A 55,741-nucleotide genomic window follows, 5' to 3' on the forward strand; every position below is an offset into this window, starting at 1 on the left:
CGAGCCTGCGGACCTCACCGTCAAAGGTGGAGTCGGCGAGCAGGTGTGCCGGTGCAACGGCGGGGGTGCGGGCGACCCGCGAGGTGACCGCGGCGAACGCATCCGGATCGGCGAGCGCGACGCGACCCCAGCGGAAGGCGTCGATGTTCGCGGAGACCGCGATGCCGTTGATGCCGATGGCCTCCTCGATGGCCTCGGCGGGCAGCCTCAGACCACCGCTCTGGAAGGCCGCACCGATCAGCAGGAAGTTCGCCGCGGCGGTGTTGCCGAACAACTCCTGGGCGGCGGCCAACGCGTCGAAAGCGGTGAGCGACTTGGACGCCGAGCCGAGGCGGGCGAGCAGGCCCTGCTCGTCCGGGTACCGGACGGACTTGTCGTAGACCATGTCGCCGGTGGGGGTCTGGCTGGTCGACGCGACTGCGACGGTCGCGGCGGCACTGCCGTAGCCCAGGTTCTTGTTGTCGGTGGCGGTGAGCAGGTCGAAGGCGACGATGCAGTCGGCGCTGCCCGGCGTCAGCCGGTTCGAGGGCTCGAGCGCACCGGGGGAGAACCGCAGGTGCGAGACAACCGGTCCGGCCTTCTGGCTGAGCCCGATCTGGTCAAGGGACTCCACCTCGTAGCCGGCGCGCAGTGCGGCGGTGGCGAGCACCTGGTTGACCGTGACGATGCCGGTGCCGCCGATGCCCGCGAGGAAGACGTTCTGCGTCGAGGTCAGCTCGCCGAGATCCGGCTCGGCCGCGAGCGGCGGCACGGGACGCTCGGCCCGGGCGGACTTCTTCTTACCCGGCACCACCTCGACGGTGACGAACGACGGGCAGTCGCCGTCCAGGCAGGAATAGTCTGTGTTGCAGGAGGTCTGGTCGATCCGGGTCTTACGGCCGAACTCGGTGTCCACCGGCTGCACGGACAGGCAGTTGCTCTTGGTGCCGCAGTCGCCGCAGCCCTCGCAGACGGCCTCGTTGATGATCACGCGGGTGTTGCGGGTCGGCAGGGTGCCGCGCTTGCGCTGACGGCGCGCGTCGGCGGCGCAGTGCTGGTCGTAGATGAGCACGGTGACTCCCTCGACCTCGCGAAGCTCCTTCTGCGCCTCGTCGAGGCGGTCGCGGTGCCACAGCTTGGTGCCCTTGGCGAGCTGCCTCTTGTTGTGCCGCTTCGGGTCGTCGGCACAGATGATGATCCGCTTCACGCCCTCGGTGGTGAGCTTGTGGGTGAGCTGCGCGACGGACAGCGCACCCTCGGCGTCCTGGGCGCCGGTCATCGCGACAACGTCGTTGTAGAGCAGCTTGTAGGTGATGTTCACGCCTGCCGCGACGCAGGCCTGCACGGCGAGCTGGCCGGAGTGGAAGAAGGTGCCGTCGCCGACGTTCTGGAAAAGGTGCTTGACGTCGGTGAACGGTGCCTGACCGATCCACTGGCTGCCCTCGCCGCCCATCTGGGTCAGCCCGGTGACGGCGCTGTCCTCGCGATTGGAGATGGTGACCATGGTGTGGCAGCCGATGCCGCCGCCGCCGATCGAACCCTCGGGAAGTGCCGTGGAGCGGTTGTGCGGGCACCCGCTGCAGAAGTAGGGGGTACGGGTGGCGGACAACACCTCGAGCGAAAGCTGTGGCGGCAGAGCCTTCTTCAGCTCGACGCGGTTCTTCAGTACCCGACGCAGCGGGCCGAGCAGCCGGCCCGCGGTCAGCTCGCCGTCGACGGGCATCAGCGGCCGCCCGGCGGCGTCGCGCTTGCCGAGGATCTGGGGGGTGTGCTCGGTGCCGTAGAGGATCTCGCGGATCTGCGTTTCGATGAAGGCCGTCTTGTCCTCGACCACGATCAGCTGCTCGAGGCCGGCGGCGAACTCCCTGACCTTCTGCGGGCCGAGCGGGGTCGGCATGCCGATGCGCAGCAGCCGGATCCCGGCGGCGTGCAGCGCGGCCTCGTCGACGCCGAGGTCGAGCAGGCCCTGGCGCAGCGAGTCGAAGGTGGTGCCGGTGGCCGCGAAGCCGATCTTCGCGCCGGTGGGGTCGACCTCGATCACATCGAGATCGTTGGCGGCGCCGTAGGCGCGCACCACCTCCCAGCGGGGCCCGTACAGGTCGGCCTCGGCAATGACGCTGTCCGTCGGCACCGCCATCGGTCGCTGCTTGTAGACGAACGGCTTACCTTCCCATTCGATCTCGGGGACGGTGATGTCGATGTTCGACACCCTGCCGTCGACCGTCCAGGCGCCGTCGGCGACGTCTGCGACGACCTTCAGCGCGACCAGGCAGCCCGAGGCGCGCGACAGCGCGACGCCGTGCATGCCCATCGTGATCATCTCTTCGGCGTTGCGCGGGAACAGCACCGGGATCCCCAGTGCGGCGAGGGACCGCTCACTGACCGCGGGGACGGTGGAGGACTTGGAGGCGGGGTCGTCGCCGACGAGCAGCAGCACGCCGCCGTTGGGGTTGACCCCGTACATGTTCGCGTGCCGCAGGGCATCGGTGGCGCGATCGACGCCGGGGCCCTTGCCGTACCAGACGCCGATGACGCCGTCGTGCGTCGCCTGCCCCGCGGGCAGGTCGGCCTGGCTGCCCCAGACGGCGGTGGCGGCGAGTTCCTCGTTGAATCCCGGCACGAAGGTGATGTCGTGCTCGGCGAGCACCTGCGGCATCCCGTGCAGCATCTTGTCGACGCCGCCGAGCGGGCTGCCCTGGTAGCCGGAGACGAAGGTCGCGACCCGTCGCCCCGCGCGGATGTCGTGGACGTGCTGCTCGACGAGCTGGCGCGCGATCGCCTGGACGCCGGTGAGCAGGACCGGACCCGACCCGGACCGGTAGCGGTCGTCGAGGTCGTACGGGGCGGGCAGCGTCGCCGTCGGGGTGACGGGACGATCGGCCAGTTCAGTCATCGCGGTCCACCGTTTCTTCGCCGCATCGGATCACGTTGCGCGCATTAATCGGGCATCAGGTGTAGCAATGATTTGCCCAGGTGGTGTGACCGTCAACACCCGCCGAATGAGCTGACGGATATGATCAGTTGTGACCCACAACACTGGAACGAGGTCGACATTGTGATCAGCATCGATCGGCTCGACGCCTCGCTGCTCAAACTGCTCACCGACGATCCGCGCGCCGGGGTGATGGAACTGGCCGCCCGCCTGGGCGTCGCCAGGAACACGATCGCGTCCAGGATGCGGCGCCTCGAGGAGACCGGGGTGGTCACCGGGTACCGCCCGGACGTCGACCTGCCCACCCTCGGGCTGCCCGTGCAGGCCTTCGTGGGTGCCGAGCTGGAACAGGGCCGCATCAAGGACGTCATCGAGGACCTGCGCGGGGTACCGGAGGTGCTCGAGGTGCACACCACGACGGGTCGGGAGGACCTGCTGATCCGGATCGCGGCGCCCTCGCACGAGGAGTTGCTGCACGTGCTCGAGAGCATCCTCGGGCTCGGCGGCGTCGCGCACACCACCACCACGCTCGCGCTGACGACCCCGGTGAAGTACCGGACGCAGCCGCTGGTCGACCACATCACCCGCGAGGCGGGGCACGGGCGGTCGGCGGCGTCATACCGGGGCGAGGGCGACGAGGGTTCGCGCGGCCGCGAAGAGTCCTAAACTGTTCCACCGTCCGATTCCTGTTCACCAGGAATCGCGACGGCTCACCCCGATCGACCGCGCCGTACTCCAGGTCGCTCGCCGCGCCCCGCGACTGGCGCGTGCCGCTGTCAGCATGGCAAACGCCAGGCAACGACGACGGATGGGATCGACCGGCGGCGGTTGACGGGCCGGGCCAATCGGTGGATGACATGTACACGCCGGGTGCCCGTTGCTTGACTGGACCTGTCGGTCTCATCGGAGAACGACAGGACACGGGAGGTGTCTCATGTCAGCTCAGCAGAACATCGAGATGGCGAAGAAGGGGTACGCGGCGTTCTCGGCCGGGGACGGAGAGGCGGCGATGACCGACCTCGCGGACGACCTCGAGTGGATAGTTCCGGGCAACAGCGCCGTATCCGGCAATTACCACGGCAAGGCCGAGGTCGGCGGGATGTGGGCGAAGTTGGCCGAGAAGTCCCTGACCACCACTCCCCAGCACTATCTCGGCGACGAGGAGAGGGTCGTGGTCCTGACCCAGGTGACCGCAGGCGGGGAGAGTTGGGACTCCGCCGACGTCCTCACCTATCGGGACGGGAAGGTCGTCAAGGTCCAGACGGCGGGCGACACGGCCAAGTTCGAGAAGGTGTTCGGAACGCGCTAGCCGGGTGGTGGGTCGTGAGGCCGCGTGTGTCCGCGGGCAACAGGCGACCTATCGTCGGGGGATGACCACCCCCGCCGCGCACCCCGATGTGGTGGAGACGACGCTGGTCAGCGCGCGGCCGCTGGCACTGGCCAGCACTCTCGCCCCGCTCGGTCGCGGCCCGTACGACCCCTGTCACCGGACCACCGCGGACGGCGCGATCTGGCGGACGTCGCTGATGCCGACCGGCGCGGTGACCTATCGGTTGACGCAGACGGGAGCGACAGCGGTGTCCTGCCTCGCCTGGGGGCCGGGCGCGGCGGAGTTCGAGACCACCCTGGCCGACCTGCTGGGCGAGGGCGACGACACCGCCGGCTTCGCGCCCGAGCACCCCAAGGTGGCCGAGGCCCATCGGCGCTTCCCCGGGCTCCGGATCCCCCGGACCGGCCTGGTCTTCGAGGCCTTGGTGCCCGCGATCCTGGAACAGCGGGTGCACACCGTGGCGGCCCGCGCGTCCTGGCGGCGGCTGGTCGCCCACCACGGCGCGCCGGCGCCGGGCCCCGCCCCGGAGGGGATGCGGGTGCCGCCCCCGGCAGAGGTGTGGCGGCGGATCCCGTCCTGGGAGTTCCATCGGGCCGGGGTGGATCCGCGCCGCTCCCGCGCGATCGTCACGGCGGCGGCCGTGGCGAACCGGTTGGAGGAGACTGCCGCGATGTCGGCCCCGGACGCCGCGGCCCGGCTCCGGGTGGTGCATGGGATCGGGGAGTGGACGGCGGCGGAGGTCGCCCAGCGGGCCCTCGGCGACGCGGATGCCCTCTCGGTTGGGGACTTCCATCTGTCCGCGATCGTCGGGTGGTCGCTGCTCGGCCGCCCGCTGGACGATGCGGGGATGGTCGAGTACCTCGAATCGGTGCGGCCACACCGGCATCGGGTGGTCCGGCTACTCCAGGTCAGCGGCCAGGCGGTCAAGCCCAAGTTCGGTCCGCGCACCACGATCACCGACCACCGCCTGCGCTGAATTCGCGGCGCGGGGAGATTCTTTCCCACGCTGCGGCTTCGTCTCGCCGAACCGGCCCGGCCGGGTGCACGATGGTGTTCGATTGACGACGGCGCGCTACCGACGCCACGGCAGTGGGAGGCAATCAATGGGTCAGGTCCAGGAACGGATCGAGCAGTTCGCGGAGGAGATCCGCGCCGAGGGTGTGGAGGGTGACCGGCTCATGCGGCTCACCGACACCTCCGCGAAGCGGCTGCGTGAATCGGGCGCGATCCGCATGCTGCAGCCGAAGCAGCACGGTGGGCTCGAGGTCCACCCGCGCGAGTTCGCCGAGACGGTCATGAGCATCGCCGCGATGGACGGCGCCGCCGGATGGGTCACCGGCATCGTCGGCGTACACCCGTGGGAGCTGGCCTTCGCCGACCCGAAGGTGCAGGAAGAGATCTGGGGCGCGGATCAGGACACCTGGGTGGCGTCGCCGTACGCGCCGATGGGCGTCGCCAAGGCCGTCGACGGGGGCTATGTCCTCAACGGTCGCTGGTCGTTCTCCTCGGGCACCGATCACTGCCAGTGGGCATTCCTCGGCGCCCTGCTCGGCGACGAGAACGGCGCGCCGGTCATGCCGCCGGTCCCGCTGCACGTGATCCTGCCGCGGTCGGACTACCAGATCGTCGCCGACTCGTGGGATGTCATCGGACTCCGCGGCACCGGTTCCAAGGACCTGATCGTCAAGGACGCCTTCATCCCGAGCTACCGCACGATGCTGGCCTCGGAGGTGATGGACGGCACCGCGGTGAAGAAGGCGGGCCGCACCGAGACGCTGTACAACATGCCGTTCTCCTGCATGTTCCCGCTCGGCATCACCTCGGCGGTCGTCGGCATCGCCGAGGGCGCGCTGGCCTGCCACATCGCCGCACAGAAGGACCGCGTCGCGATCACCGGCACCAGGATCAAGGAGGATCCGTACGTCCTCTACGCGATCGGTGAGGCCGCGGCCGAGATCGCCGCGTCCCGCGCCGCGTTGCTCGAGACCGTCGACCGGTTCTGGGACATGACGGAGGCCGGCAAGGACATCGACTTCGAGGCGCGTGCCATCGGGCGTCGTACCCAGACCGCCGCGGCCTGGCGTGCGGTGCGCGCGGTGGACGAGATCTTCGCGCGATCGGGTGGCGGCGCCCTGCACTACAAGTTCCCGATGCAGCGCTTCTTCCGCGACGCGCACGCGGGCATCGCCCACGCGATCCACGTGCCGGGCTCGATCTTCCACTCCTCGGCGCTCACCCAGCTCGGCGGCGAGCCGCAGGGGATCCACCGCGCGATGATCTAGGCGGCTCCGCCGCCCGTGCGCGGTTGACGAGTCCCAGGACTCCTCAACCGCGCACGGGCGCGCAGCGCCTAGATGGCGGCCTTCTCCAGTTCGGCCACGCTGTGGGCGGCGTAGGTCTCGTACCGCCCGCGGCCGACGAAATAGGACGAGAGCTGCTGGTCCAGCTCATCGACCGTGAACGCAGAACCGCTTGTGTCGAAACGGTTCTCGACCTTGGGTGACGCCATGAGCGCGACCATCTTGCCGTAGACGACGAACACCTGGCCGGTGATCTCGTGCGAGGCGGGGGAGGCGAGGTAGGTGACCAGGGTGCCGACGCGCTCGGGGGCGAGCGGATCGAGGTCGCCTGCCTCGGCGGTATCGGCTTCACCGAATGCCTCGGCGGTCATCGCGGTTCTCGCGCGCGGGCAGATCGCATTGGCCGTGACGCCGTAGCGGGACAGTCCCTGCGCGGTGGACAGTGTCAGTGCGGTGATGCCTGCCTTCGCGGCCGAGTAGTTCGGCTGACCGGCCGCGCCGAAGAGGAACGCCTCGGAGGAGGTGTTGACGACGCGGCCGAAGACCGGACCACCCGCTGCCTTGCTGGCCGCGCGCCAGTGCACGGCGGCGGCGCGCGATGTCGCGGCGTGTCCCTTGAGATGCACTCGGATCACGTCGTCCCAGTCGGATTCGGACAGGTTGAAGATCATCTTGTCGCGAAGGATGCCCGCGTTGTTGACGAGGATGTCGAACGAGCCGAAGTTCGATACCGCCTCCGCGACCAGGCGCTCGCCCAGGGACCAGTCGGACACGTCGCCGGTGACGGCGATCGCCTGTCCGCCCGCGGCCTTGATCTCGTCGGCGACGTCGTGCGCGGCCTCGCCCATGTCGTTGACGACGACGCGAGCACCCGCGGCGGCGAGGGCGAGAGCCTCCGCGCGCCCGAGTCCGGCGCCCGCGCCGGTGATGACGGCCGTCCGGCCGTCCAAGCTCACTGATTCACCCATCTGGGGCCTCCTTTGGGCCGCATGGCCCACGAAATTTGTATTCAGTCCAGTCTTGTCTGGCGGAGGCAACTCGGGTCGGCCGATCTCGGTGACCGAGAGTCGACCGCGATACCCGTTGAGGACGTGGGGCTTTCGGGCCTGCCGTGGGCCTCACTCGACGATCAGGATGCTGTACATCTCGGGGTGATAGACGCAGTGGAACGTGTAGGCACCCGGGGTGGTCGGCGCAGTGAAGGTGGCGGACTCGTTCCCGTCGACATGGGTGTCGAACAACCCCTCGGTGTCGGAGGTGACGGAGTGCTCCGGTCCGGCGCCGTTCCGCACGACGACCTCTTCGCCCGCACGCACCGACGGCGGGGTCTTGTAGGTGAAGTCCTCGATCGCGATCACCGGCGCCCCTGACTCGGGTGCGACAGTGGTGCTCGGGTGATGCTCGGATCCGTCGTCGGCGGAGCAGGCGGCCGCGAACGCGGCCGCGACCGCCAGGGTGGCGAGGCCGGCCCGCCGAAGTGCCGCACGCCTGCGGGTGAAGGGGGCGATGGATCCGGGCATGTCGGGCCTCCGTCGGTCGATCGCGTGACGACGCGCTGAGGAACGTTGCTGGAGTGAGTCCAGCGTAGGCCCGGCCCCCGTCCTCGCGATACCGCCGCGGGACCGCCCGACGGTTGCAAGGCTAGAGCGTATTTCAGTTCTTGACGCCCGCGGCGAGGATCTCCCGCGCCTCCGCCCGGCCGTCGAGGAGTCGGTTGGTGCGCAGCGTGACCTTCCACTCGCCGTCGATGCGGGCGAACTCCCAGCGGTTCGCGGTGATCCGGGCGACCCGGTAGGTCCGGGTCTCCTGGTCGTGCAGGACCAGCTGTGAGTGGCAGGTGGCGACCGCGGTGTCGCCGTCGACGTCGATGTGCGGCGGGCCGACGAGGTGGCCGCTGCCGGCGTGGATGTAGGACTGATGAGGCTTCGACTGCACCATCGCCTCGATCTCCCCGTGCCCGCGCAGGCAACCGGTGTCCACGTCGTAGACACCGTCCTCGGTCCACATCCCGGCGACCGCCGCGCTCTCGCCGCTGTCGACCGCGGGCCCGTACGCGCTGATGATCCGCATCAGCGCGAGCTGATCCTCGAGCAGCTGAACCCGGGCGGCGAGGGCGGTCAGCAGGGTTTCGGTGTCGGTCATGGGCGAGTCCTTCATGTCGATTGCTTTGGTTCGTGGATCGGGTCAGGAGAACTCGACGCCGAGCGGCGCCGCGAGCTCCTTGAGCGCCTCGAGTTGTTCGGCGTAGTGGGCGGCGCCGGTGGCGGCGATCGAGGCGCTGGCGATGGTGGCGCCCGCATCGCGTAGCCGGGTCAGCGCCCGGGCCGACGCCTCGGGCGAGCCGGTCGGGTCGAGGGGGCGGCCCGCGCCCAGCACCACCTCCATGTCGGCGGGTACCGGTGCCTTCGCCAGCATGTCGGCGAGGTCGGGCAGGCCGAGCCCGAACGGCACCCAGCCATCGCCGAGCTCGATCGCGCGTCGAAGCGAGCGAGCGGTGCGACCGCCGATCCACAGCGGCACCCGCGGCTGCAGGGCGTGCGGTTCGACGATGACGTCGGCGAAGTCGTAGAACTCGCCGTGATATTCCGGCCGCGGCCGAGAGAGGCAGGCCCGCAGCGCGCGCAGGGCGTCGTCGCCCCGGGGGCCCCGGCCCTCGAACGGGGCGTCGAGGAGGTCGAACTCCTCCCGCAAACTGCCGACCCCGAGACCGAGGGTGAGGCGTCCGCCGCTGATCCGGTCGAGGGTGCCGTAGCGCTTGGCGATCTCGAGCGGATGGTGGTAGCCGAGGACGAGCACCTGGGTGACGAGCCGGATGCGACGGGTGCGCGCGGCCAGGAAGCCGAAGGTGGCCAGCGGGTCCCAGTAGGTGCCACCGCGCTCGGCCGCGATCGGCGCCGGGACCGCGATGTGTTCGCTACAGGTGACGTGGTGATAGCCGAGACGGTCGGCCGCCTCGGCTATCGACGCGACCTCGTCGATGCCGGCGCCGACCTCCCACTCCGCCCGTACGGCGGGGTGCTGGATCAGCACGGGGGTCACGATCCCGATCTGCATGCCACCTTTCATATCCCAACGGCCCCGATCGCCGTGGTGCTCTCCCGGTGATCGGGATCGAACGAATTCCTGTGGGGGGCTCCCATTGGGAGGTGCAGCTTGCTAGGGTTTCAGAATTCATTTCAGTTTCGGTGATCGGGCGGCCCCCCGATCGGGACCGGAGGAGGACCCATGACGGTCGTCACGGAACATGTCGTGCGCAATGATGCCCGTGAGGCGCCGCCCTCGATGGTCGAACGTATGACCCTGATCCTCGATGCGTTCGACGGGCGGGCGGCGCGGTTGACGCTGGAGGAAGTGGCCCGCCGCGCCCGTCTGCCTCGATCGACGGTGCACCGGATCCTCGATTCATTGGTGAAGCTGAACTGGGTGGAGCACGCCACGTTCGGGTACCAGCTCGGCCGCCGTGCGCTCGGGGTCGGTGGCGACGGCGGGAATGCAGAGATCAGGGAGGCCGCGGCGCCGCTGCTGCACGAGCTGCACCTGCAGACCGGGATGGTCGTGCACCTGTCGGTCCTGGACGGCCACGAGGCCCTGTACCTCGACAAGGTCGGCGGCCGGCTTGCCTCGTCGATTCCGTCCCGCGTCGGCGGCCGGGTGTCCGCACATTCCACGGCGAGCGGGAAGGCGATGCTCGCCCGGCTCGCCCCCGAACAGGTCGACGCGCTGTTCGGCGACCGGATGAATCGCTGTACCGACCGGACCATCTGGGATCTCGGTGTCCTGCATCAGGAACTCAACCGGATCCGGCAGCGCCGCGGGCTGGCGTTCGAACGCGGAGAGTCCGCGCGCGGGGTGGCCTGCGTCGGCGTCGGCATCCGCGGGCACGAGGGCCCAGTGGCCGGGCTCTCGCTGTGCGGGGATGAGCGGACGGCGCCGCTGGAGCGGCTCGCACCGCTGGTGGCAGAGGCCGCCCGCGAGATCACCCGGACGCTGTTCCCCGAGCTCGACGGCGGTCGCCGCGCCGCGCGGCAGGAGGAGACCCAACAGGCGGAGACGTGGTCCGCCGAGGCGCGCACACGGTTCCTGTCCGTGCGGGGTGCCGGCTGGATCTAGGCGGACCGGCCGCCCGGCGGGTGCCTGTGTCGCCGGGTGCGCCAACTGTCCGGTGCGTGAACCCTTCGTAAATGTTGCGAAGCACCCCTGCTCTCGAGTTGAACGATCGTCCATGAATGGGTGTGATTGTCCGGCCGAGCGACATCGTCGCAGGCAACAGGCTGCCGACGCACTCGCACGCAGTCCTCCACTTCGATCAGTCGGGAACGAGCATGAGCCGGGTTTCACGTCAAAGAGGGTTTCGGTCCGCGGTCGCCGCGGCGGCGGTGGGCCTGGCGCTGGTGGGTGGACCCCTCTCGCAGCCCGCTCTCGCCGCTCCCGCGCGCGCTGCCGAGACCGTTCGCCAGGACGACCCGGTCTGTGTGGGGTCCGATCGGGCGACGATGAGCGCGGTCTTCGACGCGGTCCTGCAGGCCTCGAAGCCGATCCTGCCCCAGCCGTACCTCGACAACTACGAGGGCATCCGCGCGGAGGGGCAGGCGCGACTGCGGTCGGTTGGCATCAGCACTCTCAGCGTGTCGAACCCCGCGTCCGTCTACTCCAGGGACGACGAGGCGGGGATCCACAAGTACGGCGATCCGATCACGCAGTACATCGTCACGCAGCTCATGAACGTCAAGGCCGGGCGGGAGGGCGCGGTCATCCGCGCCGAGAACCTCACCCTCGGTCAGGCGATCGAGACGGCGTACGCGGTCATCTACACCACCGCTGTCATCCCGGCGAACATCGTCGCAGGCATGATCCCGTCCATGTTCGCGGTCGGGCCGGTCAGCGCCGGGACCCTCATCAGCCTCCCGCTGAGGCTGGGCGCGAAGGGCTTCACGACCATCTACGAGGCGGCCAGGGACCAGCTCGAGCAGAGCTGCGTGGTCTGGACCAGCAAAGCGGTTGCCGACCGAGCCGGCCAACCGGATCCGGAACTCGACTACGGCTTCCGGGCTCCCGCCTTCGTCGAGGCTGTGGCGAACGAGCTCGACATCGCCGGTCCCGACTGCCTGGCCGTGTCCGGCATGCCGCTCTCGCGGGTGCTGTCGCGGACCACCAGCCACCTGACGTCCATCGAAGCCGATCCCGGACGCCGGGCGCAGATCGAGGATCAGCGCTCGAGGCTGGAGTGGATCATGGGCAACGCGATGGTGCCCGCGGGCCTCGTCCCCGCGCACCCGGACGACTTCTCCTCGATCGAGAAGTTCCTGTCCATGGGCCTCGGACTGGTCCCGAAGATCGGTGGCGCCGCGACCGACGCCCTGATCGGGCTGGGCCACAATGTCTTTGCCGGGAAGGATTTCAGCAAGCTGGTACCGCTCGGCACGCTGACGGTCGGGGATTCACTGACCGCCGCCTACTTCTCGTACGCACTGACCAGCCAGGTGATGGAACTCGTCTTCGGCGAATCCATGAGCGCCATGGCCGCTGCCTGGACCGGGGCCTCCGGGGGTGTCGGCGCGCTCGTCAACCCCTTCGAGTGGATTCCGTCGCCCTTCCCCCTCATCAATGCACCGAACGTCTACGGGCTGGTGACCTACCACCACGTCCTGAACTCGGTCTGCATCACCTCCGAGTCCGACAAGTAGTCGGGCAGCGAGACCCCCAGTGCCTCCTGGGGTCTCGCTGATCGGGATCGGTTGGGCGGGTGGCCTGCGGTTGCGGCAGCGTGCGGAGTCATGACGAGCGAACTCACCCACGAGGGCACCATGCGGGAGGTCTTCACCGACCTCGGCGTGCTGCGCTACCACGAGGCAGGCGACGGACCGCCGCTCCTCCTCCTGCACGGCTCCGGCCCCGGCGTCACCGGGTGGCGCAACTACCGCGGTGTGCTCGGGGACTTCGCGCGGCACTTCCGCTGCCTCGTGCTCGAGTTCCCCGGCTTCGGCGTCAGCGATCCGGGCGACGGACACCCGATGGCGATGGCGATGGGGTCGGTCGGGACATTCCTGGACGCACTGGGCATCGAGGAGCCGGTCCACATGATCGGCAACTCCATGGGCGGCATCGTCGCGACCAACGTCGCCATCCATGCGCCGGAGCGGGTCGACAAGCTGGTGACCATCGGTGGCATCGGCAAGAACGTCATGATGCCCAGCCCCGGTGAGGGCATCAAGCTCCTGATGGAGTTCACGGACAATCCCACCAGGGAGGGACTGATCCGGTGGCTGCACTCGATGGTCTACGACCCGTCGGTCGTCACCGAGGAGCTGATCGAGGAGCGGTGGACGCTGGCTACGGAGCCGCTGACGCTGGAGATCGCCGCGCGGATGTACGGCAGCAGGGCGTTCGCGGCGAACACCGCAGCGGCCAAGAACTCCGGTGCGACGCCGTACTGGGCGCAGCTGCACAAGATCTCGGCACCGACGATGCTCACGTGGGGTCGCGACGACCGGGTCAGCCCGGTGGACATGGCGATGCTCCCGATGCGCGACATCCCGAATGCCGAGCTGCACGTGTTCCCCAATTGCGGTCACTGGACGATGATCGAGGCCAAGCAGGCGTGGACGTCGGCTGTGCTGGCGTTCCTCACCCGTGAGGAGGCGAACCGATGACCGGGGAAGGGTCGATCCGCGAGCACGACTCCGGAGACCAACAGGATTGGGACGCCACCGTCGACTTCCTGATCGTCGGGAGCGGCGGCGGCGGAATGAGCGCAGGCATCACCGCGGCCGACCTCGGGCTGGACACCCTGATCATTGAGAAGGGCAAGAAGTTCGGCGGCTCGACGGCGATCTCCGGCGGCGGCATCTGGATTCCGAACGCCCCGACGCTGACCCGCAGGGACGGGGGCGACGACCCGAACGCCATCCGCCGATACCTGCGCACCCTCACCAAGGGCACGGTGCCCGCGGCCCGGATCGACGCGTATGTGGACGCCGGTCCGAAGCTGATGCAGCTGCTGGACCGCAGCCCGCACATGAAGCTGTACTGGGTGAAGGGCTACTCCGATTACCACCCGGAGGAGGACGGCGGCAGCGCGCTGGGGCGCACCATCGAATGCAAGCCCTTCGACACCCGAAAGTTGAAGGAGGACGAGAAGTTCCAGCGTCCGAACAGCATGAAGGGCCCGCTGGGCCTGTGGGTCACCTCGAAGGACTACCACGACCTGGCGATGGTCAAACGCACCTGGGCCGGTCGCAGGGCCTCGATGGTCGCCGCCTGGCGCGTTGCGTCGAACATGGTGCTGCGCCGCCACATGTCCACCGGTGGACGCGCCCTGGTGGCGCGCCTGCGGATGGTGCTCAAGGACGCCGGGGTCCCCCTGTGGCTGCGCACCTCGATGACCGAGTTGGTGACCGACGCCGGCGGCGTCGTGGTCGGCGTTGTCGCCGATCGTGCGGGTGAGTCCGTCCGGATCCGCGCGCGGCGCGGCGTGCTGCTGGCCACCGGCGGCTTCGACCACAACCAGCACATGCGCGATCAGTACCTGCCCGAGCTCGGACGTGCGAACGTCAGCGCGGGGGCAAGGGAGAACACGGGCGACGGCATCCGGGCCGGCCAGGGGCTCGGCGCGGCCGTCGACCTCATGGACGATGCCTGGTGGATGCCGTCGGTGTTCCACCCGATGGGCGCGGTCATCCCGCTGGTGTCCGAGCGGTGCATCCCGCCGTCGGTGATCGTCAATGCGCGGGGTGAACGCTTCACCAACGAGTCGTCGCCGTACGTGAACTTCGTGCACGACCAGCTCGAGGGTGGTCACGTACCGGCCTGGTTCGTCATGGACACCAAGGCGAAGAACCGGTACCCGTTCGCGCAGGTGTTGCCGAACATGCCTTTCCCGCAGGGGTTCTACGACTCCGGTGTCGTCCACAAGGCGGACACGCTGCCGGAGCTGGCCGCCGCGATCGGCGTCCCTGCCGGCGCGCTCGTCGCGACCATCGAACGGTTCAACGGCTTCGCCCGCAGCGGCAAGGACGAGGACTTCGGTCGTGGCGACAGCGCCTACGACCGGTACTACGGCGATCCCACGATGGCGAACCCCAACATGGACGAGATCGTCAAGGGGCCGTTCTATGCGATCCGATGCGAGGCAGGCGATCTCGGCACCAAGGGTGGGCTCGTCTGTGACGAGAACAGCCGCGTGCTGCGCGGCGACGGCAGCGCGATCGGCGGCCTTTACGCCACCGGCAACACCACCGCCTCGGTCATGGGCAACGAATACGCCGGCGCGGGCGCCACCATCGGCCCGTCGATGGTCTTCGGGTACCTCGCCGCGCGGTACGCCGCCGAACACGAGCTCTCACTGAGCGAGAGCACACCCGTCGCCTCGACCTGAGGCTGCCACGTTCACGTACAGGAGGCGGCTCGCCGCCAGGCAAACAGAGAGGGCCGAGGAAACCATGGGTCAGGTTCAGGAACGGATCGAGCAGCACGCCGACGAGATCCGCGCGGAGGGTGTCGAGGGCGACAAGCTCATGCGACTGTCGGACACCGCCGCCAAGCGACTGCGCGAGTCCGGCGCGATCCGGATGCTGCAGCCGAAGCAGCACGGTGGCCTCGAGGTGCACCCCCGCGAGTTCGCGGAAACCGTCATGAGCATCGCCGCGATGGACGGCGCGACGGGCTGGGTCACCGGCATCGTCGGCGTCCACCCCTGGGAGCTCGCCTTCGCCGATCCCCGAGTGCAGGAGGAGATCTGGGGACCCGACCAGGACACCTGGGTCGCCTCGCCCTACGCGCCGATGGGGGTCGCCACGCCGGTCGAGGGGGGCTACATCCTCAACGGCCGCTGGTCGTTCTCCTCCGGCACCGATCACTGCCAGTGGGTGTTTCTCGGCGCCATGCTCGGGGGCACCGACGGCAGGCCACAGATGCCGCCGGTCTCCCTGCACGTGATCCTGCCGCGGTCCGACTACGACATCGTCGAGGACTCGTGGGACGTCATCGGTCTGCGCGGGACCGGCTCGAAGGACGTGATCGTCCGGGACGCCTTCATACCCGGCTACCGCACCCTGCTCGCCTCGGATGTCATGGACGGCACCGCGGTCAAGGCATCGGGGCGAACCGAAACGCTCTACAACATGCCGTTCTCGTGCATGTTCCCGCTGGGCATCACCTCCGCGGTGGTCGGCATCGCCGAGGGGGCGCTGGCCTGTCACATCGCGGCCCAGAAGGATCGGACCGCGATCACCGGGCAGAAGATCAAGGACGACCCGTACGTGCTGTACGCCATCGGTGAGGCGGCGGCCGAGATCGCGGCGTCGCGTGCGGCGTTGCTCGAGACCGTCGACCGCTTCTGGGACATGACCGAGGCGGGCAAGGAGGTCGACTTCGAGGCACGTGCCATCGGCAGGCGGACCCAGACGGCCGCGGCGTGGCGTGCCGTGCGCGCGGTCGATGAGATCTTCGCCCGCTCCGGCGGCAATGCCCTGCACCGGAAGTTCCCGATGCAGCGGTTCTTCCGCGACGCGCACGCGGGCATCGCGCACGCCATCCACGTGCCGGGCTCGATCTTCCATTCGTCGGCACTGACCCAGCTCGGTGGTGAGCCGAAGGGCATCCACCGCGCGATGATCTGACAGGCCCAACAGCAAAGGGATTGGTGGAGAACATGTCTGACATCCGTTCGCTCGGCTATCTCAAGGTTCAAACGCGGGACGTCGATCGCTGGCGTGAGCTCGTGGTCGACGGACTCGGTATGGCCGTCGGCTCGGGCCCCGACCGGGACGGGCTGTACCTGCGGATCGACGAGCGCCGGTCACGCCTGCAGGTGCTGCCGGGCGAGGTGGACAGGGTGCTCGCGGTCGGCTGGGAGGTACGCGATCAGTTCGCGCTGCGGGCGGTGCGTGATCAGCTGGAGAAGGCGGGCGTCTCGGTCCGCGAGCTGTCCCAGGAGGAGGCGGACCACCGCGCGGTGGAGCGCGCGATCACCTTCGTGGATCCCGCAGGCACCACCGTCGAGGTGTTCTTCGGCCCGGTGCTCGACCACAGCCCGGTGGTCACCCCGCACGGCGGCCGGTTCGTGACCGGACCCGCGGGCCTGGGCCACGTGGTGCTGCCGACGCCGCACTTCCAGGAGACCTACGACTTCTACACCGAGGTGCTCGGCTTCCTGCCCCGCGGCGCCATCCGGCTCGGCGGACCGGGCGCACCCGGCCCCGCCCGGCGGGTGCGGTTCCTCGGCATCAACCAGCGGCACCACAGCCTGGCGATCTGCCCGGCGCCGCCGTCGGAGGTTCCCGGGATGGTGCACCTGATGATGGAGGTCGACACCCTGGACGCGGTGGGTCAGGCGCTGGACCGGGTCGGCAGGCTCGGCTTCTCGATCTCGTCCACCCTCGGCAGGCACACCAACGACAAGATGGTCTCCTTCTACGTCCGCGCGCCCGGCGGCTGGGACGTCGAGTTCGGCACCGAGGGCATGCTGGTGGACGAGAGCCACTACACCGCGGAAGAGATCACCGCGGACAGCTACTGGGGTCACGACTGGTCCGGTTCGGAGCCCCTCGCGGCGTTCACCCCCGAGTCGTAGCGTTCGGCGCCCCGGGGCCGGGCGGGCGCATATCGTGGACTGCCGGGGGCACTCGCGGAGGAGTCCGAGATGACAATTCCATCGTCACTGGGCATTGCGCCCAGGTTCGACGGCCTGCTGGCCGCCTTCGTCAACTGCACGCTGAAACGGTCGCCGGAGGTCAGCAACACGCAGGGGCTGATCGACCGCAGCGTCGGGCTGATGCGCGACGCGGGCGTCGCGGTCGACGAGATCCGCGCGGTCGATCACGACATCGCCACCGGCGTGTACCCCGACATGACCGAACACGGCTGGCCGAGCGACGAGTGGCCGCAGTTGTACGGGCGGATCATCGCCGCCGACATCCTGGTGCTGGCGGGCCCGATCTGGCTCGGCGACAACAGTTCGGTGATGAAGAAGGTCATCGAGCGTCTGTACGGCTGTTCGTCGATCCTCAACGACCGGGGGCAGTACGCCTTCTACGGACGGGTCGGTGGTTGTCTGATCACCGGCAACGAGGACGGCGTCAAGCACTGCGCGATGAACATCCTCTACAGCCTCCAGCACCTGGGTTATGTGATCCCGCCGCAGGCCGACGCCGGCTGGATCGGCGAGGCGGGTCCGGGGCCGTCCTACCTGGACGAGGGGTCGGGTGGGCCGGAGAACGACTTCACCAACCGCAACACCACCTTCATGACCTACAACCTGATGCACGCGGCGGCGATGCTGAAGGGGGCCGGCGGGTTCCCCGCCTACGGGAACCAGCGGTCCGAGTGGGACGCCGGCTGCCGGCCGGACTTCGCGAACCCCGACTACCGCTGAGAACACCCGCTGCGTCCGGGGCGCGGCTGGGTTACCCTCACGCCATGGCGTCAGCGGCCTCGGTGGGGCGATCGGCCGCGTGGACCTCGATGGCCATCGCGGTGGCCTTGAGCGCCACGGCCTGTATCGGAGCCGTGGACCGGGCCGAGTTCGATGCGGACATGCGCGCGCGGGGCGGTGGGATGACCACGGCCGTGGTCAGGGACGCGATGGCCGCCCTTGCACTCACGTATGGCACGACCGAGTTGCAGGTCACCTCGGTCGACATCGGGCCCGTCGAGGCGCTCGATGTGACCGTCCGGAACCCGGCGCGCCCCGATCAGCTCGACCGATACACCTTCGACGGTCGATGGCTGAGTGAACCGACCCCCGTCCTGGTCAGTGCCCTCGACGATCTCGATGCGCAATCCTTCGGCGTCGGTGAGGTTCCCGCGCTCGGCCGCGTTGAGAGCCTGGTCGACGATGCCCTGGCGAACACCGCCTTCGACGACGGCCAGGTCACCGGGATTTCGGTCAACAAGACCGAGGCGATACGGCCGACGGTCATGGTCGAATCACCTAGGTCCCGGGCGCTCGTCGTCTTCGATGCCGATGGCGCTGTCTCGGAGGTACATCCGCTGTGACCGAACCCGTTGAGCTCGGCGTGAACCGCAAACGCGGGCGGCGACCAGTTGTCGCGTGGCTGCTGATGTGGGTGATCGTCATCGCCGCGAGCGCGGGCCTGCTCACGTTGATCTCCTCGGTGATCTGGCCGGGGCAGACGCTATACCTGGCCCCGCTGTTCTGCGAGCCACCCACCGGTGAGGCCGTCATCGTCTCGGACACCTACGCATCGGGCGACGGCACCTCGACCAATTTCACGCTCTACTGCATCGGCGATCGCGGTCAGACGATCGATGCGGGCTGGCTGTACCCGTTCCTGCTGCTCTGGGGCGGGTATGCCGCTGCGCTCGTCGCGGTGGTGGGTGTGGTGGTGATCTCCTCGCGGAAAACGACTACACCGTAGCAACTCTCGCCATAGTCGAGCGGCGACACCTCGGTGCGGCAGCGGCGGGGGACTTGCGCGCGCGCCGCGGTCGAGGTATTCCTGGATACAGCGTCGCGTGTCGATGACGGACTGCGTCAGGCATGGAGGCGTCGAATCCCAAGGGGTTTCCTTGACCATCTCGTTCAACCACACCATCGTCGCCGCGAAAGACAAGCAGCTCTCGGCGTACTTCTTCACCACGCTGTTCGGCCTCCCGGATCCGGTTCCTGCCGGCTTCTTCCTCGCCGTCGAGCTCGACAACGGAGTCACCCTGGACTTCGCCGAACCTCCGCCACACCTCGATGTGACCCCGCAGCACTACGCGTTCCTGGTCTCGGAGGACGACTTCGACAGCATCTACGGTCGGATCCTCGAGGGCGGAATGGAGCACTGGGCCGATCCCCGGCAATCGGCGACGGGCATCAACAGGAACGACGGCGGTCGCGGGACCTACTTCCTCGACCCGGCCGGGCACTTTCTCGAGATCATCACCCGGCCATACGGTTCGGGCAGATAGGGTCCGCGAATACGGCGATGGCCGCACCCCGGGCTCGGGGTGCGGCCACCGGGCCGGACGGGTGAAGACCTAGGCGCGCCCGAGGAGCTTGCGCATGCCGTCGGCGGCGCCCTGGACGATCTTGTCGCGCGGGAAACCGGCACGTTTGACGACCGCCGGATAGTTGCCGCCCGCCACCCAGACGGGGCCGTCGGCGAGGTGCTCGAGGCCCTCGCGTGCCACGTCCTCAGGCTCGGCGACCAGCATGCCGGGGATGTCGAAGTTCAGTCCGGCCCTTGCCATGGCGGGAGTGCGGGTGACACCGAGGACGAGTTCGAGCACGTGCACGCCGAAAGGCTTGAGCTCCAACCACAATCCCTCGGCGAACACCCGGCTGAACGCCTTGGCCGCGGAGTAGATGCTCTGCTGCTCGGCGCCCAGGTATCCGGACATCGAGCCGAGCAGCACGATGCCGCCCCTGCCGCGCGCCTTCATCCTGGCGCCAAAGTGATGCGTGAGCTGCAGCTGCGAGGTCACGTTCAGGTCGATGACGCCCTGCACCTTCTGCAGGTCGCTGTCGACGAATTCGTGCCCGTAGGAGTTGGCCCCCGCGTTGAAGATCAGCAGCCCGACCTCGAGGGCGTCGGTGATCGCGCGGATCCGGTCGAGTGCATCCGGTACGAGCAGGTCCAGCGACAGCGTGCGCGCCTGCACACCCAGAGCACGCACCTTCTCCGCGGTCTCCTCGAGCGGACCGGGCTTGCGCGCGATCAGGACGAGATGGATACCGGCGGCGGCGAGTTCGTGTGCGAACGCGGAGCCGACACCCTCGGAGCCGCCCGCGATCACTGCCCACGGGCCGTACTGGGACTTGTCGATCATGGTTCTCCTTGAGGGGGTTCAGTTCTCGGCGACGTCGAGTCGCCCGTCGAGCACGGCCTGGTCGATCGATCCCTGCAGCGCATCGCAGACCTGAACCCGGACCGTACGGGCCCGGGAGGGTTTCCCGTCGCGGAACTCGGCGCAGGAGGACTCGGATTCCGACGTCCATTGGATGGCGGTGTGTTGCCAGCTGGTCTTCTCGACGAGGACCCGGTTGCCGCAGCGGTCGCATGCCAACGGCTGCATCGCTAGACCGGCTGGTTCTTGGCCGCGATGTTGGCGTCTACTTCCCTGCGCCACGCCTCGACCGGCTTGGTGGTGTCCATCTCGAACTCGAAGCGCTCCACCATCTCCGGTGTGACGTCGGCGACGTCGACGTAGAACTGCTCGTACCAGCGGCGTAGCTGGTAGACCGGGCCGTCCTCGTCGCACAGGAGCGGATTGTTGATGCGGCTCTTGGACTTCCAGATCGCAACATCCTGCTCGAATCCGGTGGCGATGAACTTGGTCATCCCACTCGCGATCGACTCCGCCCCGCCGGTGGGCAGCTGGTCGGTCTTCTTGACCATCACGCCGTACATCAGCACGAACTTGTCGGGGGAGATCGGGAAGTGGCAGTTGATCAGGATCGACTCGACATCGAACGTGTCGTACCGGTAGATCAGCTCGTCGATCATGAAGGACGGGCCGTGGTAGGCGGCGACCGAGTCGCTGCCCAGCAGCTTCGGCCGGGTCGGGTCGTTCGACGGGGGCCGCATGTCCTCGCGGGCGATGCCCTCGAAGTACTGGATCGCGGTGTGGCCCTCGAAGATGTTCTTGAACCGGGTGGGGAAGGAGAAGTGCACGTAGAAGAAGTGCGCCATGTCCACGACGTTGTCCACGATCTCGCGGCAGTTGGTGTCGATGACGATCGAGTGCCAGACCCAGTCGGTCCACTCCTCGCCCGTCCGGCGCATCTGCGGGATCGTGACGTCGGCAGGCGGTGGGTTGCCCTCCGGGTCGTTCCAGACGAACAGCAGGCCGTCCTGCTCGAGGGTGGTCCAGGCACGGGTGCGGGCGAGCGGGGGGACCCGCCGGGCGTAGGGGATGCCGGTGCACTTGCCGTTGCCGCCCCACCGCCAATCGTGGAACGGGCAGGCCACCGCGTCACCCTTGATGCTGCCCTGGCTGAGGTCGCCGCCCATGTGGCGGCAGTACGAGTCGAGGACGTTGAGCTTGCCTGCGCTGTCGCCGAACACCACCAGCTTGGTGCCGAAGGCCTCGATGCCGTGGGGCGTGCCGTCGCGGAAATCCTTCGCGAGGCCGAGGCAGTGCCATCCGCGCGCGAACCTGGTCGGTGAGGCGCCTGCGTCGATCACGCGAACTTCATCGTCCGCGGACTGCGTGGTGGTCACGGTTCTTCCCATCCCTTCGAGCGAGGCCGCCTGTGGGCGGCGAGTCCTACTGATCACCGCCCCGACGCTAACGAGCACCGTGGCGGGCAATGGTCCCGGTCTCACTGGCCGGGACCGGCCTGACCAGCAGAATTGGACTTTGCCGGCCGGCAAGGGCCTCGGCAGCAGGCGGTCGGACGGATAGCATCGGTCAGATGGACAACGAGGTTCTCGCGGCGGTTCGCGAGTTGCTGCCGGGCATCGCCGAACGGGCGCGCGCCACCGAGGACGCACGCCGGGTCTCGGACGAGACGATCCGGGCGCTCGCCGATGCGGGCGTGTTCCGGATGCTCCAGCCGAAGCGGTACGGCGGGGCGGAAGCCGACCCCGCGCACTTCTACGAGGCGGTCCGTGCGATCTCCGGTGCCTGCGGCTCCACCGGTTGGGTGGCCTCGGTGCTCGGGGTGCATCCGTGGCACCTCGCCCTGTACGACGACAAGGCTCAGGCCGAGGTCTGGGGCGGCGACCCGGGCGTGCTGGTCTGCTCGTCCTACGCGCCGACCGGAACCCTCGCCCCCGTCGAGGGCGGCTACGAACTGTCCGGCGTCTGGCGATATGCCTCCGGCTGCGATCACGCGCAGTGGGCGTTGCTCGGCGGTCTGCTGGTCGGCGCCAAGGGCGAGCCGATGGACTTCATCACCCTCCTGGTGCCGCGCGCCGACTATCGGATCGAGGAGGTCTGGGACACCGTCGGCCTGCGGGGCACCGGCAGCCACGAGATCGTGGTGGACGGGGCATTCGTCCCCTCGTACCGGGTGATGAACAACTACGAGGTGTCGAACCTGCGCGGTCCGGGGCAGAAGGTGAATCCGGGCCCGCTGTACCGGATTCCGTTCGCGACGATCTTCACCACGGCGATCTCGGCGCCGGTGATAGGTGTGGTCGCGGGCTGCTACGAGAACTACCTGTCGGCGATGCGCGACCGGGTGCGGCTCAGCCTCGGCGGCGGACGATTCGCCGAGGACACGTTCGCGCAGGTGACCGTCGCCAGGGCCTCCTCCGAGATCGATGCCGCGATCCTGCAGATGGACCGCAATGTCCGGGCCCTGCTGGAGGTGGCGGTTTCGGGCCAGGAGATCCCGATGCAGTTGCGGCTGCGGGCCCGTCGCGACCAGGTACGCGCAACCGAGCGGGCGCTGGAGGCCATCGAGAACCTCTTCAAGACCGCGGGCGGTCAGTCCCTCGACCGGGGCAACCCCATCGAACGGGCCTGGCGGGACGCGCACGCGGGCGGGGTGCACGTGGCCAATGACGCCGAGCGCGCGCTTGCCCTCTACGGGCGCGGTGCCTTCGGGCTGCCGATCGAGGACAACCTGGTCTGAGTCGCCGCTCGGCGCCGACTAGCCCCCGCTTCGCGTCGGCGGCAGGAACCTGCGCGCGACGTTCTCCTCGGTGGACGCGCCAGGCGACCACTGCGAGATCCACGGGCCGGTGCCCTCGCTCTGGTCGGTCACGCCGGCCTCCAGCCAGGTGTACCGGCCGTCGAGAACGGCGTCGGCGAGCCGGTGGTCCACCTCGTCGGTGTTGTCCCACAGGGCCGCGAACAGCCGATCGATCCGGATCCGGGACTGCTGGCAGAACGCGTCGGCCAGCTCGTAGGCCGCATCGCCCTGGCTCGGGTCCTGACCGCGCAGCATCTCGGCGCGCACGCAGCTCGCCGACATCGCGAACAGTTCGGCGCCGATGTCAACCACCCGGCCGAGGAACGCCTGGTGCTTCTCCATCCCGGCCTGCCAGCGGGCCATGCCATAGAAGGTGGAGCGGGCCAGTTTGCGGGCGTTGCGCTCGACGAAGCGCAGATGCGTTGCGTTGCCGCCGAATTCACCGTACGAGGTGGGGATCTGCCCCTTCCCGGAGACCAGGTGTGGCAGCCACTTGGCGTAGAAGCCGCTGGCGCCGAGCGCCGCCTTCGCCTTGTGCTGCAGGTCCGCCTTGGGGTCGGCGAGGTCGCCCGCCGCGGCGAGGTGGGCGTCGACGGCCTCGCGGGCAACCAGCAGCCGCATGATCTCGCTCGAACCCTCGAAGATCCGGTTGATCCGCAGGTCGCGGAACTGCTGCTCGGCGGGTACCGCTCGCTCGCCCCTTGCGGCCAGCGACTCGGCGGTCTCGTAGCCCCGGCCGCCGCGGATCTGGATCAGCTCGTCGGCGATCAGGCAGGCCATCTCGCTCGACCACAGCTTGGCCAGCGCGGCCTCGATCCGGATGTCGTTGCGGCCCTCGTCGGCCATCTGCCCGGACAGTTCCAACACAGCCTCGAGCGCAAACGTGGTGGCGGCGATGAACGAGAGCTTGGCGGCGACCGCCCCGTGCTTGCCGACCTGTCGGCCCCACTGCACTCGCTCCGCCGACCACTGGCGCGCGATGAGGAGCGACCACTTGCCCGCGCCCGCGCACATCGCGGGGAGAGCGAGCCGACCGGCGTTGAGAGTGGTCAGCGCGATCTTGAGACCGTCGCCCTCGCGCCCGATCAGATTCGCGGCGGGCACGAGCACCTGGTGCAGGCGGGTGACGCCGTTCTCGATTCCGCGCAGGCCCATGAAGGAGTTGCGTCGCTCGACGGTGATGCCTGGCGAATCCGCCTCGACCACGAACGCCGTGATCCCGCCGCGGTGTCCCTCGCTGCGGGGCACCCGCGCCATCACCACGAGCAGCTCGGCGACAACGCCGTTGGTGGTCCACAGCTTCACGCCGTCGAGCACGTAGGCGGAGCCGTCCTCGGTCGGGGTCGCGGTGGAAGCCATCCGGGCCGGGTCCGATCCGACGTCGGGCTCGGTGAGCAGGAACGCCGAGACCGCGCCCTTCGCGCAGCGGGGCAGGAACTCCCGCTTCTGCTCCGGGGTGCCCGCGAGCTTGAGCGGCTCCGGCACGCCGATGGACTGGTGGGCCGACAGGAGCGCGCCGATGCTCGGGTGCACGGACGCGGCGAGCATCAGGGCCCGGTTGTAGGCCACCTGCGACAGGCCGAGCCCGCCGTACTCCTCGGCCACCTTGAGGCCGAAGCAGCCGAGCTCGGCGAACCCCTTGACGTAGTCGTCGGGGATCCGGGATTCGCGCTCGATCTGAGCCCCGTCAAGAGTGGCGCAGTACCGCTCGAGCTCTGCGAGGAACCGGTCGGTCTTGGCCGCCTCCGCGGGTGGCGGCTGGGGGAAGGGGTGCACGAGGTCGAGCCGCAACCGCCCGAGGAAGAGCTCCTTCGCGTACGAGGGCTTGTCCCACCCGCTCTCCCTGGCTTCCTCGGCGACCGCTCTCGCCTGTTCCTCGGTGACCTCGGCCGGTGCAACCATGATCCGCCTCCTGGAAGGACGTGCCAGTTGTTACTGGCGAGTATCCTCCGGCGGCACCGGTTTGGGAAGACAAAAGAGGCGCTGCGCGCCCGTGCGCGGTTGACCAGCCCCTGCACTCGTCAACCGCGCACGGGCGGCGGAGCCGCCTTGTGTGTCCCGGTGAGCGGAACATTGCGGCAGTGGGCCCCGCAGGATGTCAGGATCTATCCTGCGGGGAACCATTGCGGACAGAAGGCGGGGAGACATGCCCAGGCTTGCGGAGGCGCGTGACGCGGCCGAGCCCAGTTCGGTCGAACAACGGGCGCGGTACGGCCGCATCCTGGACGCGGCCGCCGTGTTGGCCTCCGGGAAGGAACTCGAGCGCGTCCAGATGCACGAGGTCGCCAAGTCGGCAGGCGTGGCCATCGGCACCCTGTACCGCTACTTCCCCTCGAAGACCCACCTGTTCGTCGCGGTGATGGTCGACCAGATCGACCAGATGGGCGTCGGGCTGACCAAGCGGCCGAAGGGCACCGGCACGCCGGCGGACGCGGTCTACGAGATCCTGCTCCGCGCGACCAGGGCGCTGTTGCGCAGGCCCATGCTGGCGACCGCGATGATCCAGTCCGCGGCCACGTCCAACGCGGCCACGATTCCCGACGTCGCCAAGATCGACCAGCACTTCGACGCGCAGCTGCTCGACGCAGCGGGAATCGCGAACCCGTCCGTCCGCGACACGACGGTGATCCGGTTGATCGTCTCCCTGTGGTTCGGGCTGATCCAGTCCAGCCTCAACGGGCGCGCGTCGATCCCCGAGATCGAATCCGACCTGCGGATCGCGTGCGACCTGCTGCTCGCGGACCTCACCGGCACGATCCGGTAATCGGACCACCCCTCGCGATGCGGCGGCCCGGCGAGGAACCCCCGCCGCGGCACGGGCAGGCTATGATCAGCGGTGTGCCGCACCGATAGTGGCTTCTGTCGATGATCCATCGGATCTTGAACACGGAGTCCCGCATGCCTCACATTCGTCCGTTCCGCCGCTCCGACCGCCAGCAGGTCACCGACGTGGTGAACGCGCACATCTCGGCCGTCGTTCCTGGTTGGGCCGTCTCGACCGCCACCCTGCTCTCCCAGCTCGAGGCCGACCCCGGTCAGTACGTCACCGACCCCTGGGTCCAGACCCGCGAAACCCTGGTGGTCGTGGTGGATTCCCGGGTGGTCGGGGCGGCACACCTGCGGTCCTATCGGAACTCCCCGGACGTCGGACCCGACTACCGCGGCTCGGGCGAGGTCGCCTGGATGGTCTGCTGGCCGAACCAGGCCGACGCCGCCGCCGCGCTACTGGGCGCCGCGCTGCGCGTGATCGAGTCCTGGCGCGCAAGAAGGGTTTTCGCCGATGGCGACCTCCCCACGCCTGCCACGTTCGGAATTCCGGACTGTTGGCCGCACCTCGAGGAGTCGCTGATCGAAGCGGGTTTCCGGCCAGCTGAGGACGCCGTCGAGATGTTGTATGCCGGCGGGATCGAGACCCTGCCGATGGCGGATGATCCTGCGTCCGAACACGTTCGGCGGTCGGTGGGGGAACATGGGGTTCGATTCACGCTCGGCGACGGCGAGACGGAGCAGGGTCACGTCGAGACGATCGACGACTGCACCAGGGGTGGAACACTGCTGCGGCTCGCGGGGTGGGCTGAGGTGGCCGACCTGAACCTGCCCTTGGATCCCGGGGCAAGGGATGCGCTCCTGGGGAGCGCCGCGGACTGGCTTCGAACAGCTGGCGTCGCGAACCTCTTCATCGCCCTCGGGCGCGAGGACGTCGAGGAGACGGAGTACCTCGAGGGCCTCGGGTGGCGGCGACTGGCGACGGTCCGGCGCGGGTGGGAGCGCACGCCGCGGCCATAGCCGGGCGCGCCGTTGCCAGGCCCAAGAAAATGGAATACATTCCAAAAAGTGGTCAGGCCGCCCTCGGGTGCCGGTAACCGCTCCCTGATGTTCGTGAACTCGCAGTGCGTGTCCGTTGCGGGTGATACCACCAATGTGCAGCTGAACACCATCGGCGAGCGCATCCCGGGTCTCCCCCGAGACCCCGAGCCCGGAAAGTAGCAATTGTTATGAATCGCACCTTCGTTGTCGGCGTCGGCATGACCAAGTTCGAGAAGATCGAGAGCCGCGACTGGGAGTACCCGGACATGGTGTCCGAGGCCGTTGGCGCCGCGCTCGCGGACGCGGGCATCGCGTACGACCAGGTGCAGCGCGCCGCGGTCGGCTACGTCTTCCAGCCGTCGTGCGCCGGCCAGCGCGCGCTGTACGAGACGGGGCTGACCGGGATCCCGATCGTCAACGTCCACAACAACTGCGCCACCGGCTCGAACGCGCTCATGATGGCGCGCGAGTGGGTCCAGGGCGGCATCGTCGACGTAGCTCTCGCAGTCGGGTTCGAGAAGATGACCAGGAAGTCGCTCGTCGGCGACGGCACCGTGCCGAAGGTCTCCACGCTCGACGATCACCTGAAGATCATGACGGCCAAGCACGAATGGGGCCACGGTCCCATGACGGCCCAGCTGTTCGGCAACGCCGCGCTCGAGCACATGGAGCGCTACGGCACCACCGTCGAGCAGATCGCGTCCGTGGCGGTGAAGAACCACAAGCACTCGGTCAACAACCCGTACGCGCAGTTCCGTGACGAGTACACGCTGCAGCAGGTGTTGGACGACAAGATGATCCACGCGCCGCTCACCCGCTCCCAGTGCTCGCCCACCTCGGACGGTGCCGGCGCCGCGATCGTCGTCAGCGAGCGCTTCGTCCGCGAGCACGGCCTCGAGGACCAGGCGATCGAGATCGTCGCGCAGGCGCTCACCACGGACACCGCGGAGGCGTTCGCCGACAAGTCGATGATCGACGTGGTCGGTGCCCCGATGACGCGGGCCGCGGCCGAGCAGGTGTTCGCCGAGTCCGGCCTCACGATCGAGGACGTCGACGTCATCGAGCTGCACGACTGCTTCGCGATCAACGAGATCATCACGTACGAGGGCCTCGGCCTGTGTGGTGCGGGCGAGGGCGGCAAGCTCGTCGAGTCCGGGGCCACCACGTACGGCGGCCAGTGGGTCGTCAACCCGTCCGGCGGCCTGATCTCGAAGGGGCACCCGCTGGGCGCGACCGGCCTGGCGCAGTGCGCCGAGCTGACCTGGCAGCTGCGCGGCAAGGCGGACGCCCGTCAGGTCGACGGTGCCCGGGTGGGTCTGCAGCACAACCTCGGTCTCGGCGGCGCGTGTGTGGTCACGCTGTACCGGGCCGGGACCCTGGAGCTCAACTGATGGACCTCGGTACCCACCCCACCTTCGAGAGTCATGATGACGGAACGGTTCTGACCTCCGCACCGCAGGACGCTCCGGTGGACCGGGCCACCGCCGCCGCCCGCCGGGTCGTCGACGCGATGCTGCGCACCGACCGGGCCAACGCGAACCTCGACCGGGTGGCCGAGGAGCTGAACAGCATCGCCGATCACCTCGAGGAGCACGCTCCCGCCGTGGCGGAACGGCTGATCGACATGTGGAACGGCGAGGGCGTGACGCGGCACGACCCCGTCACCGGTCCGGAGAACGCCATCGCGCCGCCGATCGTGCTCGAGGGTATGAGCGATGGCTCGGTGCGGGGCGAGGTCACCCTGACCATGCCCTACCAGGGGCCGCCCGGGTGCGTGCACGGCGGCGTCTCGGCGCTGATCCTCGATCACGTGCTCGGCGTCGCGAACGCATGGGGCGGCAAGGCGGGCATGACCGCGCAGCTGAACGTGCGGTACCACCGCCCGACCCCGCTGTTCGAGCCGCTCACGGTCACCGGCAGGCAGATGTCCGTGGAGGGTCGCAAGATCAACACCGTCGGCAGCATCACCACCGCCGCCGGGGAGGTGTGCGTCTCGGTGGAGGGACTGTTCATCGACGCCGCTGTCCCGCGTCCCCGGTAGGCGGCTACGCCGCCCGTGAGTCCTTCTGGTCCGCCACGGGGCCACAAGGACTCACGGGCGGAGCAGCTGCGCCAGGTGCACGCCCGACCGGCCGGCCAGGTGGTCGGCCTGGGTGCGGCAGGAGAAGCCGTCCGCCAGCAGCACGGCGTCGGGTCCCGCCTCCCGGAGCGCGGGCAGGATCCCGTTCTCGGCCACCGCGGCCGAGACGTCGTAGTGGCCGCGTTCCATCCCGAAATTCCCCGCAAGGCCGCAGCACCCGGCGACCTCCCGAACCTCGGCGCCCGCCCGCGCCAGCAGCGCCCGATCGGGCTCGAAACCCATCACCGCGTGCTGGTGACAGTGCGGCTGCACGACGAGCCGGACCCCGTCGAGTCGGGGAGGCGACCACGGCTTGCCGTCGGTGTCGGTTGCGGTGGTGAGGAATTCGGCCAGCGTGCGCGTGGACGCCGCGACGAGGGCCGACCGGGGATCGTCCGGGAGCAGCTCGGGCAGATCGGCCCGCAGCACCGCGGTGCAGGACGGCTCGAGGCCGATGATGGGGCGGCCCGCCTCGAGATGGGGCTGCAACTGGTCCAGGGTCCCGAGCAATTGTCTTCGCGCACCGTCCAATTGCCCGGTGCTGATCCACGTCAGTCCGCAACAGGCCGACCGTCGCGTGATCAGGACCCGGTAGCCGGCGTCCTCGAGCAGGGCGACCGCTGCGTGTCCCGCCGCGGGGGAGAAGGCCTCGGTGAAGGTGTCGATCCACAGCAGCACCTCGCGGCCGGGCCCCGCGGGGGTGGGCCTGCGCCGCCACCATCGGCGGAAGCTCTGTTCGGCGAACCGGGGGACCCCGCGCCGGGGGTCGAGTCCGGCCAATCGCAGTCCCGCTCGGCGCAGCGGACCGATTGCGCTCGCCGCGTTGATGATCGACGGCAGCCTTCCAGCGATCCGTGACCACCGCGGCAGCATCCCGAGCGCGTAGTGGGTCCGCGGACGCGGCCGCCGTCGATACCGCCGATACAGCACCTCGGACTTGTAGGCGGCCATGTCGACCCCGGCCGGGCAGTCCGAGCCGCAGGCCTTGCAGGACAGGCACAGGTCGAGCGATTCCTCCAGTTCCGGCGAGCCGAAGCCGCCCGTCACCAGCGACCCGTTGATCGTCTCCTGGAGCACCCGGGCACGGCCGCGGGTGCTGTCCTTCTCGTCGCCGGTGGCGAGGTACGACGGGCACATGAAACCACCCGCACCCGAGGTGTCCGCCCGGCACTTGCCGATGCCGACGCAGCGGTGCGCCGCCGTGCTCAGGTCGCCGCGGTCCGCGGCCAGCGCCAGGCCGCCTGCGAAGGGGGCCGGCGGCGCCTGCGCCACCCGCAGACCGGCGTCAACGGGAGCCGGGTCCACCAGCACGCCAGGGTTCAGGGCATTGCTCGGGTCGAAGACCGCCTTGAAGCCGGCGAACGCGGCCAGCGCCGACTCCGAGTACATCAGCGGGAGCAGTTCGGAGCGGGCGCGACCATCGCCGTGCTCGCCGGACAGCGAACCGCCGTGGCCCGCGACCAGTGCGGCGGCGTCGACCAGGAAGGCCCGGAAGCGTTGCGGGGCATCGGCGATGGGTAGGTCCAGTCGCACGTGTACGCAGCCGTCGCCGAAATGCCCGTACAGCAGGCCGTCCACCCCGTGCCTGCCGGTCAGTTCCGCGAAATCGCGTAGGTAGGCGCCGAGGCGCTCCCGGGGGACCGCGGCGTCCTCCCAGCCGGGCCAGGCGGGCCGCCCGTCGACGGTGCGGCCGGCCAATCCCACGCCGTCAGCGCGGATCCGCCACAGCGCGGCCGATTCCCGGCCGGTCGGCACGACGCGGCTGTCCAGTGCGCCTGCGCCGCGACAGATCTCGGCGGCCCTCGCCAGTGCCTCGGCAGGCGTCGAGCCGTCGACCTCCACGAACAGCCAGCCGGCGCCGCGGGGCAGGTCCGGAACCGCGCCCGCACCCTTGTGCCTGCGAACCACGTCGACCAACCGGGCGTCGATGCCCTCGATCGCCAGCGGGCGGCCGGTCAGCACCACGGCGGCACCGTCCGCTGCGGCCGGCATGTCGGGGTAGCCGAGGACCGCGAGCGCGGTGGCGGCAGGCACCGGTACCAGCCCGACCGTCGCATCGAGGATCAGGCCGCAGGTGCCCTCCGAGCCGACGAGGGCACGGGCCACGTGGTGCCCGCGCTCGGGGAGCAGGTGCTCGAGCCCGTACCCCGACCCCTGCCTCTCGAAGCGGCCCAGTTCGGTGCGGATCAGGGCGAGGTTGTCGGCCACCAGACTGTCGAGTCCTGGCGCGGCCGTGAGGTCATCGGCCAGGCGCCGCTCGGACCCGGTGCCGTCGAGGATCCGCAGGGCGTGGACGTTGTCGGCGGTGCGGCCCCAGGCGACGGCCCGGGGTCCGCAGGCGTTGTTGCCGATCATCCCGCCGAGGGTGCAGCGGTCCTGGGTGGACGGATCCGGGCCGAACCGCAACCCGTGCGCCGCGGCCGCCCGCTGGAGGGTGCTGAGCACCACGCCGGGCTGCACGAGCGCGGTCCGGCTGTCGGGATCGAGTGCCACGATGCGGTCGAGGTGTCTGCTGAAGTCGAGGACCAGCCCGGACCCGATCGCGTTGCCGGCCACGGAGGTTCCTGCCCCGCGGGCGGTCACAGGAAGGCCGTGGATGCGGCCGACCTCCAGGACCGCTGCCACGTCCTCGTCGGAGCGTGGAAACACCACGGCATCGGGCACGACGCGGTAGTTGGAGGCATCGGTGCTGTACTCGGCCCGCCGCCGAGTGCTCTCGTCCACCTCGCCCGCGACCCGCGCGCGCAGCGCGGCGAGCGCCGAGGCCAGATCGTCGGTACCGCTGATCCGCGACACGTGCCGATACTACGGCCCGCGGGCCGCCCGCTGCCAGCTCACGGCGTCCCTATCGAATGATCGAGGCAGGCACATTAATTCGACGGATCGTGGTCGGAGAGGAAATCGGAGAAGTCCATCGAAGGTTCCGAGGGCCATGCAAGATGGCAGCCGCAGCGCTGCTGCTCCCCGTTGTCCAGGTCCGAGAGCCTGAGCAAACCCGATACGAAAGGTCATGCAGTGAGGACATCCCGCAAGAGCATCGCCCGTGCCGGCGCCGTCACCGGATTCGCCGCCATCGCCGTGCTCGCGAACCCCTGGCTCGGCTCCGCCGCGGTCGTCGGCACCGCCGCCGTGCACACCGAGGGCCAGAGAGTCGTCGTGGACTTCACCGGCGTCAGCTCGCCGAGCCTGCTGTTGTGCTGGGTTCAGGTGAAGGACCCCACGGGCGACCTGCTGGAAGGAAATCCGGTCTCACTGACCGGAGACCCGGGCGCGGGCACCTATCGGTCGGCTGTGCTCGAAGACGGGACGTACCGGGTCGAGGCGCTCTGCGCCGACGGGGACGGCCTGACCTTCCTCACTCCCTTCGGTGGGGAGCGGGTTGTCCTCGGCGACGCGTCGGGCAGCAGCGGCAGCTCCTCGGGCAGTGCGGACTCCCCGTCGGGTAGCTGATCAGTCGAGTCGGCCGCGGTCCGGTTCCAGGCCTCCGCGGGCGCCGGAGTGGGTACATCTGCGCTCCGGCGTTCGCGAGGCAACGGGATGTTTTCATGAAATCTGTTGTTAAACAGTATATCTGGACGAATTGGACGAAAGGTCCGATCATTCGAGAATGAGGCATCGGATGGCGTGGTGCGTTGCATGATGTCAGCTGTCATGCCTGCTCGTGCTCCGTCGGACCAGGCCCCTCGTCAAGAAATGGACACACTGTGAAGGCATCCCGCAAGAGCATTGCCCGTGTCGGCGCCGTCGTCGGATTCGCCGCTCTGGCCCTGTTCGCCAATCCCGCGCTCAGTTCCGCGACCGTGGCCGGTTACATGCACGCGACCACGTGGCCGGACAGGACCATCAAGGTGGAGCTCACCGGAATCAGTTCTCCGACACCGGTCGGATGCCATGTCGACGTGACCGAGCTCTTGGGAAGGTACTCGCACCGTGGCGAGGTGGTGCTGACGGGAAGTCAGGGCACGTACACCTCGCCGGTGCTCAACAAGGAATGGAGTTACAACGTCACCGCGACCTGCGTCGATGCGGACGGTGCGACGGAACTTCCCTCCAGCCCGGACACCCCTCGGATGGGTTCTGCTGATTCGGTCGGCATGTACGTGAGGGCCGTCGGATCCCTGTTCGGCAGCTGATCCGCCGAGCTTGTTTCACGCGTCCCCATCGCCGGTCCAGGCGATTCGGGCCCCGCTACCGCGCGGCAAGCCTCGACCGCAGTTCGACCAGCAGGTCGGTGCCGTCGCGGCGGCCGCGCGGTCCGTCGGCCTCCGGCGTGATCATCCGCCCCTCGTCCGAGCGCGTCCATTCGCGCACGGCCCACCGTTCCGCGATCGCCCACCGGCCGTCGCGGCGCTCCATCAGGTCGACATAGCGGGCGCCGCTGGTGAAGTCGCCCCCGGTGGGGTGGCCCCAATGTGTTGCCGTGGAATAGGACTCACTGATCGCGAGGTCGCCGTGCAACTCGACGAGGTGATTCCCGATGTGGTGCATGGTGCCGCCGAGCAGCTCCAGCTTGGGGCGTACCCAGGCGATGTACTCCTCGACGCCGCCGTCGAATCCGGTGTGGTGATCGATCCCGTCCGGGTGGTAGGCGCCGCGTACCAGGTCGAAGTCGAGCCGGTCGATGCCGCGGCAGTAGCGCATCACCACCTCGTAGATGGCCTGTTTGTCGAGGAGTTCATCGAGTGCCGTCACTGCCGTCCCCTTCCGGTCGCCCTTTCCGCGTGCCACCGTGCGCTCACGAGTTGTACCGCAGGGACCGGCCGTGGGTCATGGCCTTCCCGGTCACCGGGAGGGGGAGGCGGCGGCCGTCACCGCTGACCGGGACCACGGCCGCCGAGTGGCGGCGGTGTGGCTAGTCTCGAAGCCGCCGAAGCTGTGAACACCGAGACACCCAGTTACAGGAGTCGAGTTGGAACGCGCCACGATCGCCGAGATGCTGCTGGACCGCCTCGGCGACGAGCACCTGGGCGTGCGCACCCGCGAGCGGGACTGGACCTGGGACGAGACCGTCCGCGAGAGTGCGGCCCGCGGCGCGTTGGCCGCCACGCTGCGCGTCGACGGTCCGTTCCACATCGGCGTGCTGCTCGAGAACACCCCGGAGTTCCTGTTCTGGCTCGGCGGGGCCGCGCTGAGCGGGGCCGCGATCGTCGGGATCAACCCGACGCGGCGCGGCGCCGAGCTGGAGGCGGAGGTCCGCTATGTCGACTGCCAGCTCATCGTCACCGACGCGGCGGGCATGGCGCAGCTGCGCGGGCTCGACCTCGGGCTGACCGAGGACCGCTTCCTCCTCGTCGACGACCCCGCATACGCGGAGCGCGTTGCGGCGCAACGAGTTGCGGATCCGGTGCGGGATCCGGACATCTCCGAGTCGACGTTGTTTCTGTTGCTGTTCACCTCCGGTACCACCGGCATGTCCAAGGCCGTGCGATGCAGCCAGGGCAGGCTCGCGCGCCTCGCGCACGCGAACACCGCGAAGTACGGCCACGTCCGTGCGGACGTGGACTACTGCTGCATGCCGCTCTTCCACGGCAACGCCCTGATGGCGCTCTGGGCACCGGCCCTGGCCAACGGCGCGACGGTCTGCCTGACTCCCAAGTTCTCCGCATCCGGGTTCCTGCCGGACGTGCGGTTCTTCGGCGCCACCTTCTTCACCTACGTGGGCAAGGCGCTGGCGTACCTGATGGCCACCCCGGAGCGACCGGACGACGGCGACAACACGCTGGTCCGCGCCTTCGGCACGGAGGCCTCTCCGGAGGACAAGGCGGAGTTCGTCCGCCGGTTCGGTGCCGAGCTGTTCGAGGGCTACGGGTCGAGCGAGGGGGCGGGCTCGGTACGCCTCGACCCGGCTGCCCCCGATGGCGCGCTTGGGCGTCCCGCGCACGCGGAGATCGCCGTGGTGAAACCCGACAGCCTGGTGGAGTGCGAGCGGGCCCGCCTCGACGAGCATGGCCGGGTCCTGAACCCGGACGCGGCGATCGGGGAGATGGTCGACAAGGGCGGCGCCAAGCGGTTCGAGGGGTATTACAAGAACGAACAGGCCGTGGCGGACCGGATCAGGCACGGCTGGTACTGGACCGGTGATCTCGGCTACGTGGACGAGGCCGGGTTCATCTACTTCGCCGGGCGCAAGGGCGACTGGATCCGCGTCGACGGCGAGAACACCTCGGCGCTGATGATCGAGCGGGTCGTGCGCAGGCACCCGAAGGTCATCGCGACCGGGGTGTACGCGGTGCCGGATCCGCGCTCCGGCGACCAGGTGATGGCGGCGATCGAGGTGGCCGACACCTCGGACTTCGATCCGGTCGAGTTCGCCGCCTTCCTCGCGGCCCAGGACGACCTCGGCACCAAGGCGGCCCCGCGTTTCGTCCGGGTCTCGACGAACCTGCCGGTGACCGGGTCGAACAAGGTGCTCAAACGCGAGCTGCAGTCCGAGCTCTGGCGATGTGTCGACCCGGTGTTCCGCTGGGAGGGACGCGGGGAACCGATGTACCGGCTGATGTCCGAGGATGACAAGGTCGCACTGGAGGCGGAGTTCGCCTCGCACGGGCGCCTGCGCTTCCTCTAGGCCGCCTCTGTTGAAAGGATGTTCCATGAAGCTGGGAGTCGTGATCCCGGTCGAGCTCGGTGTCACCGGGGAGCCCGACAAGATCCTCGAGTTCGCCAGGGTCGCCGAGTCTCTCGGGTTCGACGAGATCTCCGCCGTGGAGCACTCCGTGGTCATCGGGGACACCGAAAGCGCATACCCGTACTCGCCGACGGGCAAGTCCCACCTGCCCGACGACTGCGACATCCCGGACCCGCTGGAGCTGTTGTCCTTCGTGGCGGGGGCCACGACCACGCTCGGCCTCGCGACGGGGGTATTGGTGCTGCCGAACCACAACCCGGTGGTGCTGGCGAAGCGGCTCGCGACCCTTGATCGGCTCTCCGGCGGACGGCTGCGGATCTGCCTGGGCGTCGGCTGGATGCGTGAGGAGATCGAGGCCTGCGGCGGCCAGTTCGACCGCCGCGGGAAGGTCGCCGACGAGGCCATCGCCGTGATGCGCGCACTGTGGGCGGGCGGGTCCGAGGGCGTCGACCACGCGGGCGAGCACTATCGGTTCGAGCGGGCGTATTCGTTCCCGAAGCCCGCGCGCCCGTCCGGCGTGCCGCTGTACATCGGCGGCCACAGCAAGGCGGCGGCGCGGCGGGCGGGGCGGTTGGGCAACGGTTTTCAGCCGCTCGGTCTCGGTGGCGAGGACCTCGACGCGGCGGTCGCACTGATGCGCTCGTCGGCCGTCGAGGCGGGCCGCGACCCTTCCGAGGTCGCGCTGGTGCTCGGCCACCTGCTGACCAGGGTGGACGAGTCGAAGATCGACTGGGCGACGTCACTCGGCTCGGATCGGATCCTGCTGTCCGCGTCGCGACACGCGACCACCTTCGAGGCCGTGCTCGACGAGATGGCCGAGTGCTCGAAGCGGCTGGGTCTGGCCTGACCGGTCGTCCGGAGCCGGGTGACGGCAGCCGTCACCGGGTCCGGGGCCTGCGGCCGGATCGCCACCCGGCCACTGTCGCCTCGACGTCCACCCGGTGCACCGGCACCCGGGGCGCGCTGGGGGCGCGCAGGTAGTCGGCGATGCGACGGTTCAGGTCCGCGACGGCCTCCCGCACGTCGGCCTCCGTCGGCAGGTCCCCGACCGTCTCGGGCAGTCGCGCGACCTCGCGCCGCAGCTGTAGCGATGGCGGCAGCAGCGCCTCGGTGGACAGTCCCTCGGCCCGCAGCTTGTTCTTCACCCACCACAGCTCGTCGTCGTCGGCGAGGTGCGGGATGGGCTTGCCCGCGCCGGGCAGGTCGTCGAAGTCGCCGCGTTCCTGGGCGACCCGGATCTGACGCTCGACCCACGACTCGAACGGGACGTCCCAGGGCTTGCGTTCGGTCATGCCTCCAGGATGCACCGATCCCGATGCACCGGCTACAGCCACCAGGTGTGCTCGCCGAGGACCTTCTTCTCGTAGACGTACACGTTCGCCCTGGTCGCGCAGAAGACGGTGAGACCCATGGCGACGCCCCGGTCCAGCCACACGGGGGTGTCCGCGAGCATCGCGACCACGCCATAGGCGACGCCGAGCACGTTGGACGCACGCCGGCGGGATTCGGTTCCGGTCGAGGCATTTTCGAGCGGCAGCCGGGACGTGAGATCGGGAACTCAGGTGTGCTCGGACACCAGCACTGCCCGTGTCCCTGGCTCCAGGGCCTGGAAGACGTGGGCGGCATCGCCCGGGTACGAGATGTAGTCGCCTGGCCCGAGCTCCACGGGACTGCCTGCGAGGCCGACCAGTGCCCGGCCGGCGCTGAGCACCACGTGCTCGACGACGCCGGGTGGGTGTGGCTCGGCCTCGCGCGCGGGGCCGGGTTCGATCGAGAGGCGGTAGATGTCGCGGCGCGCGTTCGGCGGACACGACGCCACCAGCGTGGCCTGGTAGTCGGACCGGTCGGAGTGCACTGCGGGGCCTTCGTCCGCGCGGATCACCCGGACGCGCGGTCTGGGTGGGTCGATGAGCCGGGAGAACTGGATGTCGAGGGCCACGCAGAGCGCCCAGAGGGTCTCCACGCTGGGGTTCCCGCTGCCGGACTCGAGCTGGGACAGGGTGGATTTTGCGACCCCGGCCCGGCGGGCCACTTCGGTCAGCGAGAGCCCGGCCCGCTCGCGTTCCTGTCGCAGCGACGCCGCGATGACGTCCAGCGGTGCCTTTCCCTCCGATGCCATGCGTTCACTCTATCGGTCGTATTGTTCGACTTGACGAACACTTGTCATCTGTTCATTATAAAAGTCATGCGTTCGACATGGCGAACACTTGATCGCGGGCTCCGGGCAGATATCGCCCTGGTGTGCCTCGCCGACGGGATCGTCGGCGTGTCCTACGGCGCCATCGCGGTCGGTCTCGGGTTCGCGCCGTGGCTGCCCGTGCTGATGGCCGGGCTCGTCCTCGCAGGCGCATCGGAATTCCTGTTCGTCGGCATCGTCGCGGCGGGCGGGAGCCCGCTCGCGGCGCTCGCCGCGGGACTGCTCGTCAACGCGCGGCACCTGCCGTTCGGCCTGGCTGTCGGCGGCGTGACCGGCGGCGGCTGGCGACGGCTGCTGGGCAGCCACATCCTCAACGACGAGAGCGCGGTCTTCGCGCTCGGTCAGGACGAACCGGCGCGCAGGCGCGCCGCCTACTGGCTGTGCGGCATCGGGATCCTGGTCTGCTGGCCCGCCGGGGCGCTGATCGGCGCGACCGCGGGCAGTGTCATCGGCGACACGGACGTGCTCGGGCTGGACGCGATGTTCCCCACGGTGCTACTGGCGCTGGTGATTCCGGCGCTGCGGGATCTGGCCACCGCCCGGGCGGCACTGGTCGGCGCGGGCGTGGCGCTGGCAACGACACCGTTCCTGCCCGCGGGCATCCCGGTGTTGCTGGCGCTCGTCGGGCTCTGCGCGGGCGGCGCGCGAAAGGCGGCGGTTCGGTGAACGTATCTGCGGTACTGATGGTTTCGGTACTCGTATTGGCGGCGGGAACGTTCGCATTCCGCTTCGCGGGTCCCGCGCTGCGGACGAGGGTGGTGGTGCCGGATCGGGTGGAGAAGCTGATGGGCACGGCGGCGGTGGTGTTGCTGGTCGCGGTCGCCGCCACCACTGCGCTGACGCAGGACCACGGGGCGGCGGGCATCGCGCGACCGCTGGGCGTGCTGGTCGGTGGGGTGCTCGCCTGGCGCAAGGCGCCCTTCCTCGTGGCCGTGCTCGCCGCCGCGGCGACGGCAGCAGGACTGCGCCTGCTCGGCGTCCCCTGACGGCTCAGGCGCCCGGCACCGTCACCGGTCGGTCCTCGGCGAAGTCGACGGTCAGCTCGCGGCGCGCGACCAGCCATCGACCGTCCACGCGCCGGTAGCTGTCCCGGTAGCGGATGGCGAGGCTGTTGTCGCGGAACCCGTCCTCGACCCGGTAGATGTGGTGCGCCTGGCAGTAGACCAGTCCGTCCGCGGCGGCGCCGTCCACGGTGAGCACCTGCTGCCCGACCGCGTGATGCGTCGAGTGCAGGTGCCCGACCGCCCCGAGCACCGTAGCGGCGATCTGCTCGGGGCCCGCGACGGTGGGGCTCTGGCCGCGCCGGACGATCGCGGCGGGCTGAACGAACTCGGCGTCCGTGGTGAACAGCGCGGCCAGGGCGGCGGTGTCGCGGCCGTCCACCGCCGCCGCGTATCGTCCGACCAGATCGGCGAGATCGAGTCGGTCGGTGTGGTTTTGAGTGCTCATGCCCCGAGTATGCGACGCGGGCTGCGGGTGCGGACCGCGTCCGTGCCCGCTGAGCGGGAAAAGCGCCCCGGGATTCGGCTACGGGGGCGCATGATCGGGGTCGAGAACTCTGTCTGGAGGAATGTTGGCCACACAACCGATTGTCGGGCGGCCGACTTCCGCCCGACTCGTGGTCATCGCCCTGGCCTCCTGCGGCATCGCGGTCTCGCTGATGCAGACGATCGTGATGCCGCTGCTGCCCGAGTTCCCGCGGCTGCTGAACACCTCCGCCTCGAACGCGGCCTGGCTGGTGACCGCGACCCTGATCGCGGGCGCGGTCTGCGCTCCCGTGCTGGGCCGGCTCGGCGACATGTTCGGCAAGCGCAGGATGCTGCTGATCGCGCTGGCCGTGATGGTGCTGGGCAGCGCCCTCGGTGCGGTCTCCGACGAGTTCGCGGTGGTGCTCGTCGCCCGTGCGCTGCAGGGCGCCGCGATGGGCGTCATCCCGCTCGGCATCAGCATCATGCGCGACGAGCTGCCCGCGGATCGGGTCGGCTCGGGCATCGCGTTGATGAGCTCGACCCTCGGCGCCGGCGGCGCCATCGGGCTGCCGCTGACCGGCGTGGTCGCGGAGCACCTGAGCTGGCATTGGCTCTTCGGCGGCGCCGCCGTGCTCGGCATCGTCGAGATCGTCACCGTCTGGGCGCTGGTGCCAGAATCGCCGGTGCGGACCGGCGGGAGGTTCGACCTGGTGGGGGCGGTGGGGCTGTCCGCGGCGCTGATCTGCCTGCTGCTCGCTGTGACGCAGGGCAACAACTGGGGTTGGTCGAGCGCGGTGGTCCTCGGGCTGTTCGCGGGGTCGACCGCGCTGTTCCTGCTCTGGGGCGTCTACGAGTTGCGGCTGGCCTCGACAGGGGTCAAGCGCCCGCTGGTGGACCTGCGCGTCTCCGCTCGACGGCAGGTGCTGCTGACGAACATCGCCTCGATCCTGATCGGCTTCGCCATGTTCACCTCGTTCATGGTGAGCGCCCAGATCTTCCAGGCACCGTTCGCGACGGGGTACGGATACGGGATGTCGCTGACGCTCAGCGGGATCGCGCTGCTGCCCGGCGGCCTGATGATGATCGCCTTCTCGCCGGTGTCCGCGCACATCTCGCGGCGCAGGGGGCCGCGGACGACGTTCCTTCTCGGCGCCGGGATCCTGCTGGTCGCCAACCTCACCCGCGCACTGGTGCCGCACCAGCTGGGCGTGATCGTCGCGTGCATCGCGGTGACCGCGATCGGCGCCGCCTTCGCCTACGGGGCGGTCCCGGCGATGATCATGCGCGCCGTGCCGGTGTCCGAGACCGCGGCCGCGAACAGCCTCAACTCGCTGGCCCGATCCATCGGCACCTCCGCGTGCAGCGCGGTCGTCGCTGCGGTCACCACGGCATCGATGATGCAGGTCGCGGGCGTGGAGTTCCCGACGGCAGGCGCATACGCGCTGGTGTTCGGGATCGGATCGGCCGCGGCGCTGGTCGCACTGCTCGTCGGCGTGTTCATCCCTGGCGACGAACACCGCCCGCAGGGCCTACCGCTGAGTGAGACTGAACCGGACCGGATCAGCGCCGCTCCGTAGCGTCCCACTCGCGCGAGCGCACGTGATCTGCGCACGCCGCGAGATTGGGGAGAGCATCAATGGATCTGATGGAGTCTGCCGCGCAGACCGAGCTGCGCCGCGAGCTGCGCGCGTATTTCGCCACACTGCTGCCGGAGCAGCAGCGTCGCACGGCCGGTGAGCAGGGTGTCGGCGGCGGGAACTTCCGCGAGGTCGTCCGGCTGCTCGGCCGCGACGGCTGGCTCGGCATCGGGTGGCCGGTCGAGTACGGCGGACAGGGCCGCTCCATCGAGGAGCAGTTCGTGTTCTTCGACGAGGTGCAGCGCGCCGGCCTGCCCTTCCCGTTCGTCACGGTGAACACCGTCGGCCCGACGCTGATGAAGTACGGCACCGAGGAGCAGAAGGAACGCTTCCTGCCTGGGATCCTCGCGGGCGACATCGTCTTCGCGATCGGCTACACCGAGCCCGAGGCCGGCACCGACCTCGCCTCGCTCAAGACCCGCGCCGTCCTCGACGGCGAGGAGTGGGTGGTCGACGGCAACAAGATCTTCACCTCGGGCGCGAACACCGCCGACTTCGTGTGGCTCGCGTGCCGCACGGATCCGGAGGCGCCCAAGCACAAGGGCATCTCGATCCTGGTCGTGCCGACCGACGACCCCGGCTTCTCGTGGTCACCGATCAACACCGTCGGCGGACTCATGGTCACCTCGACGTACTACAGCGGCATCCGCATTCCGCAGAAGGACGTCATCGGTGAGGTCAACGGCGGCTGGCAGCTGATCGCCGCGCAGCTCAACCACGAGCGCATCGGTCTCGCCGCGATCGGTGGCCGTACCTATGGCCTGTGGCACCAGGTGCTGGACTGGGCCAAGGGGAACGGCGCCATCGAGATCCCATGGGTGCAGCAGGAATTCGCCCGCACCCACGCCAAGCTCGAGGCCATGCGCCTGCTGAACTGGAAGATGACGGCGGCCGTCGCGGCGGACACGCTGTCCGGTGCGGACGCCGGCGCCACCAAGGCGTACGGCACCGAGACCCATATCGACGTGTACCGCACGCTGCTCGGCATCCTCGGTGCCGCGGGCCGCATCCGGCCGGACTCGCCGGGCGCGTTGCTGGCCGGTCAGATCGAGCAGATCTCCCGGCAGGGCATGGTCAACACCTTCGGGGGTGGCGTCAACGAGGTGCTGCGCGACATGGTCGGCACCATGGGCCTTGGCCTCGTGCGTGAGAAGAGGGTCAAGTGAGTGAATTCCTCACCGAACTAAAGGCATTCGAGGGTCAGGTACTGACCCCCACCACCTGGGGGCCGGACCCGGTCAACACCCCGATGATCCGGCACTGGGTCGAGACGATGGGCGACACCAGCCCCGTCTACCTCGACGACGAGGCAGCCCGCGCCACCGGGCGGGACGGTGCCGTCGCGCCCGCGCTGATGGCTCAGGTGTGGACCATGCGCACGTACAACGACAAGATGGCGAACAACGATCCGTCGCAGGTGTGGACCGACCTGATCGCCACGCTCGACGACGCGGGCTTCACCTCAGTCGTCGCGACCGACTCGGACTTCGAGTTCTTCATGGAACTGCTCCCCGGCGACCGGGTTTCGCTCACCGAGGTGATCGAGTCGATCTCCGAGGAGAAGAAGACGGGCCTCGGTGTCGGGCACTTCGTCACGACGCTCAAGACATACCGCCGCGACAGTGGTGACGAGGTCGTCGCGACCCAGCGGTGGCGCACACTGCGATTCAAACCCAAGGCTGCTGAAGGACCCACGGGCCTGCGGCCGCGTCCGGCGCTCAACGCCGACAACGCCTTCTGGTTCGAGGCCGCCAAGGCACACCGCCTGGTGATCCAGCGCTGCACCGCCTGCGGGACGCTGCGCCATCCCACCGGACCGATGTGCGGTGCCTGCCGCTCGCTCGAGTGGGACACCGTCGACGCCGCGGGCCGCGGCACCGTCTACAGCTTTGTCGTCAACCACCACCCGCAGATCCCCGGGTTCGAGTACCCGCTCGTCGTGGCGACCATCGAACTCGAAGAAGGCACCCGCCTGATCGCGAACATGACCGGCGTCGAGCCGGACGATGTCGAGATCGGCATGCCGGTGGAACTGGACTGGATCGACGCCGACCCGGATCTGACGCTGCCCGCGTTCCGTCCGGCCGCACGGGAGGAGCACTGATGGACTTCAACTTCAGCGAAGAGCAAGAGGCGATTCGCAACCTCGCCGACGAGGTCTTCACCAGCAAGGCCGACATCGATCGGGTCAAGCAGGTCGAATTGAGCGACGAGCGCATCGACCGCGAGCTGTGGCGCGAACTCGCGACCACGGGACTGCTCGGTATCGCCCTGCCCGAGGATCTCGGCGGCGGCGGCATGGGCCTGTCCGAGCTGTACGTACTGCTCGAGCAGCAGGGCAGGCACGTCGCGCCCGTGCCGATCTGGCAGTCGGCCCTCGCGGCCCTCGCGGTGGCCGAGTTCGGCACCGACGAGCAGCGGACCGCGCTGGTCCCCGGTGTCGCCGAGGGCGCCACCTTCCTGACGATCGGTCTCGAGGAGTTCGGCCCGTACATCGCGGGCGACCCGCAGACCACGGCCACCGAGGCAGGCGGCCGGTGGTCACTGACCGGCGCCAAGGCCGTCGTCCCGATCACGCACGTCGCGGACCGCGCGATCGTCTCGGCCACCACGCCGTCCGGTCCGGCGCTGTTCGTCGTCGACCTGACGGCCGACGGTGTCACGGTGGAGCAGACGCAGTCCACCAACTGGGAGATCTGCGGCAACGTCACGCTCGAGTCGGCTCCCGCGGAGCTGCTCGGCCCCGCGGACGGCAGCACCGCCCAGTGGCTGCAGGGCCGCGTCGAGCTCGCGCTCGCCGCGATCCAGCTCGGTGTCGGCTCCGGCGCCGTGCAGCAGGCCGTCACGTACCTCAACGGCCGCATGCAGTTCGGGCGTCCGCTCGCGACGTTCCAGGCCGTCAATCATCAGCTGGCCGACTGCTACATCGACCTCGAGGCCATGCGGGTGACACTGTGGCAGGCGGCGTGGCGGATCGCGGAGGGCAAGGAGCTCGGCACGTCGGTGCTCGTCGCCAAGTGGTGGGCCACCGACGGAGGCCAGCGCGTGGTGCACCGCACCACCCATGTGCACGGCGGCATGGGCGTCGACACCGACTACCCGGTGCACCGGCACCTGCTGTGGGGCAAGCAGATCGGCGCCACCCTCGGCGGGGCCGCGTCCGATCTCGCCCGCCTCGGAGCGCAGCTCGCGGCGGGCGTCGAGGTGGTCGCGTGACCGCCACCGCACCTGCGCTGACCGGGCGCAGCTACGACGACATCGCGGTCGGGGAGGTGCTGCCCGAGCTGGCGATCCCGCTCACCCGCACGCTCATCGTGGCCACCGCGATCGCGACGCGCGACTTCCAGGACGTGCACCACGATCCCGAGCTGGCGCGCGAGCGCGGCTCGAAGGACGTGTTCATGAACATCCTCACCAGCAACGGTCTTGCGGGGAGGTTCGTCACCCACTGGGCGGGGCCCTTCGCGACTGTGCGCCGGGTGAAGATCCGCCTCGGTGCCCCGAACTACCCGGGCGACACGATGACCATGACCGGCGAGGTGGTCTCGGCCGAGAACGGCATCGTCGAGGTGAAGGTGCAGGGCGCCAACAGCCTCGGCAACCACCTGTCCGGCACCGTCACCGTCGCGTACCCCGCCGTCGAAGGGAAGGACGCCTGATGGCCGTCAGCCCACTCTCGGGTGCCGCCGCGATCGTCGGCATCGGTGCCACCGAGTTCTCGAAGGAGTCCGGCCGCTCCGAGCTGCAGCTCGCGTGCGAGGCCGTCACCGCGGCGCTCGCCGACGCGGGGATCGACCCGTCCGAGGTCGACGGTCTCGCCACCTACACGATGGAGACCAACGGCGAGATCCTCGTCGCCCGCAACTGCGGCCTCGGCGAGCTCAAGTTCTTCTCCCGGATCGGTTACGGCGGCGGCGCGGCGTGCGCCACGGTGCAGCAGGCGGCGATGGCCGTCGCGACCGGTGTCGCCGACGTGGTGGTCTGCTACCGCGCGTTCAACGAGCGTTCCGGGGTCCGGTTCGGTCTCGGCCAGCACGACCGGCCCATGGACAGCACCGCCGATCGGGCCGCGTACGCATGGCTGACCCCGCAGGGTCTGGCGACTCCCGCCCAGTGGGTCGCGATGTTCGCCCGGCGGTATATGCACCAGTACGGTGCGACGAGTGAGGATTTCGGTCGGGTCGCCGTCGTGGCGCGCAAGCATGCCGCGAACAACCCCGCCGCGTGGTTCTACGGCAAGCCCATCACGCTCGAGGACCACCAGAACTCCCGGTGGATCGCCGAGCCACTGCACCTGCTCGACTGCTGTCAGGAGACCGACGGTGGCCAGGCCCTCGTCATCGTCTCTGCCGAGCGTGCAAGGGACCTGCGCCACAAGCCCGCGATCGTCAAGGGTGCCGCGCAGGGTTCGGGTAAGGACCAGCACATGATGACCAGCTACTACCGCCCCGACATCGCAGGCATCCCGGAGATGGGTCTGGTCGGTCGTCAGCTCTACGGTCAGAGCGGTCTGACGCCGGACGACATCAACGCCGCGATCCTCTACGACCACTTCACCCCTCTGGTGCTCCCGCAGCTCGAGGAACTCGGTTTCTGCCCTATCGGCGAGGCCAAGGACTTCATCCGCGAGGGCAATCTGGAGATCGGTGGACGGCTGCCGAGCAACACGCACGGCGGCCAGGTCGGTGAGGCGTACCTGCACGGCGTCAACGGCATCGCCGAGGCGGTCCGGTTGCTGCGGGGCACGTCCACCAACCAGCCCGAGGGGGTCGAGAACGTGATCGTCACGGCGGGAACCGCGGTTCCCACGAGCGGTCTGATTCTCGGCGCCGCCTGACCCGAAACATCTGGAAGGACCGAAGAATGACGGCAGTGGAGCACAAGCCGGCCGGCGCGTGGCGCGGGGTCGACCTCGGCACCCGCACGGTGACCTACACCGAGCGTGACGCGATCTTGTACGCGCTCGCGGTCGGGGCCGAGGCCACCGAGCTGGACCTGGTGTTCGAGGACCGGCTCCGGGTGCTGCCGACGTTCGCGCTGACGCTGGCGCAGTGGGCCCCCGACGAGCTGGGCTCGCGCGGCGCCTTCGACACCAAGACCGCGCTGCACGGGTCGCAGGAACTGAAGGTGCTCAAGCCACTGCCGCGCAGCGGCGAGCTGAGCCTGACCGCCTCCGTCGGCGAGGTCTGGGACAAGGGCGCCGCCGCGGTGTTCGAGGTGCGCGTCGAGTGTGAGTACTTCGTGGCGACCTGGTCGCTGTTCGCGCCCGGCTACGGCGGATTCGGCGGCGAGCGGGGCCCGTCCAAGCCCCCGGCGCCGGAGGGTGAGCCGAACCTGTCGACGGAGCTGGCGACCTTCGAGACCCAGGCCGCGCTCTACCGGTTGACCGGCGATCTCCACCACATCCACATCGACCCGGCCGCCGCCGAGCGCATCGGCCAGCCGCGGCCGATCCTGCAGGGCCTGTGCACCCTGGCCGCGAGCACCCTGCCGCTGGCGCGCGCGCTCGGTGCGCACCCCGCCGACCTGGTGGAGCTGTCGGGTCGGTTCTCCGCGCCCGTGTTCCCCGGCCAGGTCCTGCCCGTGCGCGGCTGGCGCGACGGCGACGCGGTCGAGTTCGAGGTCGGTACGGACACCGTGGCGATCGCAGGCGCGCGCGCCCGATTCGCGGGCTGACCGCGATGGGTGTCGCGAATCCCGCCGACTTCGAGGGCCGCGCCGTCCTGGTGACCGGTGGCACCAAGGGCATCGGGCGCGTGGTCGCCGAGACGTTCCTGGCCGCAGGCGCGCGGGTGCTGGTGTGCGCCCGCACGGAACCGGACGAGCTGCCGGAGGCGGATGGTCGCCGCGCCGAGTTCCGGTCCGTCGACGTGCGTGACCCGGATGCGGTCCGGGCGATGGTCGAGGACGCGCATCGGGCGATGGGTCGGCTGGACGTGCTGGTCAACAACGCCGGTGGCTCGCCCGATGCCGACGCCGCCGAGGTCTCGCCGCGGTTCGTGGAGAAGATCGTCGCGCTGAACCTGTTGGCGCCCTTCTACGTTGCGCAGGCCGCAAACCGGTTGATGCAGGCACAGGAGGAGGGCGGGTCGATCATCAACATCGGCTCGGTCTCCGCGCACGACCCACAGCCCGGCACCGCCGCGTACTCGGCGGCCAAGGGTGGGCTGCTGGTGCTGACCAGGGCCCTGGCGCTCGAGTGGGCGCCGAAGGTCCGGGTCAACCACATCACCACCGGGCTGATCCGCACGGAGGCCGCCGCGTCGGTGTACGGCGCGGACGGGGGAGCGGCGGTCACCCGCACGCTTCCGATCGGCCGGATGGCGGTGCCCGCGGACATCGCCGGCGCCTGCTTGTTCCTCGGCGGGCCGCTGTCCTCGTACGTGAACGGGGCCGACATCGCCGTTCACGGTGGCGGCGAGTACCCGGCGCGCTACATTGCCACTCATCCCGAACTCGGCTGAGCCGCACGCACCCTCACAGATCGGACACTGCACATGGGGACTCTGGACGGAAAGGTCGCGCTGATCACCGGCGCGGGTCAGGGGATCGGTCAGGGCATCTCGTTCGCCCTCGCCAAGGAGGGCGTCGCGATCGCGGTGGCCGGACGGACCGAGTCCAAGCTCGACGCCACGGTCGCGGCGATCCGTGAGTTCGGGGGCACCGCGATCCCCGTGCGCTGCGACGTCTCCGACAGCGGCGACATCGCGGCGGCGGTGGACAAGACCGTCACCGAACTCGGCGGCGTCGACATCCTGGTGAACAACGCCAACGACGCCATGCCCGGCAAGCTGCTCGACGTCAAGGACGGGGAGTTCGAGAAGGCGTTTGCCTCCGGACCGCTCGCGACGCTGCGGCTGATGCAGGCCTGCCATCCGCACATGGTCGCGCGTGGCGGCGGCTCGATCATCAATCTGGTGACCTCGGCGGCGGTCCGGTGGGACGCAGGCGGTTACGGCGTGTACGGCTCCATCAAGGAGGGCATGCGGGTGCTCACCCGCGCCGCCGCCTCCGAGTGGGGCCGCGACGGCATCCGCGTGAACAACGTTGCCCCGCATGCGCTCACGCCCGCGCTGAAGTGGTGGATGGGCAAGAATCCGGAGGAGGCCGCCGAGTTCGTCGCGGGCATCCCGCTCGGCCGTGTCGGCGAGCCGGAGGCCGACATCGGCCGGGCCGTGGTGTTCCTGGTCGGCGAGGACGCCCGCTACCTCACCGGCGCCACCATCCCGCTCGACGGCGGCCAGTCCCGCTGGGGGTAGGCCCGCGTCGCCCCTGCGGGGCCGGGCGGCACGAAGGCCTGCCCGATCCCGTAGGGGTGTTGTTCACCTATCCGTCGCCTACCAGCCGTTCTCAGTTTCCTGCCAGTTTCGCTCAGTAGATTCGCGCGGATGCGCGATCAATTCCACCCACCGCGGCACTGGCCGCTTGCCGTTGCCGCCCTGATCCTCGCCGCCGGGATCCTCGCGTTGTTCGGCCCGTCCGAGGTCGCGACCAACCCGGTGTTCGGCGCCTCGACGTCGCTGTACCGACAGGTCGACGCCGTCACCAGCTCGTGGCCGAGCGAGATGGGCACCCTCACCGAACTGGCGGCGGAGGCGCTGTTGTTCGCGCTCGCGGCCATGCTCGCGGCGGCGCTGTGGTGGGGTCGCGGCGACACCAACACCCTCGCGGTCGGGCTCGCCGGCGGCGCGGGTGCGGCGGCGTCGGCGCTCGCGACGCTCGCGGTGAAGTCGGTGGTCACCGAGGAGCGGCCGTGCACGGCGGTCCCCGGGGTGCACGCCCTCGCCGAGTGTCCGCCGATGGGGGACTGGTCGTTCCCGAGCAACCACTCGGGCATCGCCGCCGCGCTGGCGGCCGCGGTGGTGCTCGCCTCCTACGCCGCGCGTCGGGTTTGGCTGTGCGTGCTCGCCGCCGCGTCGGCGGTCGTGGTCGCGATGCTGCGCGTCGTCAGCGGCGTGCACTACCCCCACGATGTCGCGGCCGGCCTGGTGTTCGGCGCGTCGATCGTGGTGGCCGTCGCGATCGTGCTGACCCCGGTGACCGCGCACCTGGTGCGGCGGGTCGGGCTCGGCGGCAGGGAGCCCGTGCGCGGTTAGCGAGTCTGTGGACTCGGCAACCACGCACGGGCGCGCAGCGCCTTTGCTAAGCCGAGCATCTCGTCGACATCGGTGATCTTGACGCGCGGCCGACCGGATGCGGCGCCACCGGCGCGCTCGGCGGCGTCGATCGCCTGCCAGCCGCGGTAGTCGATCCGGGCGGGCTGGCGCTGCGCGACCAGCTTGGTCAGGTCCTTGCGGGTGCCGACCGGTCGGCTGAGGCCGCCGGACTGGAAGTCCTCGAGCAGCCCGCGCACGGTCTCCTTGGCGCAGGCCTTGTTGGTTCCGATCACGCCCGACGGTCCGCGCTTGATCCAGCCGGTGACGTAGACGCCGTCGACGGGCGCACCCCCGGCGGAATCGAGCACCCGGCCGTTGTCGTTGGGGATGGTGCCGCGACGCTCGTCGAACGGGACGCCCGCGAGCGGCCGCCCGCGGTAGCCGATCGAGCGCAGGACCAGGGACGCCTCCAGCGTCTCGGAGTCCGCGGTCGGCCGGGCGCTCGGCGCACCGTCGTCCCCGGCGACCAGCTCGTTGCGCGCGACGGTGACGGCCTCGACGCGGTCGGCGCCGAGCAGGGCCGTCGGCGAGGCCAGGTAGCGGAAGACGATCCGCTTACGACCGGGAGTGCTCGTGCGTTCGGCGAACTCGCGGGCGAGCTGCACCTTGAACTCGGTGGACGGTTCGTACTCGCCGCTCTCGAGCAGGCGGGCGCTGAGCTCGTCGAGCTCGAGCTCGGCCGGGTCGATCACCACGTCGACGTTCTCGAGCTCGCCGAGGGCGAGGAACTCGGGGGTGGAGTACGCGGCCTGGGCGGGCCCGCGACGCCCGAGCAGCACCACCTCGCGGATGTTGCTGTGGCGCAGGGCCTCCAGCGCGTGATCTGCGATATCGGTCTCGGCGAGCTCGTCGATGTCCATGGTGAGCACGCGGGCCACGTCGATCGCGACATTGCCGTTGCCGACGACGACCGCGCGCTCGCCGGACAGGTCGAACTCGCGATCGGCGTAGTCCGGGTGGCCGTTGTACCAGGCCACGAACTCGGTGGCGGCGTGGCTGCCGGGCAGGTCCTCGCCCGGGATGTCGAGTCTGCGGTCGGTGGAGGCGCCCACCGCGTAGATCACCGCGTGATGGTTGGCCATCAGCTCGGCGTGGCTCAGGTGCTTGCCCACCTCGACGTTGAGGTGGAACTGGAAGCCGGCCTTGGCCGCCGTCCACTCGAACGCGTCGGTGATGACCTTGGTGCCGGGGTGGTCGGGCGCGACACCCGCGCGGATCAGCCCCCACGGGGTCGGCAGCTTCTCGAACACCTCGACCTCGACGTCCGAGTGCACGAGGAGCTGCTCCGCGGCATACGACGCGGCAGGCCCCGCGCCGACGATGGCGACGCGCAGGGTGCCGAGATCGACGCGCTTGGCCTCGGTCGGTTGGAGGGGCTTCCAGCCCTCCTGCAGCGGGTACTTCTCGTAGTAGTTCGCGTTGATCTCCGCGTATCGCGCGTCCGCCTCGGAGAGCTGGTCCGCGGGGAAGATCGCGGCGACCGGGCAGGCGTCGACACAGGCCCCGCAGTCGATGCAGGTGTCCGGCTCGATGTACAGCATCTCGGTGGTCCTGAACTGCGCCTCGTCCGGCGTTGGGTGGATGCAGTTCACCGGACAGGTCGCAACGCAGGAGGCGTCGTTGCAGCACGCCTGGGTGATCACGTATGCCATGAGAGTCGTTCCTAGGTGCGGGAGCTGGGGCTGCGGGGTGGATCGCCGGTCGGTTCGCTGGACCGCGCGATCAGAGCAGGTTGACCCGCTTGTAGAGGCGCCTGGACGGGCCTCCGACGAGGCCGGAACTGTCGAGGAACTGCATGAGCTTGGTGCCCGACGTGCGGACCTTGTCCTTGTAGTGCGCATTGGACTTGGCCTCGGCGATGGCGCGCTCGGGGTCGAGGCCCGCATTCGCGTAGACGTCCTTGCGGATCATCGACTTCATCACGAAATAGACGACGACGGCGGTGTTGAGCCGCTCGATCTGCAGGCGGGTCCAGCTCGCGCCCTGCAGGCGGCGGCCGACCTCCTCGCGGGCGAAGCGGATGTGCCGGGCCTCCTCGAGGACGTGGATCTTGCTCACCGTGCGGGTGACGGGCTGCACCCGCTCGTCCTTCATGAAGTCGCGCTGCATCATGTCGAGGATCTCCTCGGCGGCCATCACGCTGGCGTACGCGTTGGCGCCCTTGAAGAAACCGCCCCAGATCCGGCCGAGCTTGTGGATGACGGGGTGCGGGCCATAGCTGGGCATGCCGAATCGCTCGCCCGCCCTGGCGAACATCACCGAGTGGCGGCACTCGTCGGCGACCTCGGTGAGGGCGAACTGCACGTGCCGGGTGTGCTTGTCGCGGCCGTAGACGTCGCGTAGCAGCATCTGCATGAGCAGGATCTCGAACCACAGGCCGACGCTGGAGACGCTGGCCGCCTCGTGCTTGGTCAGCTCGACCTTCTGCTCGAGGGTCATCTCGTCCCACAGCGCGGTGCCGTAGAGGGTGCTCCATTCGGGGGTGAGGCCGTACTTGTCGTCCGGTACCGGGGCCTCCCAGTCGACCTCGATCATCGGGTCGTAGGACTTGCGGGCGGAGGAGGCCAGCAACCGCTTCGCCGTCTCTTCGCGGTCGGAGATCGCGGGGCGCTGCAGCGGCATCGCGGTTGTCATTGGCCGTCCTCCATTTGTGTGACACCGAGTAACAGGTACTGCGACTGTACATCTACCCCCGTGGTGTGACAACTGTCACCGGACAGCCGTCCGGCGGGACGGAGTTTGGCTCACCAAACTTCCTGATATGGTCTAGCGAACTAGAGTGGTGGATGCGCGGATAGACAAGGGGGGACGGCGTTGTCAGTTGACGAGCTCGGCGTCACGACGCCGGAGCGCGCGCCCAGGCGTACCGGCTCTGCCAAGGGCCGTCTCATCGCGCTGGCGGGGCCCGCATTCGTCGCCGCGATCGCGTACGTCGATCCGGGCAACGTCGCCTCGAACCTGACCGCGGGCGCCAAGTACGGCTACCTGCTTGTGTGGGTGTTGGTGCTGGCCAACGCGATGGCCGTGCTGGTGCAGTACCTCTCCGCGAAGCTGGGCCTGGTCACCGGGCGCTCGCTCCCGGAGCTGCTCGGCGACCGCCTCCGCCCCGCCCAGCGCAAGGCATTCTGGGTCCAGGCCGAGCTGGCCGCGGTCGCCACCGACCTCGCCGAGGTGATCGGCGGCGCGATTGCCCTCAACCTGCTGTTCGGGGTGCCGCTGCCGCTCGGCGGCCTCATCACCGGCGTCGTGTCGATGGCGATCCTCGCCACCCAGAGTCGCGGCCAGCGGACCTTCGAGTTCGTCGTGATCAGCATGCTCGCGATCATCACGCTCGGCTTCGTCAGCGGGCTGGCGTTCACCGACGTGTCGGGCGGCGAGGCGCTGGCCGGGCTGATGCCGCGTTTCGAGGGCACCGAGACGGTGCTGCTGGCGGCCAGCATGCTCGGCGCCACCGTGATGCCGCACGCGATCTACCTGCACTCGGCGCTCGCGCGCGACCGACACGGACGCGACATCGAGCCGGGCAGGCTGCCCCGGTTGCTCAAGGCCACCAAGATCGACGTCGTCGGCGCGCTGATCGTCGCGGGCTCGGTCAACATCGCGATGCTTTTGCTGGCCGCGTCCGCGCTGCGCGGGATCGAGGGCACCGACACGATCGCGGGCGCGCACGCGGCCATCTCCAGCGCCCTCGGCCCGGCGGTCGCGATGATCTTCGCGATCGGCCTGCTCGCCTCGGGCCTCGCGTCCACCTCGGTCGGCTGCGCCGCGGGGGCCGAGATCATGTCGGGTCTGCTGCACTTCCGGATCCCGATGCTGCTGCGTCGGACCCTGGTGCTGATCCCGGCGCTGGTCGTGCTGGCGATGGGCGCCGATCCGACGCTGTCGCTGGTGATCAGTCAGGTGGTGCTGAGCTTCTGCATCCCGTTCGCGCTGGTGCCGTTGGTGCGGATGACCTCCGAGCGTGGGCTGATGGGTGAGCACCGCAACCGGCGCGGAACCACCGTCGCGGCCTGGGCGGCGACGGCCGTCATCGTCGCGCTGAACCTCGCGCTGCTGGTGCTCACCGTCACCGGCGCCTGACGACCGCCCGCCGGGGACGTAGGTCCACCACGCCGAGGCTGACGGCGGCGATCACTCGGGTTCGACCGCCGTGACCAGTTCCGTCGGTGCCGCCTCGGTATCGGTCGCGGCGGGTCGCACGCGGCCTGGGGCCCAGATGCCGACGAGCAGCGCCGACACCAGCATCACCGCGGCCAGCACATACGACGAGTGCGACATCCCCGCCATGAAGGCGTCGCGAGCGAACTCGGCGAGCTGCTCGCCTTGCGGGCCAGCACGTTTCGCGACCTCGAGCGCCGACGCGAGTGACGCCCCGACCGGATCCTTGGCGACCTCCGGCACCGCGGCGACCGCGGGCGCGATCTCGCGGCTGTAGGTGGCGGCGAGCAGGCTGCCCGCCACCGCGATGCCGATCGCCGCGCCGACCTCGCGCGCGGTGTCGTTGACCGCGGACGCGACGCCCTGCTTGTCGTCCGGGGTGTTCTCCATGATCGAGGTGGTGGCCGGGGCCGAGCACAGGCCGAGGCCGGTGCTGAACATCAGCAACGCCACCACCGCCTGGCTGTACCCGCCGTCGACCTCCAGTCCGCCGAGCAGGATCAGGCCTACCCCGGCCAGCGCCAGTCCACACAGGGCCAGCACGCGCTGGCCCACCCTCGGGATCAGCCACGGCGTGATCGCGGAGACCGCGACCATCGGAACGACCATGGGGGCCAGGGCGATTCCGGCCTGCAGCGGGCTGTAGCCGAGCACGAGCTGCATGTACTGGATGACCAGGAAGAACAGCCCGAAGGAGGCCAGGAACTGCAGCGTCAGCGAGGCCGCACCCGCACCGAACCCGCGCACGCCGAACAGTCGGACGTCGAGCAGCGGATGTGCGTGCCGCATCTCGACGACCGCGAACGCGACCGCCGCCAGCAGTCCGCCGACCACGGCGAGCAGCACAAGGGGGTCGAGCCAGCCGCGGGCCGGGCCCTCGAGCAGGCCGAGCACGACCAGTCCGACGGCGGCGACGGCGAGCGCCGCGCCGAGGAGGTCGAACGGCGGCGAGTCCTCTTCTCGCGACGACGGCACCGTCCAGGCGATCGCGAACAGGGCGACCGCGGCCGCGGCGAATCCGACGAAGATCGACTGCCACTGCCATTTCTCGAGCAGCAGGCCGGACACCAACAGTCCCGCGATCCCGCCAGACGCCGCGACACCAGCCCAGATCGCGACGCCGCGGGAACGCTGCTCGGGGGGGGAAGCTCGCGGTCAGCAGGGACAGGGTCGCGGGCATCACCAGTGCCGCGCCGATTCCCGCGATCGCCCGCGAGCCGATCAGCCATTGCGGGGAGTCGAGCCAGATCGGCAGCGCGGAGGCCGCCGCGAAGATCAGCAGCCCGACCAGGAGCACCCCGCGACGGCCGTACCGGTCGCCGAGCGCCCCTGCGGGCAGCAGCAGTGCGGCCAGCGTCAGGGTGTAGCCGTCGACGATCCAGGTCAGTTCGCTCTGGGTGGCGCCGGTGTCCAGCGCGAGGGCGGGCAGCGCCGAGTTCAGTCCGGCGGCCGCGGCGATGACCATCGCCACCGCCGAGCACACCACCGTCAGCGTCCATACTTCTCGTAAGGACATCTTGGCCTTGGCGGACTCGGTCGAACGGTTCATCAGCGCCTCCGGAGGAGAAAACAAGACTGTCAGTATCGTTTGAAGACGGATGGTTCCACAACCCCGCGATCCCGCGGTCAATGGAGGTGACATGGGCGACGAGCCCGCCGATGCGGCCGAAACCGATTCCCGCGAGGACCCGCGCAAGGTCCGCTCGCGGGCTCGACTGCTCGACGCGGCCACCGCGCTGTTGGCCAAGGGGGGCACCGAGGCTGTCACCATCGACGCGGTGACCAGGGCGGCGAGGGTGGCCCGCGCGACGCTGTACCGGCATTTCGACAGCGGAACCGAACTGGTCGCGGCAGCGTTCGGTCGGCTGATCCCACCGGCCGCGACGGTGCCGGAGGGCGGTGACCTGCGGGGGCAGCTCATCGCACTGCTCACGGACCAGGCGAGGCTGATCGAGGCAGCGCCGATGCAGCTGACCGCGCTGTGCTGGCTGGGGATGGGGCCCGGCCTCGACGAGCGGGCGGCCAAGGACGGCACGGGCGGTGCCGATCGCCCGGAGTTGCGGTCGCTGCGCGGCCAGATCGCCGAGCAATACCGGACGCCGTTCGACCGGATCTTCGCGAGTGCGGAGGCAAGGACGCTGCTCGGGGACACCGACTACGAGTTGGCCCTGGCGCAGCTCCTCGGGCCGTTGGTGTTCACCAAACTCGCGACGCTGCGGCCGCTCGGCCCGGAGGCCTGCGCGCGGATCGTCGACGACTTCCTGACGGCCCGCGTGTCGGCGGGACAATCCTCCACCCCCTAAAGGCTGGGTGCCGACGCAGCCGCGGATCTATGATCGAAGGCACCCCACGGCTCGATCGTGAGGCCCAGCCGACAAAACCAGTCGATCATCAATGGTGAGATGGGGCCGAGACATGACGACGACAGACGTCCGGAGGGG

54 protein-coding genes and 2 pseudogenes (1 of these 56 cut by a window edge) are annotated in these 55,741 nt (G+C 69.6%); 38 read left to right on the forward strand and 18 right to left on the reverse strand.

The window, feature by feature from the left end:
* Positions 1–2,872, reverse strand: the 5' portion of a protein-coding gene (locus ACWFRB_RS00790) for an indolepyruvate ferredoxin oxidoreductase family protein (RefSeq protein ID WP_452638097.1). 596 nt of this gene lie to the left of the window's left edge; 2,872 of the gene's 3,468 nt are visible here — the first part of the coding sequence; its start codon is at positions 2,870–2,872; its stop codon lies off the left edge, out of view.
* 162 nt (positions 2,873–3,034) lie between these two features.
* Here ACWFRB_RS00790 and ACWFRB_RS00795 point away from each other — a divergent pair, with 162 nt between their 5' ends.
* From ACWFRB_RS00795 to ACWFRB_RS00810, 4 genes are all read left to right on the forward strand, one after another.
* Entirely contained in the window at positions 3,035–3,577 is a 543-nt protein-coding gene (locus ACWFRB_RS00795) for an Lrp/AsnC family transcriptional regulator (protein WP_452638098.1), read from the forward strand.
* A gap of 268 nt (positions 3,578–3,845) precedes the next feature.
* Positions 3,846–4,220 (forward strand): nuclear transport factor 2 family protein, encoded by a 375-nt coding sequence (locus ACWFRB_RS00800; RefSeq protein ID WP_452638100.1) that lies wholly within the window; start codon positions 3,846–3,848, stop codon positions 4,218–4,220.
* Between the two features lie 61 nt (positions 4,221–4,281).
* A complete protein-coding gene (locus ACWFRB_RS00805) occupies positions 4,282–5,217 on the forward strand; it encodes a DNA-3-methyladenine glycosylase family protein (protein WP_452638102.1) in 936 nt (311 codons plus the stop codon).
* Between the two features lie 127 nt (positions 5,218–5,344).
* Positions 5,345–6,523 (forward strand): hydroxylase, encoded by a 1,179-nt coding sequence (locus ACWFRB_RS00810; RefSeq protein WP_452638104.1) that lies wholly within the window; start codon positions 5,345–5,347, stop codon positions 6,521–6,523.
* A 68-nt stretch (positions 6,524–6,591) separates the two neighbouring features.
* Here ACWFRB_RS00810 and ACWFRB_RS00815 read toward each other — a convergent pair whose 3' ends face one another.
* From ACWFRB_RS00815 to ACWFRB_RS00830, 4 genes are all read right to left on the reverse strand, one after another.
* Positions 6,592–7,509: a 3-oxoacyl-ACP reductase gene (locus ACWFRB_RS00815; RefSeq protein WP_452638106.1), complete on the reverse strand. Its 918-nt coding sequence runs from the start codon at positions 7,507–7,509 to the stop codon at positions 6,592–6,594.
* Between the two features lie 150 nt (positions 7,510–7,659).
* Positions 7,660–8,061 carry a cupredoxin domain-containing protein gene (locus tag ACWFRB_RS00820; protein ID WP_452638107.1) on the reverse strand — a complete coding sequence of 134 codons (402 nt, stop codon included), beginning with the start codon at positions 8,059–8,061 and terminating at the stop codon, positions 7,660–7,662.
* A 133-nt stretch (positions 8,062–8,194) separates the two neighbouring features.
* Positions 8,195–8,683: a nuclear transport factor 2 family protein gene (locus tag ACWFRB_RS00825; protein ID WP_452638109.1), complete on the reverse strand. Its 489-nt coding sequence runs from the start codon at positions 8,681–8,683 to the stop codon at positions 8,195–8,197.
* 42 nt (positions 8,684–8,725) lie between these two features.
* Positions 8,726–9,595: an LLM class F420-dependent oxidoreductase gene (locus ACWFRB_RS00830; RefSeq protein ID WP_452638110.1), complete on the reverse strand. Its 870-nt coding sequence runs from the start codon at positions 9,593–9,595 to the stop codon at positions 8,726–8,728.
* 171 nt (positions 9,596–9,766) lie between these two features.
* Between ACWFRB_RS00830 and ACWFRB_RS00835 the strand changes: the two genes are divergently transcribed.
* The 10 genes from ACWFRB_RS00835 (at position 9,767) to ACWFRB_RS00880 (ending at position 19,456) form a co-directional block, all read left to right on the forward strand.
* Complete coding sequence (locus tag ACWFRB_RS00835; protein ID WP_452638111.1) at positions 9,767–10,651, forward strand: IclR family transcriptional regulator; 885 nt, start codon at positions 9,767–9,769, stop codon at positions 10,649–10,651.
* 116 nt (positions 10,652–10,767) lie between these two features.
* Positions 10,768–12,225 carry a hypothetical protein gene (locus ACWFRB_RS00840; RefSeq protein ID WP_452638113.1) on the forward strand — a complete coding sequence of 486 codons (1,458 nt, stop codon included), beginning with the start codon at positions 10,768–10,770 and terminating at the stop codon, positions 12,223–12,225.
* A 90-nt stretch (positions 12,226–12,315) separates the two neighbouring features.
* On the forward strand, positions 12,316–13,191 hold the full coding sequence (locus tag ACWFRB_RS00845) for an alpha/beta fold hydrolase (protein ID WP_452638115.1): 876 nt from the start codon (positions 12,316–12,318) through the stop codon (positions 13,189–13,191).
* Positions 13,188–14,915, forward strand: a complete 1,728-nt coding sequence (locus ACWFRB_RS00850; protein WP_452638116.1) for an FAD-binding protein — start codon at positions 13,188–13,190, stop codon at positions 14,913–14,915. The genes ACWFRB_RS00845 and ACWFRB_RS00850 overlap by 4 nt, the downstream gene beginning before the upstream one ends.
* Before the next feature lie 64 nt (positions 14,916–14,979).
* Positions 14,980–16,158: an acyl-CoA dehydrogenase family protein gene (locus ACWFRB_RS00855; RefSeq protein WP_452638118.1), complete on the forward strand. Its 1,179-nt coding sequence runs from the start codon at positions 14,980–14,982 to the stop codon at positions 16,156–16,158.
* A 32-nt stretch (positions 16,159–16,190) separates the two neighbouring features.
* Entirely contained in the window at positions 16,191–17,111 is a 921-nt protein-coding gene (bphC, locus tag ACWFRB_RS00860) for a biphenyl-2,3-diol 1,2-dioxygenase (protein WP_452638120.1), read from the forward strand.
* A 69-nt stretch (positions 17,112–17,180) separates the two neighbouring features.
* Positions 17,181–17,912, forward strand: coding sequence for a flavodoxin family protein (locus ACWFRB_RS00865; protein ID WP_452638121.1), 732 nt, complete (start codon positions 17,181–17,183; stop codon positions 17,910–17,912).
* Between the two features lie 44 nt (positions 17,913–17,956).
* Positions 17,957–18,535, forward strand: coding sequence for a hypothetical protein (locus tag ACWFRB_RS00870; RefSeq protein ID WP_452638122.1), 579 nt, complete (start codon positions 17,957–17,959; stop codon positions 18,533–18,535).
* Positions 18,532–18,918, forward strand: a complete 387-nt coding sequence (locus tag ACWFRB_RS00875) for a hypothetical protein (RefSeq protein ID WP_452638124.1) — start codon at positions 18,532–18,534, stop codon at positions 18,916–18,918. Before ACWFRB_RS00870 ends, ACWFRB_RS00875 begins: the two co-directional genes overlap by 4 nt.
* 151 nt (positions 18,919–19,069) lie before the next feature.
* On the forward strand, positions 19,070–19,456 hold the full coding sequence (locus ACWFRB_RS00880) for a VOC family protein (protein WP_452638126.1): 387 nt from the start codon (positions 19,070–19,072) through the stop codon (positions 19,454–19,456).
* A 69-nt stretch (positions 19,457–19,525) separates the two neighbouring features.
* On the opposite strand, the gene ACWFRB_RS00885 is transcribed toward ACWFRB_RS00880, so the two are convergent.
* The 3 genes from ACWFRB_RS00885 to ACWFRB_RS00895 are packed head-to-tail and all read right to left on the reverse strand — an operon-like array spanning position 19,526 to position 21,711.
* Positions 19,526–20,317 (reverse strand): SDR family NAD(P)-dependent oxidoreductase, encoded by a 792-nt coding sequence (locus ACWFRB_RS00885; RefSeq protein ID WP_452638128.1) that lies wholly within the window; start codon positions 20,315–20,317, stop codon positions 19,526–19,528.
* An 18-nt stretch (positions 20,318–20,335) separates the two neighbouring features.
* Positions 20,336–20,563, reverse strand: a complete 228-nt coding sequence (locus ACWFRB_RS00890; protein WP_452638129.1) for a hypothetical protein — start codon at positions 20,561–20,563, stop codon at positions 20,336–20,338.
* Between the two features lie 2 nt (positions 20,564–20,565).
* Entirely contained in the window at positions 20,566–21,711 is a 1,146-nt protein-coding gene (locus ACWFRB_RS00895) for a Rieske 2Fe-2S domain-containing protein (protein WP_452638131.1), read from the reverse strand.
* A 194-nt stretch (positions 21,712–21,905) separates the two neighbouring features.
* Between ACWFRB_RS00895 and hsaA the strand changes: the two genes are divergently transcribed.
* Positions 21,906–23,072 (forward strand): 3-hydroxy-9,10-secoandrosta-1,3,5(10)-triene-9,17-dione monooxygenase oxygenase subunit, encoded by a 1,167-nt coding sequence (hsaA, locus tag ACWFRB_RS00900; RefSeq protein ID WP_452638133.1) that lies wholly within the window; start codon positions 21,906–21,908, stop codon positions 23,070–23,072.
* A gap of 18 nt (positions 23,073–23,090) precedes the next feature.
* On the opposite strand, the gene ACWFRB_RS00905 is transcribed toward hsaA, so the two are convergent.
* Entirely contained in the window at positions 23,091–25,034 is a 1,944-nt protein-coding gene (locus ACWFRB_RS00905; RefSeq protein WP_452638135.1) for an acyl-CoA dehydrogenase family protein, read from the reverse strand.
* A 244-nt stretch (positions 25,035–25,278) separates the two neighbouring features.
* Here ACWFRB_RS00905 and ACWFRB_RS00910 point away from each other — a divergent pair, with 244 nt between their 5' ends.
* The 4 genes from ACWFRB_RS00910 to ACWFRB_RS00925 all read left to right on the forward strand — a co-directional run bounded on the left by ACWFRB_RS00910 (position 25,279) and on the right by ACWFRB_RS00925 (position 28,980).
* On the forward strand, positions 25,279–25,896 hold the full coding sequence (locus ACWFRB_RS00910; RefSeq protein ID WP_452638137.1) for a TetR family transcriptional regulator: 618 nt from the start codon (positions 25,279–25,281) through the stop codon (positions 25,894–25,896).
* A 134-nt stretch (positions 25,897–26,030) separates the two neighbouring features.
* Entirely contained in the window at positions 26,031–26,918 is an 888-nt protein-coding gene (locus ACWFRB_RS00915) for a hypothetical protein (RefSeq protein WP_452638138.1), read from the forward strand.
* A 209-nt stretch (positions 26,919–27,127) separates the two neighbouring features.
* Positions 27,128–28,330, forward strand: coding sequence for a lipid-transfer protein (locus ACWFRB_RS00920; RefSeq protein WP_452638139.1), 1,203 nt, complete (start codon positions 27,128–27,130; stop codon positions 28,328–28,330).
* Positions 28,330–28,980, forward strand: coding sequence for a PaaI family thioesterase (locus tag ACWFRB_RS00925; RefSeq protein WP_452638140.1), 651 nt, complete (start codon positions 28,330–28,332; stop codon positions 28,978–28,980). Before ACWFRB_RS00920 ends, ACWFRB_RS00925 begins: the two co-directional genes overlap by 1 nt.
* Positions 28,981–29,031: 51 nt before the next feature.
* Here ACWFRB_RS00925 and ACWFRB_RS00930 read toward each other — a convergent pair whose 3' ends face one another.
* On the reverse strand, positions 29,032–31,845 hold the full coding sequence (locus ACWFRB_RS00930; protein ID WP_452638325.1) for an FAD-binding and (Fe-S)-binding domain-containing protein: 2,814 nt from the start codon (positions 31,843–31,845) through the stop codon (positions 29,032–29,034).
* 228 nt (positions 31,846–32,073) lie between these two features.
* Between ACWFRB_RS00930 and ACWFRB_RS00935 the strand changes: the two genes are divergently transcribed.
* Both ACWFRB_RS00935 and ACWFRB_RS00940 read left to right on the forward strand, forming a co-directional pair.
* Positions 32,074–32,508, forward strand: coding sequence for a hypothetical protein (locus ACWFRB_RS00935; protein WP_452638142.1), 435 nt, complete (start codon positions 32,074–32,076; stop codon positions 32,506–32,508).
* 254 nt (positions 32,509–32,762) lie between these two features.
* Positions 32,763–33,191: a hypothetical protein gene (locus tag ACWFRB_RS00940; protein WP_452638143.1), complete on the forward strand. Its 429-nt coding sequence runs from the start codon at positions 32,763–32,765 to the stop codon at positions 33,189–33,191.
* 55 nt (positions 33,192–33,246) lie between these two features.
* Here the strand turns inward: ACWFRB_RS00940 and ACWFRB_RS00945 are convergent, their stop codons facing one another.
* Positions 33,247–33,750, reverse strand: coding sequence for a nuclear transport factor 2 family protein (locus ACWFRB_RS00945; protein ID WP_452638144.1), 504 nt, complete (start codon positions 33,748–33,750; stop codon positions 33,247–33,249).
* A 241-nt stretch (positions 33,751–33,991) separates the two neighbouring features.
* On the opposite strand from ACWFRB_RS00945, the gene ACWFRB_RS00950 reads away from it, so the two are divergent.
* A complete protein-coding gene (locus ACWFRB_RS00950; RefSeq protein ID WP_452638326.1) occupies positions 33,992–35,623 on the forward strand; it encodes an AMP-binding protein in 1,632 nt (543 codons plus the stop codon).
* Between the two features lie 25 nt (positions 35,624–35,648).
* On the forward strand, positions 35,649–36,530 hold the full coding sequence (locus tag ACWFRB_RS00955) for an LLM class F420-dependent oxidoreductase (protein WP_452638146.1): 882 nt from the start codon (positions 35,649–35,651) through the stop codon (positions 36,528–36,530).
* A 43-nt stretch (positions 36,531–36,573) separates the two neighbouring features.
* Here ACWFRB_RS00955 and ACWFRB_RS00960 read toward each other — a convergent pair.
* The 3 genes and pseudogenes from ACWFRB_RS00960 to ACWFRB_RS00970 all read right to left on the reverse strand — a co-directional run.
* A pseudogene (locus tag ACWFRB_RS00960) lies at positions 36,574–36,975 on the reverse strand (DnaJ family domain-containing protein); the annotation flags it as partial.
* 32 nt (positions 36,976–37,007) lie between these two features.
* Positions 37,008–37,166, reverse strand: coding sequence for a hypothetical protein (locus ACWFRB_RS00965; protein WP_452638147.1), 159 nt, complete (start codon positions 37,164–37,166; stop codon positions 37,008–37,010).
* Positions 37,167–37,241: 75 nt separating this feature from the next.
* Positions 37,242–37,802 carry a helix-turn-helix domain-containing protein gene (locus tag ACWFRB_RS00970; RefSeq protein WP_452638148.1) on the reverse strand — a complete coding sequence of 187 codons (561 nt, stop codon included), beginning with the start codon at positions 37,800–37,802 and terminating at the stop codon, positions 37,242–37,244.
* Between the two features lie 66 nt (positions 37,803–37,868).
* Here ACWFRB_RS00970 and ACWFRB_RS00975 point away from each other — a divergent pair, with 66 nt between their 5' ends.
* Together ACWFRB_RS00975 and ACWFRB_RS00980 are read left to right on the forward strand one after the other, a co-directional pair.
* Positions 37,869–38,546 (forward strand): AzlC family ABC transporter permease, encoded by a 678-nt coding sequence (locus ACWFRB_RS00975; RefSeq protein ID WP_452638149.1) that lies wholly within the window; start codon positions 37,869–37,871, stop codon positions 38,544–38,546.
* A gap of 17 nt (positions 38,547–38,563) precedes the next feature.
* The gene (locus ACWFRB_RS00980) at positions 38,564–38,866 is read left to right on the forward strand and encodes an AzlD domain-containing protein (protein ID WP_037178581.1); all 303 of its coding nucleotides are present in this window, start codon (positions 38,564–38,566) and stop codon (positions 38,864–38,866) included.
* 4 nt (positions 38,867–38,870) lie between these two features.
* Here ACWFRB_RS00980 and ACWFRB_RS00985 read toward each other — a convergent pair whose 3' ends face one another.
* On the reverse strand, positions 38,871–39,329 hold the full coding sequence (locus tag ACWFRB_RS00985) for a nuclear transport factor 2 family protein (protein WP_452638150.1): 459 nt from the start codon (positions 39,327–39,329) through the stop codon (positions 38,871–38,873).
* 169 nt (positions 39,330–39,498) lie between these two features.
* Between ACWFRB_RS00985 and ACWFRB_RS00990 the strand changes: the two genes are divergently transcribed.
* The 10 genes from ACWFRB_RS00990 to ACWFRB_RS01035 all read left to right on the forward strand — a co-directional run bounded on the left by ACWFRB_RS00990 (position 39,499) and on the right by ACWFRB_RS01035 (position 49,082).
* Positions 39,499–40,926 carry an MFS transporter gene (locus ACWFRB_RS00990; protein WP_452638152.1) on the forward strand — a complete coding sequence of 476 codons (1,428 nt, stop codon included), beginning with the start codon at positions 39,499–39,501 and terminating at the stop codon, positions 40,924–40,926.
* A gap of 59 nt (positions 40,927–40,985) precedes the next feature.
* The gene (locus ACWFRB_RS00995; protein WP_452638153.1) at positions 40,986–42,152 is read left to right on the forward strand and encodes an acyl-CoA dehydrogenase family protein; all 1,167 of its coding nucleotides are present in this window, start codon (positions 40,986–40,988) and stop codon (positions 42,150–42,152) included.
* Entirely contained in the window at positions 42,149–43,090 is a 942-nt protein-coding gene (locus tag ACWFRB_RS01000) for a bifunctional MaoC family dehydratase N-terminal/OB-fold nucleic acid binding domain-containing protein (protein ID WP_452638154.1), read from the forward strand. The genes ACWFRB_RS00995 and ACWFRB_RS01000 overlap by 4 nt, the downstream gene beginning before the upstream one ends.
* Complete coding sequence (locus ACWFRB_RS01005; protein ID WP_452638155.1) at positions 43,090–44,202, forward strand: acyl-CoA dehydrogenase family protein; 1,113 nt, start codon at positions 43,090–43,092, stop codon at positions 44,200–44,202. The genes ACWFRB_RS01000 and ACWFRB_RS01005 overlap by 1 nt, the downstream gene beginning before the upstream one ends.
* Entirely contained in the window at positions 44,199–44,645 is a 447-nt protein-coding gene (locus ACWFRB_RS01010) for a MaoC family dehydratase (RefSeq protein WP_452638156.1), read from the forward strand. Before ACWFRB_RS01005 ends, ACWFRB_RS01010 begins: the two co-directional genes overlap by 4 nt.
* A complete protein-coding gene (locus tag ACWFRB_RS01015) occupies positions 44,645–45,823 on the forward strand; it encodes a lipid-transfer protein (RefSeq protein ID WP_452638158.1) in 1,179 nt (392 codons plus the stop codon). Before ACWFRB_RS01010 ends, ACWFRB_RS01015 begins: the two co-directional genes overlap by 1 nt.
* A gap of 26 nt (positions 45,824–45,849) precedes the next feature.
* Positions 45,850–46,662, forward strand: coding sequence for a MaoC/PaaZ C-terminal domain-containing protein (locus tag ACWFRB_RS01020; protein ID WP_452638159.1), 813 nt, complete (start codon positions 45,850–45,852; stop codon positions 46,660–46,662).
* Between the two features lie 5 nt (positions 46,663–46,667).
* Positions 46,668–47,450, forward strand: coding sequence for an SDR family oxidoreductase (locus tag ACWFRB_RS01025; protein ID WP_452638161.1), 783 nt, complete (start codon positions 46,668–46,670; stop codon positions 47,448–47,450).
* A 33-nt stretch (positions 47,451–47,483) separates the two neighbouring features.
* On the forward strand, positions 47,484–48,245 hold the full coding sequence (locus ACWFRB_RS01030) for an SDR family NAD(P)-dependent oxidoreductase (protein ID WP_452638162.1): 762 nt from the start codon (positions 47,484–47,486) through the stop codon (positions 48,243–48,245).
* 129 nt (positions 48,246–48,374) lie between these two features.
* Positions 48,375–49,082 (forward strand): phosphatase PAP2 family protein, encoded by a 708-nt coding sequence (locus tag ACWFRB_RS01035; protein ID WP_452638164.1) that lies wholly within the window; start codon positions 48,375–48,377, stop codon positions 49,080–49,082.
* On the opposite strand, the gene ACWFRB_RS01040 is transcribed toward ACWFRB_RS01035, so the two are convergent.
* On the reverse strand, positions 49,079–50,794 hold the full coding sequence (locus ACWFRB_RS01040) for an FAD-dependent oxidoreductase (RefSeq protein ID WP_452638166.1): 1,716 nt from the start codon (positions 50,792–50,794) through the stop codon (positions 49,079–49,081). The genes ACWFRB_RS01035 and ACWFRB_RS01040 overlap by 4 nt on opposite strands.
* A gap of 70 nt (positions 50,795–50,864) precedes the next feature.
* Positions 50,865–51,776, reverse strand: coding sequence for an AurF N-oxygenase family protein (locus ACWFRB_RS01045; RefSeq protein ID WP_452638167.1), 912 nt, complete (start codon positions 51,774–51,776; stop codon positions 50,865–50,867).
* Between the two features lie 180 nt (positions 51,777–51,956).
* On the opposite strand from ACWFRB_RS01045, the gene ACWFRB_RS01050 reads away from it, so the two are divergent.
* The gene (locus ACWFRB_RS01050) at positions 51,957–53,222 is read left to right on the forward strand and encodes an Nramp family divalent metal transporter (RefSeq protein WP_452638168.1); all 1,266 of its coding nucleotides are present in this window, start codon (positions 51,957–51,959) and stop codon (positions 53,220–53,222) included.
* Positions 53,223–53,273: 51 nt separating this feature from the next.
* Here ACWFRB_RS01050 and ACWFRB_RS01055 read toward each other — a convergent pair.
* Positions 53,274–54,765: pseudogene (locus ACWFRB_RS01055) on the reverse strand (MFS transporter).
* Between ACWFRB_RS01055 and ACWFRB_RS01060 the strand changes: the two are divergent.
* Positions 54,707–54,892: a hypothetical protein gene (locus tag ACWFRB_RS01060; RefSeq protein WP_452638336.1), complete on the forward strand. Its 186-nt coding sequence runs from the start codon at positions 54,707–54,709 to the stop codon at positions 54,890–54,892. The pseudogene ACWFRB_RS01055 and the gene ACWFRB_RS01060 sit on opposite strands and share 59 nt — an antisense overlap.
* A 48-nt stretch (positions 54,893–54,940) precedes the next feature.
* Complete coding sequence (locus ACWFRB_RS01065) at positions 54,941–55,603, forward strand: TetR/AcrR family transcriptional regulator (RefSeq protein WP_452638170.1); 663 nt, start codon at positions 54,941–54,943, stop codon at positions 55,601–55,603.
* Positions 55,604–55,741 lie beyond the last annotated feature (138 nt).

This window comes from Rhodococcus sp. NPDC055112 (genome assembly GCF_053607505.1).

Excerpts from the sequence above, each read along its gene's own strand:
- ACWFRB_RS00800 (WP_452638100.1), top strand. The coding sequence starts at position 3,846 with ATGTCAGCTCAGCAGAACATCGAGATGGCGAAGAAGGGGTACGCGGCG.
- ACWFRB_RS00805 (WP_452638102.1), top strand. The coding sequence starts at position 4,282 with ATGACCACCCCCGCCGCGCACCCCGATGTGGTGGAGACGACGCTGGTC.
- ACWFRB_RS00810 (WP_452638104.1), top strand. The coding sequence starts at position 5,345 with ATGGGTCAGGTCCAGGAACGGATCGAGCAGTTCGCGGAGGAGATCCGC.
- ACWFRB_RS00815 (WP_452638106.1), bottom strand. The coding sequence starts at position 7,509 with ATGGGTGAATCAGTGAGCTTGGACGGCCGGACGGCCGTCATCACCGGC.
- ACWFRB_RS00820 (WP_452638107.1), bottom strand. The coding sequence starts at position 8,061 with ATGCCCGGATCCATCGCCCCCTTCACCCGCAGGCGTGCGGCACTTCGG.
- ACWFRB_RS00825 (WP_452638109.1), bottom strand. The coding sequence starts at position 8,683 with ATGACCGACACCGAAACCCTGCTGACCGCCCTCGCCGCCCGGGTTCAG.
- ACWFRB_RS00830 (WP_452638110.1), bottom strand. The coding sequence starts at position 9,595 with ATGCAGATCGGGATCGTGACCCCCGTGCTGATCCAGCACCCCGCCGTA.
- ACWFRB_RS00835 (WP_452638111.1), top strand. The coding sequence starts at position 9,767 with ATGACGGTCGTCACGGAACATGTCGTGCGCAATGATGCCCGTGAGGCG.
- ACWFRB_RS00840 (WP_452638113.1), top strand. The coding sequence starts at position 10,768 with ATGGGTGTGATTGTCCGGCCGAGCGACATCGTCGCAGGCAACAGGCTG.
- ACWFRB_RS00845 (WP_452638115.1), top strand. The coding sequence starts at position 12,316 with ATGACGAGCGAACTCACCCACGAGGGCACCATGCGGGAGGTCTTCACC.
- ACWFRB_RS00850 (WP_452638116.1), top strand. The coding sequence starts at position 13,188 with ATGACCGGGGAAGGGTCGATCCGCGAGCACGACTCCGGAGACCAACAG.
- ACWFRB_RS00855 (WP_452638118.1), top strand. The coding sequence starts at position 14,980 with ATGGGTCAGGTTCAGGAACGGATCGAGCAGCACGCCGACGAGATCCGC.
- bphC (WP_452638120.1), top strand. The coding sequence starts at position 16,191 with ATGTCTGACATCCGTTCGCTCGGCTATCTCAAGGTTCAAACGCGGGAC.
- ACWFRB_RS00865 (WP_452638121.1), top strand. The coding sequence starts at position 17,181 with ATGACAATTCCATCGTCACTGGGCATTGCGCCCAGGTTCGACGGCCTG.
- ACWFRB_RS00870 (WP_452638122.1), top strand. The coding sequence starts at position 17,957 with ATGGCGTCAGCGGCCTCGGTGGGGCGATCGGCCGCGTGGACCTCGATG.
- ACWFRB_RS00885 (WP_452638128.1), bottom strand. The coding sequence starts at position 20,317 with ATGATCGACAAGTCCCAGTACGGCCCGTGGGCAGTGATCGCGGGCGGC.
- ACWFRB_RS00890 (WP_452638129.1), bottom strand. The coding sequence starts at position 20,563 with ATGCAGCCGTTGGCATGCGACCGCTGCGGCAACCGGGTCCTCGTCGAG.
- hsaA (WP_452638133.1), top strand. The coding sequence starts at position 21,906 with ATGGACAACGAGGTTCTCGCGGCGGTTCGCGAGTTGCTGCCGGGCATC.
- ACWFRB_RS00905 (WP_452638135.1), bottom strand. The coding sequence starts at position 25,034 with ATGGTTGCACCGGCCGAGGTCACCGAGGAACAGGCGAGAGCGGTCGCC.
- ACWFRB_RS00910 (WP_452638137.1), top strand. The coding sequence starts at position 25,279 with ATGCCCAGGCTTGCGGAGGCGCGTGACGCGGCCGAGCCCAGTTCGGTC.
- ACWFRB_RS00915 (WP_452638138.1), top strand. The coding sequence starts at position 26,031 with ATGCCTCACATTCGTCCGTTCCGCCGCTCCGACCGCCAGCAGGTCACC.
- ACWFRB_RS00920 (WP_452638139.1), top strand. The coding sequence starts at position 27,128 with ATGAATCGCACCTTCGTTGTCGGCGTCGGCATGACCAAGTTCGAGAAG.
- ACWFRB_RS00925 (WP_452638140.1), top strand. The coding sequence starts at position 28,330 with ATGGACCTCGGTACCCACCCCACCTTCGAGAGTCATGATGACGGAACG.
- ACWFRB_RS00950 (WP_452638326.1), top strand. The coding sequence starts at position 33,992 with ATGCTGCTGGACCGCCTCGGCGACGAGCACCTGGGCGTGCGCACCCGC.
- ACWFRB_RS00955 (WP_452638146.1), top strand. The coding sequence starts at position 35,649 with ATGAAGCTGGGAGTCGTGATCCCGGTCGAGCTCGGTGTCACCGGGGAG.
- ACWFRB_RS00970 (WP_452638148.1), bottom strand. The coding sequence starts at position 37,802 with ATGGCATCGGAGGGAAAGGCACCGCTGGACGTCATCGCGGCGTCGCTG.
- ACWFRB_RS00975 (WP_452638149.1), top strand. The coding sequence starts at position 37,869 with ATGCGTTCGACATGGCGAACACTTGATCGCGGGCTCCGGGCAGATATC.
- ACWFRB_RS00980 (WP_037178581.1), top strand. The coding sequence starts at position 38,564 with ATGGTTTCGGTACTCGTATTGGCGGCGGGAACGTTCGCATTCCGCTTC.
- ACWFRB_RS00985 (WP_452638150.1), bottom strand. The coding sequence starts at position 39,329 with ATGAGCACTCAAAACCACACCGACCGACTCGATCTCGCCGATCTGGTC.
- ACWFRB_RS00995 (WP_452638153.1), top strand. The coding sequence starts at position 40,986 with ATGGATCTGATGGAGTCTGCCGCGCAGACCGAGCTGCGCCGCGAGCTG.
- ACWFRB_RS01005 (WP_452638155.1), top strand. The coding sequence starts at position 43,090 with ATGGACTTCAACTTCAGCGAAGAGCAAGAGGCGATTCGCAACCTCGCC.
- ACWFRB_RS01015 (WP_452638158.1), top strand. The coding sequence starts at position 44,645 with ATGGCCGTCAGCCCACTCTCGGGTGCCGCCGCGATCGTCGGCATCGGT.
- ACWFRB_RS01020 (WP_452638159.1), top strand. The coding sequence starts at position 45,850 with ATGACGGCAGTGGAGCACAAGCCGGCCGGCGCGTGGCGCGGGGTCGAC.
- ACWFRB_RS01025 (WP_452638161.1), top strand. The coding sequence starts at position 46,668 with ATGGGTGTCGCGAATCCCGCCGACTTCGAGGGCCGCGCCGTCCTGGTG.
- ACWFRB_RS01030 (WP_452638162.1), top strand. The coding sequence starts at position 47,484 with ATGGGGACTCTGGACGGAAAGGTCGCGCTGATCACCGGCGCGGGTCAG.
- ACWFRB_RS01035 (WP_452638164.1), top strand. The coding sequence starts at position 48,375 with ATGCGCGATCAATTCCACCCACCGCGGCACTGGCCGCTTGCCGTTGCC.
- ACWFRB_RS01040 (WP_452638166.1), bottom strand. The coding sequence starts at position 50,794 with ATGGCATACGTGATCACCCAGGCGTGCTGCAACGACGCCTCCTGCGTT.
- ACWFRB_RS01045 (WP_452638167.1), bottom strand. The coding sequence starts at position 51,776 with ATGACAACCGCGATGCCGCTGCAGCGCCCCGCGATCTCCGACCGCGAA.
- ACWFRB_RS01065 (WP_452638170.1), top strand. The coding sequence starts at position 54,941 with ATGGGCGACGAGCCCGCCGATGCGGCCGAAACCGATTCCCGCGAGGAC.